This is a genomic window from Pseudoalteromonas sp. PAR1 (assembly GCF_947311895.1).
GTDB classification, from domain to species: Bacteria; Pseudomonadota; Gammaproteobacteria; order Enterobacterales; family Alteromonadaceae; genus Pseudoalteromonas; species Pseudoalteromonas lipolytica_C.
Genome location: NZ_CAMZMY010000008.1, coordinates 57672 through 115342 on the forward strand (window position 1 = coordinate 57672; position 57671 = coordinate 115342).

The 57671-nt window shown below is 40.2% G+C and carries 37 protein-coding genes (2 of these 37 cut by a window edge); 21 read left to right on the forward strand and 16 right to left on the reverse strand.

Annotated features, from left to right (window positions below; translation table 11 throughout):
• Positions 1-77: the end of a hypothetical protein gene (locus QL229_RS08505; protein ID WP_138557739.1), read on the forward strand. 196 nt of this gene lie to the left of the window's left edge; 77 of the gene's 273 nt are visible here — the last part of the coding sequence; the start codon falls outside the window, past its left edge; it ends in the stop codon at positions 75-77.
• 97 nt (positions 78-174) lie between these two features.
• Here the strand turns inward: QL229_RS08505 and QL229_RS08510 are convergent, their stop codons facing one another.
• Both QL229_RS08510 and QL229_RS08515 read right to left on the reverse strand, forming a co-directional pair.
• Entirely contained in the window at positions 175-3954 is a 3780-nt protein-coding gene (locus tag QL229_RS08510; RefSeq protein WP_138557738.1) for a S8 family serine peptidase, read from the reverse strand.
• A 240-nt stretch (positions 3955-4194) separates the two neighbouring features.
• Positions 4195-4848 carry a DUF6058 family natural product biosynthesis protein gene (locus QL229_RS08515; RefSeq protein WP_135926334.1) on the reverse strand — a complete coding sequence of 218 codons (654 nt, stop codon included), beginning with the start codon at positions 4846-4848 and terminating at the stop codon, positions 4195-4197.
• Positions 4849-5007: 159 nt separating this feature from the next.
• Between QL229_RS08515 and dapA the strand changes: the two genes are divergently transcribed.
• The 3 genes from dapA to QL229_RS08530 all read left to right on the forward strand — a co-directional run bounded on the left by dapA (position 5008) and on the right by QL229_RS08530 (position 9780).
• Positions 5008-5922, forward strand: a complete 915-nt coding sequence (gene dapA, locus QL229_RS08520; protein ID WP_135926939.1) for a 4-hydroxy-tetrahydrodipicolinate synthase — start codon at positions 5008-5010, stop codon at positions 5920-5922.
• A 109-nt stretch (positions 5923-6031) separates the two neighbouring features.
• The gene (locus tag QL229_RS08525) at positions 6032-7333 is read left to right on the forward strand and encodes a DEAD/DEAH box helicase (protein ID WP_138557737.1); all 1302 of its coding nucleotides are present in this window, start codon (positions 6032-6034) and stop codon (positions 7331-7333) included.
• Between the two features lie 266 nt (positions 7334-7599).
• Complete coding sequence (locus QL229_RS08530) at positions 7600-9780, forward strand: DUF5916 domain-containing protein (RefSeq protein ID WP_281546794.1); 2181 nt, start codon at positions 7600-7602, stop codon at positions 9778-9780.
• Between the two features lie 20 nt (positions 9781-9800).
• On the opposite strand, the gene QL229_RS08535 is transcribed toward QL229_RS08530, so the two are convergent.
• The 3 genes from QL229_RS08535 to QL229_RS08545 form a co-directional block, all read right to left on the reverse strand.
• On the reverse strand, positions 9801-10322 hold the full coding sequence (locus tag QL229_RS08535; RefSeq protein ID WP_235383836.1) for a protein tyrosine phosphatase family protein: 522 nt from the start codon (positions 10320-10322) through the stop codon (positions 9801-9803).
• Positions 10323-10334: 12 nt separating this feature from the next.
• Complete coding sequence (locus QL229_RS08540; protein WP_138557734.1) at positions 10335-12071, reverse strand: amidohydrolase; 1737 nt, start codon at positions 12069-12071, stop codon at positions 10335-10337.
• Between the two features lie 89 nt (positions 12072-12160).
• Positions 12161-13156, reverse strand: coding sequence for a Solitary outer membrane autotransporter beta-barrel domain (locus QL229_RS08545; RefSeq protein ID WP_168246758.1), 996 nt, complete (start codon positions 13154-13156; stop codon positions 12161-12163).
• Between the two features lie 254 nt (positions 13157-13410).
• Here QL229_RS08545 and QL229_RS08550 point away from each other — a divergent pair, with 254 nt between their 5' ends.
• Together QL229_RS08550 and QL229_RS08555 are read left to right on the forward strand one after the other, a co-directional pair.
• The gene (locus QL229_RS08550) at positions 13411-14085 is read left to right on the forward strand and encodes an outer membrane beta-barrel protein (protein WP_171040420.1); all 675 of its coding nucleotides are present in this window, start codon (positions 13411-13413) and stop codon (positions 14083-14085) included.
• A gap of 122 nt (positions 14086-14207) precedes the next feature.
• Positions 14208-23495 (forward strand): Ig-like domain-containing protein, encoded by a 9288-nt coding sequence (locus QL229_RS08555; RefSeq protein ID WP_138557732.1) that lies wholly within the window; start codon positions 14208-14210, stop codon positions 23493-23495.
• A 51-nt stretch (positions 23496-23546) separates the two neighbouring features.
• On the opposite strand, the gene QL229_RS08560 is transcribed toward QL229_RS08555, so the two are convergent.
• From QL229_RS08560 to QL229_RS08570, 3 genes are all read right to left on the reverse strand, one after another.
• Entirely contained in the window at positions 23547-25142 is a 1596-nt protein-coding gene (locus tag QL229_RS08560) for an AbgT family transporter (protein WP_135926342.1), read from the reverse strand.
• Between the two features lie 77 nt (positions 25143-25219).
• Entirely contained in the window at positions 25220-25519 is a 300-nt protein-coding gene (locus QL229_RS08565) for a hypothetical protein (RefSeq protein ID WP_138557731.1), read from the reverse strand.
• Positions 25520-25526: 7 nt separating this feature from the next.
• Positions 25527-25787: a DUF3081 domain-containing protein gene (locus tag QL229_RS08570; protein ID WP_135926344.1), complete on the reverse strand. Its 261-nt coding sequence runs from the start codon at positions 25785-25787 to the stop codon at positions 25527-25529.
• Positions 25788-25976: 189 nt separating this feature from the next.
• On the opposite strand from QL229_RS08570, the gene QL229_RS08575 reads away from it, so the two are divergent.
• Both QL229_RS08575 and QL229_RS08580 read left to right on the forward strand, forming a co-directional pair.
• Positions 25977-26843 (forward strand): redoxin domain-containing protein, encoded by an 867-nt coding sequence (locus tag QL229_RS08575; protein ID WP_135926345.1) that lies wholly within the window; start codon positions 25977-25979, stop codon positions 26841-26843.
• 78 nt (positions 26844-26921) lie between these two features.
• On the forward strand, positions 26922-28202 hold the full coding sequence (locus tag QL229_RS08580; protein ID WP_135926346.1) for a flavohemoglobin expression-modulating QEGLA motif protein: 1281 nt from the start codon (positions 26922-26924) through the stop codon (positions 28200-28202).
• Between the two features lie 119 nt (positions 28203-28321).
• Here the strand turns inward: QL229_RS08580 and QL229_RS08585 are convergent, their stop codons facing one another.
• From QL229_RS08585 to QL229_RS08605, 5 genes are all read right to left on the reverse strand, one after another.
• Entirely contained in the window at positions 28322-29539 is a 1218-nt protein-coding gene (locus QL229_RS08585; RefSeq protein WP_138557730.1) for a type III PLP-dependent enzyme, read from the reverse strand.
• 370 nt (positions 29540-29909) lie between these two features.
• Positions 29910-30713 carry a DUF1338 domain-containing protein gene (locus tag QL229_RS08590; protein ID WP_135926348.1) on the reverse strand — a complete coding sequence of 268 codons (804 nt, stop codon included), beginning with the start codon at positions 30711-30713 and terminating at the stop codon, positions 29910-29912.
• 40 nt (positions 30714-30753) lie between these two features.
• Complete coding sequence (astD, locus tag QL229_RS08595) at positions 30754-32226, reverse strand: succinylglutamate-semialdehyde dehydrogenase (RefSeq protein WP_135926349.1); 1473 nt, start codon at positions 32224-32226, stop codon at positions 30754-30756.
• Between the two features lie 18 nt (positions 32227-32244).
• Positions 32245-33279 (reverse strand): arginine N-succinyltransferase, encoded by a 1035-nt coding sequence (gene astA / locus QL229_RS08600; RefSeq protein ID WP_135926350.1) that lies wholly within the window; start codon positions 33277-33279, stop codon positions 32245-32247.
• A 47-nt stretch (positions 33280-33326) separates the two neighbouring features.
• Positions 33327-34532, reverse strand: a complete 1206-nt coding sequence (locus tag QL229_RS08605; protein WP_281546768.1) for an aspartate aminotransferase family protein — start codon at positions 34530-34532, stop codon at positions 33327-33329.
• A gap of 203 nt (positions 34533-34735) precedes the next feature.
• Between QL229_RS08605 and QL229_RS08610 the strand changes: the two genes are divergently transcribed.
• Positions 34736-35164, forward strand: a complete 429-nt coding sequence (locus tag QL229_RS08610; protein WP_135926352.1) for an Lrp/AsnC family transcriptional regulator — start codon at positions 34736-34738, stop codon at positions 35162-35164.
• 71 nt (positions 35165-35235) lie between these two features.
• On the forward strand, positions 35236-36399 hold the full coding sequence (locus QL229_RS08615; protein WP_138557728.1) for a cellulose-binding family II protein: 1164 nt from the start codon (positions 35236-35238) through the stop codon (positions 36397-36399).
• On the opposite strand, the gene QL229_RS08620 is transcribed toward QL229_RS08615, so the two are convergent.
• Complete coding sequence (locus QL229_RS08620; RefSeq protein WP_138557727.1) at positions 36396-37319, reverse strand: hypothetical protein; 924 nt, start codon at positions 37317-37319, stop codon at positions 36396-36398. The two genes, QL229_RS08615 and QL229_RS08620, sit on opposite strands and share 4 nt — an antisense overlap.
• A gap of 49 nt (positions 37320-37368) precedes the next feature.
• Positions 37369-39282 (reverse strand): EAL domain-containing protein, encoded by a 1914-nt coding sequence (locus QL229_RS08625; protein ID WP_135926355.1) that lies wholly within the window; start codon positions 39280-39282, stop codon positions 37369-37371.
• A 1155-nt stretch (positions 39283-40437) separates the two neighbouring features.
• Between QL229_RS08625 and QL229_RS08630 the strand changes: the two genes are divergently transcribed.
• The 11 genes from QL229_RS08630 to rluF all read left to right on the forward strand — a co-directional run bounded on the left by QL229_RS08630 (position 40438) and on the right by rluF (position 57027).
• On the forward strand, positions 40438-40737 hold the full coding sequence (locus QL229_RS08630) for an isoamylase early set domain-containing protein (RefSeq protein WP_138557726.1): 300 nt from the start codon (positions 40438-40440) through the stop codon (positions 40735-40737).
• A gap of 8 nt (positions 40738-40745) precedes the next feature.
• On the forward strand, positions 40746-42722 hold the full coding sequence (gene malQ, locus QL229_RS08635; RefSeq protein WP_138557725.1) for a 4-alpha-glucanotransferase: 1977 nt from the start codon (positions 40746-40748) through the stop codon (positions 42720-42722).
• On the forward strand, positions 42723-44960 hold the full coding sequence (gene glgB / locus QL229_RS08640; RefSeq protein WP_138557724.1) for a 1,4-alpha-glucan branching protein GlgB: 2238 nt from the start codon (positions 42723-42725) through the stop codon (positions 44958-44960).
• Positions 44950-47007, forward strand: a complete 2058-nt coding sequence (gene glgX, locus QL229_RS08645; RefSeq protein WP_138557723.1) for a glycogen debranching protein GlgX — start codon at positions 44950-44952, stop codon at positions 47005-47007. Before glgB ends, glgX begins: the two co-directional genes overlap by 11 nt.
• Positions 47000-49522 (forward strand): glycogen/starch/alpha-glucan phosphorylase, encoded by a 2523-nt coding sequence (locus QL229_RS08650; RefSeq protein WP_281546769.1) that lies wholly within the window; start codon positions 47000-47002, stop codon positions 49520-49522. Before glgX ends, QL229_RS08650 begins: the two co-directional genes overlap by 8 nt.
• 18 nt (positions 49523-49540) lie before the next feature.
• Positions 49541-50824: a glucose-1-phosphate adenylyltransferase gene (gene glgC, locus QL229_RS08655; protein WP_138557722.1), complete on the forward strand. Its 1284-nt coding sequence runs from the start codon at positions 49541-49543 to the stop codon at positions 50822-50824.
• Between the two features lie 100 nt (positions 50825-50924).
• A complete protein-coding gene (locus tag QL229_RS08660; RefSeq protein ID WP_138557721.1) occupies positions 50925-52463 on the forward strand; it encodes a glycogen/starch synthase in 1539 nt (512 codons plus the stop codon).
• 91 nt (positions 52464-52554) lie between these two features.
• The gene (locus tag QL229_RS08665) at positions 52555-53769 is read left to right on the forward strand and encodes an HDOD domain-containing protein (RefSeq protein WP_138557720.1); all 1215 of its coding nucleotides are present in this window, start codon (positions 52555-52557) and stop codon (positions 53767-53769) included.
• 7 nt (positions 53770-53776) lie between these two features.
• Complete coding sequence (locus tag QL229_RS08670; protein ID WP_138557719.1) at positions 53777-54859, forward strand: DUF418 domain-containing protein; 1083 nt, start codon at positions 53777-53779, stop codon at positions 54857-54859.
• A gap of 42 nt (positions 54860-54901) precedes the next feature.
• A complete protein-coding gene (locus tag QL229_RS08675) occupies positions 54902-55993 on the forward strand; it encodes an ABC transporter substrate-binding protein (RefSeq protein ID WP_138557718.1) in 1092 nt (363 codons plus the stop codon).
• An 89-nt stretch (positions 55994-56082) separates the two neighbouring features.
• Positions 56083-57027 (forward strand): 23S rRNA pseudouridine(2604) synthase RluF, encoded by a 945-nt coding sequence (gene rluF, locus QL229_RS08680; protein WP_138557717.1) that lies wholly within the window; start codon positions 56083-56085, stop codon positions 57025-57027.
• Between the two features lie 130 nt (positions 57028-57157).
• On the opposite strand, the gene QL229_RS08685 is transcribed toward rluF, so the two are convergent.
• Positions 57158-57671, reverse strand: partial view of an efflux RND transporter permease subunit gene (locus QL229_RS08685; protein ID WP_135926367.1) — the end only. It continues 2558 nt past the right edge of the window; only the last 514 of its 3072 coding nucleotides appear in the window; its start codon lies off the right edge, out of view — the gene reads right to left on this strand; it ends in the stop codon at positions 57158-57160.

A 57671-nucleotide genomic window follows, 5' to 3' on the forward strand; every position in this document is an offset into this window, starting at 1 on the left:
ATAACCTAAGTAAAGAGCAACATACCGTGGTTAAAACCTTTGAAGTCTATCGTGGACACTATGAGCATTTAGATTAGCTGATAGCTGAATTACCAAAACAAATTAACTGTTTTGTTGTTTTTTTGAACTAAAAAAGCCACCCAAAGGCGGCTTTTAGTTTATAGCACTAACTTGTTAGTCAAGCATGTATGCTCGCATAGTAATTTGTTCGGCAGAACTTGAACCATAGTCAGAAACGATAGTACGAATATGTACAAAGTCTCCTTTAACGCCGGTATTTGGAATAGTAGCAACCCATTCACCGTCTATTTGTTCTACTTTAGCATCAAGCCAATTTTCGGTTGAAAACTGAGTCGATACTGGACAATAAATATAAGCAGGGACTGTTTCGATACCGCATTCTTGACCGTAAGCGTATTGGAACTCTACGTTTGCAAGCGGTACTTCACCAACTCCATCGAGTAAACCTGTTAGTTTAATATGCGCTGCTTCACCCACTTGCATGCTGTTATTAATATCAACAGGTAAGTCGATCATAGGCACCAAGATAGGTTGTGCACCCTGCAGTTGTTCGTTAGCAGTAAAGGTGTAGAAGCCTTGATAGAGTGACCCTAAATGATCTTTAACAGGTGAACGCTCACCAACACCACGAGCATAAGAGCGCATTTCAAGGGTTACTTGGTGGTCGCCTGGCTTGAGTGTTAAGGTTCCTTGATATGGAAATACTGGCTCGCCATCTAAACGTAAGCCAAATGCAGAGCTGCCCATATAACCAAAAATACCGTCATGGTTTGACGCATCGCCAAACGAGGCAAGATTAAAGTAAAGTACATTAGTATCTCGACGAATAATCGGTGAACCACCGCTGCCCAAGCTACCTGCTCGAGGGCCTTTAAACCATGTTGTTGTTTCTTCGGCCCCTTCGGTCATAGCACGAGGACCGTCAAAATAAGCGCCCGCACTTTGAATTTGGTAATTAGGCATAACAACGTTAGTCCAGGCATTTTTAGCTGTCGCGGTGTAATACTCGTCTCGTACCTGAGGCAACATGATAAGTTGTGAGCTACCCGTCGAATAAAATTCACCGGTACTATTGGTCATTGCCATTACATCAGTCCAAGCTGGACGTTCATCATTTTGTGAATGGTACGAGGCAGTGATCTTATGCATTCTATGGTCAGCGATATTGATTTGCCCTGACTCAATCCTGCCATCAGTAATGTGATTAATTGAATAAGCGTATGGCGAGCGTTCAGCCGCTATACCTGACCAACTAACAAGATTGTTGCCGGCTTCAATTTCGGCCATTAATCTTTCACCTTGTTCAGTGCTGATACCGATAACTGGTACCTTTGGTGTGCCTGTAATTGCACCTTTATAGCGACCACCACGGTCTGGACGATAGAAAATCACGCCTATGGCGCCATGTTTCATAGCATTACCTACCATGTAAGAGGTGAGATAATTTGGATTTGCAATAAGTGCAATTTTACTATCCAGATCAAACTGGCTCCAATCCGTGCTATAACCAGCATCACCGACAGGGAGAACTTCAGCAGACCCTTCACCATGGAATGACAATGCTAAACCTTGCTTGATGTAATCAAGCTTTTCGCCATTTTGCATCATGACCGTTGTCTCAGGTGCAACGGCGCGAGTGGTAATGAATGAGCGAAAACGATCATCATGGCCCTGTGACCAAGCATACATCTCATTGACGTAATCTGGTGCCATCTCAATCGCTGCGAGTTTAGCTACTTTTTCATCGTCAATTGCATAGGTAAAACCAAAAGAATAGCCTTGTGGATCGAGTGGCTGATCTGCTTTAAAGGTAACTTTTTGAGCGCTGCGGGCATCAAAATCGATATGCGTTTGGCCATCAATTTTACGGTTTAAAACAGCCATCTGTGCTGCTGATTCAACTAAACCTGAGCTTGTTTGCGGGTTGTCGAATGTCATGATGTTTGCAATCAGTGTGTAGTAACCTGCAGGAACATCAATACTCGCTTTGCCGCCAGATAATCTGACCAAGCTACCCCAATCATCTTCTTCGTTGATTAGATAAAGCTTTGATGGTGAAGTGGCTGGATTGCCCCAGCGGTCGGTTAAGTTAACAGATAATTGAACGGTAGGTTGAGCAACCCAAAAAGAGACAGGAACTGTAACTTGATGATCGCTAGTTCCAACAGTCGTGCCTGTAACTCGACCTGTGATAGCACCATATGCACCGTTATTAAGTGCAACGCGTGGGTCAATCCACATAGGTACATTTGCTTCACCTTGAGCCGGTATGGTGATTGTTTTGGTATCTAAACCTGCCAGCGTAGCAGGTAATTGCGTTTTGCCATCCTCACCAATTAAATCTAGCTTCAGTTTAAGGGTAATATCTGAATCAGACGTATTAGTCAGTGTGATGTGAGTTTGTGTAAACTCATCGCTATTACTGTTTTCAAAAAAGCCTAGTTCACGGTTGGCAGGGGCAACTATAGCTTGGTTAATGGCACGGTCGATATTCATCGCGCCAGCTCCTTGCTCAAGAACGTGAGAATCACCGCTAAATACTGACGAAGTTAGAACGTTTTTAATTTCTTGTGGACTAAGCTCTGCACGAGCCTGCATAACAAGCGCAGCACCACCAGCAACATGAGGCGCAGCCATTGAGGTACCCGAATAGACGCGGTATGCAGTATCGCCTAGACCACCTGAAGCAGCAGCTACAACAGACACACCTTGTGAGGCAATATCAGGCTTTGCTGAATGACCATCTGGCGATGGGCCTCGTGATGAAAATGAAGCTGTATTACCTTCTCTATCAATTGCACCAACAGTCAGTGCGCTTGGCGCGCAGCCTGGTAGACCAATTGTCTCGCGGGTAAAGCTATTACCTGCAGAAATAACAAACAGGGCTTTGTCGCTCAGCGCTTCCACCATCTCTACAAGTGGGCCACCACAGCTAGTGCCCGAGCCTCCTAATGACATATTTACGATATCAGCTTGCTCGGAAAGCACAGCCCATTGCATACCATTTAATATACCGAAGGTTGAACCAGAGCCAGTATTACTCAGTACTTTACCAATGATGAGATCAGCTGCTGGGGCAACACCTACCCATTTCCCATCTGACTCATGACCATTACCTGCAACAGTTGAAGCTGTGTGCGTACCGTGCCCGTTTAAGTCATCTACACCATTGCTTGAATAGGTAAAGTCACGAGATGCAATAACACGACCTTGTAAGTCTGGGTGTTCAGTATCATAACCTGTATCAAGTACGGCTACTTTAATGCCTGCACCATTGAAGTTAATTGCAGATTCACCATAAGCACCTGTTAATGGCACAGTAGGTGTTAGGGCTGCTGATTGAGTTACTTTGTGTGCATGCACTACAGCATCCAGCCAAATACCTTCTACATCAGCTTGTGAAGCCAAACTTTGCCAGGTTTGTGCCGCTTTTTCTTTGCTAATAGCAAACGCTGCACTATCGATTAGCTCGATTTCGCCAGTCAGAGACATGCCTGCTAAGGCTGATGGAACGGCCGCACCAGCTAGAGTTCCGTCTTTGTACTCAACAATCACAGGTAAAGCATCTGTTGACGCATCATCATAGCCAGATTCATACAGCTTATTAATGTTAAATAGTTCTAAATCGATTGCTTGAGAGTCAACAAGCGCTTGTGCATGATTAGGTACAACGTATGTGCTCTTACCGCGTTTAAAAATACTGGTGATTGCATCGGAGCCATCAGCATTGAGCATACGAATGCCGCTTAGTTCGCCATCTTTGTTTACGACAGCAGAGACTTTATCACCGGTGATCAGGGTAAATGTAAGCGCATCTGCTTTAGTTTGATTAGTTACTACATTAGTTTGCGCTAAAGTTGGCTGAGCAAAGGTTAAACCGAGCATAGCCAAGTAGGTCGCTTTGACGCGACCAAGCCTTGGGAAAGGTTTCATCTATTCATCCTTCGTTTTAATATAATTTATTGGGAAGAAAGGAGTTATCGAGAGGCTGTCATGTTTTTAATGACCCAAAGATAACTCTTCGAGATGAATTTAACGGCTATCTAGCTGAAAACCTACAAAACAAAAGTAGCAAAATGTACTAACCAAAAATTAACAAGTGATACATTGCTGTAACTTTGTGCGTGGGTTCATGGTATGTTCACTTTCAAGAAAAAACGGATTTTATAGCCGTTATTTTACTGATAAATCATATTTTGCCACTACATCATCAATGTAACGATGGCGAAGGGTATTTTTACCTTCGTGCCCGGTACCGTGACTCAATGCGCGATTCATGAGTTTGAGTGCTTTATGCAGGGTTTGGCGCTCTTCCACGCTCAAACCAGTCTTTGTCCGAAGCTCAGTAATATCATCAATAAGCAGTTTAGCAACATCAAGTTGCACAGCTTCTTCAACGAGACCATTTTGTGTTAGCACGCCATATTTGCTGCATAGAAATTGCTGCCATACTTGTTGTAAATGCTCATCTATGTCGCTACCAAACAATTCTTCGTCAATGGCAAACCCTTGTTCAGCAAGTTTAGCAAGTTGTGTTGAGTAATGTTGAGCAAAATAATTAAAGGCTTGGCATGATGAGCTTATGTCATGTTTTATGATTAATTGCCCCCAACTTGCTGCACCACGCGGGTAATAGTCTTGATACTCTTCACACTGATAAATACCTGAATATGAACTGCACTCTAATTGACTCTGCAAACAATAACTAGGTTTGGGAAATAAGCTACTTTGTTGCCAGTTTGCAAGCGTATCCTCATCAATTGAGAGGGTTTGACATAGCTCTTCAGTAGTATAAAAGTAGGTTGCCAAAAATTTGGAAAGTTGCATTATCAATTACTCACAATAAATACTGTTAATTTATACAGTATTTGATTTTGGCTTAAGTTTGATTTTTTCTCAAGTTTTTTTATTTATTGCATCAGACTACTCGGAAAATGGCTGGGTTTATGATACAACTAGCGCAAATTTTCCAAACATTAAAAAGTTATGCGCAGCCTAGAAACAATTAAACAAGCAAGCTTGATCACTGCTATTAAAACACCTTATTTAACCAATGGTGAAATTGATCTTGCTTGTTATGACGACCTTGTTGAACAACAAATTGCAGCTGGAGTTGATGGCATTATTGTCGGTGGGACGACCGGTGAAGGTCAACTAATGAATTGGGAAGAGCACTTAATGCTAATCGCACACAGTGTGAGCAAATTCTCTGACCGCTTATTAATTGTTGGTAACACAGGAAGTAATAATACGCGTGAAGCTATAAAAGCAACTGAATATGGTTTTGCAACAGGTATGGATGCGGCGCTGCAAATTAATCCATACTATGGCCGTACGTCAATGGCTGGTGTAAAAGAGCACTTTAATCGTTTACTCGATATTGGCCCGGCGTTTATCTACAATGTTGCGGGTCGCACAGGTCAAGACTTAACACCTGATATCATTGAACCTTTGGCAAAACACAAGCATTTTATCGGTGTAAAAGAGTGCGGTGGTAATGAGCGTATCGCACATTATGAACAGCAAGGCATAGCTTGTTGGTCAGGTAATGACGATGAAGCGCATGATGCAAGGCATATTCATAATGCCCATGGCGTGATCTCAGTTACATCTAACTTAATTCCCGGCCTTTTCCGTCAATTGATGGATGAAAAAAATGAGGCACTAAATACAAAACTACAGCCACTTATGAACTGGTTATTCTGCGAGCCTAATCCGATTGCGATCAATACGGCGCTGATGATGACTGGTGCGGTGAACCCTGTGTTCCGTTTACCTTATGTGCCACTAACAAATGCGCAGCAAGAAATTGGCTTAGGTTATATTAACGAACTTAATGTTGCTGATATTGTGGGTAGTGAGGCAAATATTTTAGCTGAGCAAGACGTTATTTTGCTTTAAGTGCAGATTAAGTCATTTAGCGCATATTTAGTTAAGTTATAACTAACTAAAATCATTTTTTTTCTGTATAATTTGCGACCCTTGATATAATGGCCGCAGGTTATACAGCATGAATTTTAAATCATTTAGTTTTTCTTCTGAGCTTTTACAGGCATTAGATGAGCTTAATTTCGAAACGCTTACTCCCGTTCAACGTAGTGCAATTCCTGCGGTAAGAAAAGGCAAAGACGTACTTGTTAGTGCGCAAACTGGTACGGGTAAAACCGCGGCATTTGCATTACCAATAATCCAAAAGTTATCAGAATCAGCAGTTAGTGATAATAATGCCCCGAGTGCATTAGTGCTTGCGCCGACTCGTGAACTTGCTGAACAAATTGCTAATAATTTCAAATCGTTTGCTAAGTATACCGAACTTAAAACAGTGTGCTTATTTGGTGGTATAAATTTAGCTGGCCAAGCAAATGATCTTAAAGCGGGTGTCGATATTGTTGTAGCAACACCTGGGCGCTTACTTGATCATATTCGTTTAGGTAATATCAGCTTAGCAAGTGTAAAACATTTAGTGCTTGATGAAGCTGACCGCATGCTAGATATGGGCTTTATCAATGATATGCAAACAGTCATCAACGGCTGTGATGAAGCGCGTCAGATTTTATTATTCTCTGCCACTTTTCCTGCGGCAATTAAACAGTTTGCAAGTAAAGTTCTAAAACAACCAGAAATCATTCATGTAGACCAAACAAACAGTACCGCAGAAACAGTGCAACACGTTGTTTATCCAGTTGAAGAGCGCCGTAAACAAGAGCTTTTATCTGAATTAATTGGTAAGAAAAACTGGCAGCAAGTACTGGTTTTTGTGAACATGAAAGAAACAGCTGATGAGCTTGTTAAAGAGCTTAATCTTGATGGTATCCCTGCTGTTGTTTGTCATGGTGATAAGACGCAAGGTAACCGTCGCCGCGCATTACGTGAATTTAAAGAAGGCAAAGTTCGCGTACTAGTAGCAACCGAAGTGGCTGCGCGTGGTATTGATATTGAAGGCTTGCCGCGTGTTATTAATATCGATTTACCATGGCTTGCAGAAGACTATGTTCACCGTATTGGCCGCACTGGTCGTGCAGGAAAACCAGGTGAGGCTATCTCATTTGTTAGTCGTGAAGAAGAAAATACTTTATTCGATATTGAAAAGCTGATTGGCCAACGCATTAAACGAATCGTATTGCCTGGTTACGAAGTAAGTAACCGTGATGTATTAATTGAGAAAATAGGTAAAAAGCCATCGCATTTACGCCGTAGTCGTACAAACAAGCCATCAGGCCAAGCTACAGGTGAGGCCCGCGCAAAGAACCGTTCGCGTATTGCAAATGTGCGTAAATCATTAAAAGGCAATAAGTTAAGTCTTAAAAAATAATTTAGTTGTAAAAAAAGCCCCATCACTTTGAAAGGTGATGGGGCTTTTTTTTACTCTGAAATTAATACAAAAGGCGTGTTTTGTTAATTTTTGGCTGTCGAAATGTAGAATTGGGTTAACAAATGTACCTCACTGAATTACAATCGCTTTGAAATCAGTTAAATAGCGTTTTTAACGCATCAGTCTCTAAATGGATGTTTATGCAGTACTTAAAAAGAATAATAAATCAAATCATCGCCCCTACCTGTTTATTTAGCGTTATCAGCATGCCTTTTTACACACATGCATTTGATAAAGCAGAATTTTTGCTTGCCCATATTAAAGAGTCTATTAGTGTTGATGGTGTGATGGATGAGCCTCACTGGAAATATGCGACAAAAGTGCCTTTGAAATATCAAAATGAACCGACCGAAAAAGGCACACCACTTGTTCAAACTGATGCGTTTATATACGAAGATGGTAAATACTTATATGTTGGGTTTATTGCAAAAGACAATGACCCTTCACAAATTCGCGCTGCTCTTCGTGATCGCGATACTCTTTGGCAAGACGATAATGTTGCCTTGATGATAGATACTTTCAATGATGAACGTACCGGCTATGAATTTTACGTAAACCCCCTTGGTGCGCAAGGCGATATGCGCATGACTGATATTGATGATTGGGTGGAAGACCCATCATGGGATGCTATTTGGGATAGTGCAGGGCAAATAACTGACGATGGGTATGTGGTTGAAATGCGTATTCCATTCACAGCACTTCGGTTTCCAAAAGACCAAACGGAGTTAACGTGGAGCTTTGCAGTTTGGCGAAACTACCCGCGTGATGTGTATTATCAGATGTCGAATGTTGGCTTTGACCGAGATGTAAAATGTAGTTTTTGTCAGTTTGATAAACTTACTGGTTTTGCCAACATGACTGAAAGCCAAAACATTCAGCTTACACCAACTTTAACGGCGCTTCGTCATGATACCAAAGACATAGTGCCAGGTGATTGGCAAAATGGTGATATTGATACTGAAGCGGGGTTAGATTTACGTTGGGGGGTGACTCAAGATGCGGTAATTAACGCCACTATTAACCCTGATTTTTCTCAAGTAGAAGCAGACTCTTTAGAGCTTGATGTAAATACAACTTACTCGATTTATTATGCTGAAAAGCGTCCATTCTTTTTAGATGGTGCCTCTTATTTTAACACAAGCCAACTAGAGCTTTTATATACGCGAATGATTGCTGAACCTGATGTCGGTTTGAAGTTAACAGGTAAAACCGGCGCACACAGTTATGGCTTTATGTACGCTGACGATCAGAATACCAGTGTATTGTTACCGACTAATCAAGGTTCAGGTTTTGCGAATTTGGCGGATAAAACGCAAGCTGTGGCAGGGCGTTATCAATTTGATATAGGCCAAAAAGGGACGATTGGCGTAATGAGCACCCACCGCGAAAATGATGATTACCATAATACGGTATTATCGATAGATGGGAGTTATTGGTTTAACCAGTCAGATAGTTTGCAGTATCAAGTAGCAACGACAGACACTACGAATGCAGACTTTTTAGTAGACTATTACGGGGTCGATAAAAATCAATCGGATCAAGCTTATGCCATTGAGTTTACAAGAACTAAACGTGACTATGAGCTGTATGCGAGCTACGAAAATATCGGCGAAGAGTATCGTTCAGATCTTGGTTATCAGGCGAAAGTCGATTATGAAAAAATTGAACTAGGCGGTGGGCAAACTTGGTATCGCAATGCTGATGATGCTATTACTGAGTATAGCTATAACGCCGAGTGGGATAAAACGTGGGCACAAAATGGTGACCTACTTGAAGAAGAGTATGATGGCTATTTTACTTTTAAAGGTAAGATGCAGTCGCAAACCGAAATTGGTTTTATTCATCGTAATGAGTTTTATGCCGGTGAGTTCTTTAATCAGAACATAGGTTATATCTACGGCGGTTTTAGGCCCATTCGGGATGTTCGTTTCTTATTGTATGCTCAATATGGCAGCAAAATTGACTACAGTAATGCAGCTCTAGGTACTATGGTGCGAATTGAACCTGAAATGACATGGGATATTAACGATCATTGGCAAGTGCAACTTGAGCATAGTTATAGCTACCTAGATAACAAACAAAATGAACGTGTTTATACGGCGAACTTAACCGATTTACGCGTTTATTATAAATTTAATATGCGCTCAATGTTAAAGCTTGTTTTGCAGTTTGAAGATGTTGATCGAAATAATGAAGCTTATCGGTTTGATGTAAGCCAAACTAACCGTGATTATGGCAGTCAGTTAGTGTATTCATACAAAATTAACTCACAGACGCTGTTTTACTTAGGTTATTCAGACAAAGGTTATCAAGACGATTCGTTGCAAGGTGTTGAGCGCGATCAACGTACATTTTTTACCAAGCTAAGCTATGCATGGCAGCTTTGATAAATTTAAAATTGGTCAGCTTAGTGCTGACCAATTTCTTCTTTTATTTTGTTTCTTACCACAGGCTCTAAACTCTTTAGTCCCCATTGTTTTCCAATTTCAACAGCATCATCTATTGGCTTTTTCAAAGTGACACCATGATAGAGCGCAACTAGCGCGCCTACGCGATTACTACTGGCGCAATGAACTAAGGTAGTATGCTGAGATTGCTGATCCAACAAGTTGTGTAATTTGGTCGCATTTTCTAGGGTGATGTCGGCTTTTGATTGCACTGGAATAGGGTAGTAGTTTAACCCTAATCCTTTAACTACCTCTTGCTCTGACCAACTCGTTTCATTTTCGCCGCGTAAATTGATAATAGTATCAACCCCCAGCGCTTTTAATTTTGCAAAGTCTGATTGGCTCGGTTGACCTGATGTATAAACGTGTTCAGATTGGGCATGTAAATTTAGAATATCGAGTTGTATGCTGGTTGCTTGCTCAGCTAGTGCTGTAAATGATAATAAGACTATGAACATTGTTTTTATGAGTTTATTGATCATCTTTCTATTCCATTATTGTTTTGTGTAAACGGTTTTACCGCGACTGATAGTGTATAAAATTTGCAGTTTATGTAGGTTTTCTGGCTCAATTTTAAGTGGGTTTTTATCCAAAATGATTAAATCAGCTTGCATCCCCTGTTTTAATTGCCCTTTTGATGCTTCTTCAAAATGTTGATATGCAGGCCAAGTGGTCATTGCTTGTAGTGCAGTATACACAGAGACGCGTTGATCTGGGCCAAGTACTTGGTTAGTGCGTGTTGTGCGATTAACTGTCGCATCGAGTACGCGCATCGCATTTGGCAATGCTACTGGTGCATCGTGATGGGTACTAAACATCAACCCTTGCTCTTTGACCGCATTGGTTGGTGAAATAAAATCAGCACGCGGATGGCCAAGTACCGAATCTACATGCCAATCGCCCCAATAAAAGGTATGCATTGGGAAGAGCGACGGAAAAATACCTAATTCTTTAAGGCGATTTACCTGCTCTTGACGAATTGTTTGACCATGAATCAGCACCGGGCGGCGGTCTTTTTTTCCTAATTTATTGTTGGCATTTTCAACAGCATTTAAAAATTGTTCAATTGCGGCATCTCCATTGGCATGGGTCATAACCTGCCAGCCATTAGCAAAGGCAGTCTCAACATATTCAAATGCTTGTTCATCATTAAAGGTAGGATAACCTAAATAGCCAGCTTCTTGACCTTCAGGTGCTTTAAGGTAGGGGGCTGATAACCAGGCTGTTTTACCCTGTGGAGAGCCATCAAAATTAAGTTTTACACCACCAATCCGAAACTGATTCGTGTAGTTTTTACTATTATAGGCTGAGTCCATAAAGCTGCTGCTGGTGGCCATATCGGCATATGCAACCACATCAATCACAAATTTATTCGCTTTTGAAGCTCTTACCATTGAATCATAGGCTTCTTGAGTTGCTCGGCCCTCTTGTGCTGTGGTGTAGCCGTATTTTGTATAGAGTTTTTGTCCTTCTTGTAGCATTAAATCTTGTAACTCAGGATCAAAAGACTGCATGAGTTTAAACAGTAAACCAAAGTGCGCATTTTCTTCGAGCACCCCATTGGGTTCTTGTGAGTTCGCCATACGACGAATTAGCCCGCCGTTAGGGTTTTCTGAGTTTTCGTCGATGCCCGCCATGGCTAAGGCTTTACTGTTTGCGACACTTAAGTGACCCGAGGTATGAATGATAATGACCGGCTTTTCGGTGCTAACGCGGTCTAAGTCCATTTTAGTCGGGTATCTATCAAGCTCAGCATCATCGTAACCAAATCCTAATATAGCACCGGTTTTTTCGATAAATGTTGTGTAATCAGGGTTAAGCTGTGCGGCTGTAAGAATATTAACGATTTGCTCAACACTGTTGGCATCACCATCAGGGCTCGGTAATAAATTGGCTACCATAGCCTGTAACCCAACACCATAAACATGGCTATGGCCATCAACAAAGCCCGGCATTAAGGTTTTACCTTGTAGATCAACTAGCTTTGTTTTGCCAAACTTATACTCAAGTGCTTTACTTTTATCACCAACAAAGATGATTTTGTCGCCTTGCGTTGCAATTGCTTGTGCGTACTTTGGTTCATCACTTGTCATGGTGAGAATATCGCCACCGTAATAAATAGCATCTGCTGCGCTAACTTGGAGTGGTAATGTTTTAGCTGTTTGTTCTAGGGCTTTATCGCAGGCCGTTAAAGCGAGTAATGAACAGGCAAGTGCGAGGTGATGTTTCATATATCTTCCATGTATATTAGCTAATAATTATGTCGTTGAGTAATATAAGAATATAGTCTGTTTAAAAATTTTTTCTTTTAAAAATGGACTTAAATTTCATTAAAGTATAAGACAATTGCAGCACCATCTAGGCTGCTACCGTTATGGATGTTGATGCCAATACCGAAATTGTTGAACCAAGACGTCCAGCGCTGTGCATCCCATAAAAAGCCTATACCATACTCATAAAAATGATCAGTTCCGAATGCAACTCGACTATCACCACCTAAGTCGATACGTTGTCCTTTGATATAAAATGCTTGCTCAAAAGGTCCAATCTTAAACATGTTAAATGTTGCTTTAATACCATTTAGTGTTCGCCAAGTTTCAGGGGCTGCATTATGTATACCGTCAGGGTGAGAGAGTGCCCAGCCATAGTAATAATTAAAGTTAAGCTTATATTCGTAATAGCCCCAATATCTAGGCAGGCGATAAATCATGGTTGCATTAGGGTTTAACACCAGTGCATTGCTATTAAGATTGGTGTAAAGGTTATCAGTTAAAGGCTTTAAATTACGCCTAGACTCGGGAGAGTTGTAGTCGTAATCATTGTTGTAATGTAAGTAGTGAGTATTCAAACCAAATTGATATGACCACTTAGAGCCAAGAGCTTTTTCTGCGTTAAAGCCGAGCATCCCGTTATACACAGTTTCAGAAATATAGTCGTCAGCTACATTATCAAACAGCGAAATGAAATCTGATTGATTTAGGTAGCTGATCCGACTTACTACATTAATGTTGTGTTGGTAGATAGGGTTATTTACCTGCCATTTAAGCGGAATGCTGTAGAGTTTTAACTTCTTTCTCAGTGCTATGCTGTCTTCTTCATTGACAGTATTTTGTGGGTTAAATATGGTTTGAGGATCAAAATCACCAAATCCTAAAGTAATGCTGTCACCATCAGTTAAAACCAATGAGGTGGCAAATGCTGATTCAAGTTGTTTCGTTGGATTTGCATCACTGTATGAGCAGTAGATCAAAGCCCACACTGTGCACAGAGTAAAAACCTTTTTAATACGGTTATTCATCAAAACTTTAAATCTCATATAAAAGCATTGTAAATTCAGTGGCATGAATCTTGTTGTGTTGGTACCTAATTGGTATCCATATCATACAAAACCCCCTCCTCGGAACTAGTAACAAAGGGTGTCGGAATTTTCATAAACTCACCTCGAATCAGAATTTTCTCATTCGAACTCGTAATATTTTAATCTAATGTAAATGGTATGTACAAAGTGGATGTTCGTAATTAACAGTGGATACGTTGCAATTAGATTCAATCTGTTCAAGAGGTCCCACTTTGAATGCTTCATATTTTAATGCTAGTTCAAATGGCTTTGTTTTTAAGCTTGCTACATTCATCCTATTTGCTGGTTCTTTATTTTGCAGTCAACAGGGCAAAGCTGAGCAAACAGGCTGGTTTTTATCAGGACAAATAGGTTCAGCCTCAACAGACCTCAGCAAAAAAAACCTAACGTCATCATTAATTGAACAAGGAGCATTAATTAACTCTGTGTCGATTAAGGACTCAGATACAGGTTATCAAGCTGCAATTGGTTATAAATTCAATTCGTTCTACTCACTGCAAGTTGGTTATGTAGATTTTGGCGAAAGACATTTCAGCTTTACTGGTGAAGTCACCGACATAGACAGCTTACACAGTACCATGGAACAAATTTACCCAGAATCAGCAAAGGGGCCGCAAATATCACTTTTAGCATCGTGGCCTGTTACCAAAGAGATATCACTGACTGGTAAGTTGGGGTATTTAGATTGGCAACAAGATTACCAATACCAAATAGACTCTTCACAGCTATTTAATGCAAAACGAAGTGGCAACAGTGTCACCTTTGGCATTGAAGCAAGTATTGCTGTTTTTAAAAGTACTCAAGTTTTTATTAGTTACGACCACGCAGCGCTGGATGCAACTGATGCTTCGATACTCTCTATTGGCGCAAGATATTACTTCGACTAACTCATTATCGATGTGCGCAAGGGGCGTACATTTTAAATTATCTCAAGGAATAGCTGAGAATCTGAGTAAATCATTTTGATGATATTACTCACAGCTTGAAGTTTCTACAGGAACACTACGTCATGCTATCAACAATTATTAAATACCTATACCTAATAGCGCTTATTGCGCCTATGTCTATATTGGCTATGCCAATAACAATCATTGCACCGAACGAGACTTTCACACTCGATGTTGAGCCAAGTGACAGCATTGATACGGTAAAAGGCCTTGTTGAGCAGCAGACGAGTATCGAGCAAGCTCGGCAAATTATCACCTTTAATGGTCAAACATTAGAAAATGGTCGGTCATTGTCTGATTATAATGTGCAAAAAAATTCAACACTAAATGTAACTAAATCGAATGCAGCACCTAGCTTTAGTGCTAATAGTCCTTGGCAGCAAGTAGGTTCAATTCCTTCGTCAGTGGGTGACTCGAAAAATTTAAATATTACTGTAGATAACAACAATATCCCTTACATTATTTTCAGAAATGGTCATCATCAGGCGGTTGTTTATAAGTTTAGCGATACAAACACGTGGGAATTAGTAGGAGGAAGTGCGCTTTCAACAGACTCAGCCTCTAACACCGATATAGCGTTTGATACGAATAACCATTTATACGCTGCATTCATTTCGGGCACGAGTGTTTCGAAGAAAGTTGTGGTTAAAGAGCTGGTAAATGGTAGTTGGAATGAACTTGGTTCTGATCAAATAACAGGCTCAAACCTAAATCATATTGACTTGAAAACAGATAAGAATGGCGTGCTATATCTTGCTTATGGTAATTCTTACTCTTATGTAAAAAAATGGGATGGCACGAACTGGGTTTGTGTAGGCTCTCAGGCTAGTGGTGGGCGTTCAGAAAGCCCTGAAATAGCATTTAACTCAAAGAATGAGTTACATATAGTATCTCGAATAACAGAGCGTATTCCTGCCTTTGTAGAAGTTAGAAAATTTGATGGTACCTATTGGAAAAGTCTAAGCTCAACAGGTTTAAGTGGTCTATCAGGTGGTTATCCTCAAATTGCATTTGATAGTCAAGACACCGCTTACGTCTCACTTATTAATTCAACGTCATATCAGGGCCCAGTTAAGGTACTTAAACTTGTCAATGATAGCTGGTCTGAAGTGGGGGATACCTCAACCTTTTCGGCAATTAGAATTTTGAATCTGTTAATAGATTCGAACGATAAACTTTTAATTGCGTTTAGTGAACAAGCGACTAACGGGAGAGGGCAATTATATATTTATGAAAGCAATAAATGGAGTTCGTTAGGTCAAGTTGCACCTGCAGACAAAGCGTTTTATTACGGTATTAAAATGAGAGCTGCACTCGATAGTGCTAATACGTTTTATGCAATTGATGCAATGACTGAGGTTGATTCTCCGTTCGTTGTTAAAAAAACATATTCTGCTTTTGAAAACTACAATAAAAATATTTCAGAAGGCGCTACAGGCGAAACCTTACTTAATAATGTGAGTATTGCAGATCCTGATAATGATGAGGTCACATTAACTGTAACACTCTCAGATACACAGTTTGGCTCGTTGTCTGGCACAGCAAGCGGTTCAGCATCAATTAGTTATGATGAAGCTACGGGTATCTTAACACTCTCTGGAAATCTAACTGATGTTAATGCGTCAATTGCAAGTATTGTATTTAATGGTTCTACAAATGGAGCTGGGAATTTTACAATTAGCTTTTCTGTAACCGATGGTACGGCCTCAAGTTCAATTATCGTTGGCAACTACTCTGTTAAAGAAATTAATGACCCACCTTCAGTTAGTATAAATACAGGACTTTCAATTAATGAAGGCGATTCAAAAGTTATTACTAATAGTATGTTATCTGCAAAAGATAGTGATGACTCTGGGACAGGGTTAACATATACGCTTAAATCAGTACCTACGAATGGTAGTTTGTTTGTCGATGCTAATAATAATGGTAGTTTAGACTCAGGTGAAAAGCTTGCTGTGAATGGCACGTTTACCCAGCAAACACTTGATGATTCAAAGCTTTATTATAAGCACAATGGCACTGAAACAAACTCTGATAGCTTTACATTTGATCTTGCAGATGGCGGTGAAGATGGTGTTGAAGCTGTTACAAATCAAAATTTTACTATTACTGTTTCATTAACGAATGATGCGCCAGTGATGGTCACTAAACCAAAATGGGGTTTTGCGGGTAATACAGGTTTTTCTATAGCGGCTTCCTTTTATGTTAGCCTTGAGTTAGATAGTCATGACATTCCCTATGTGGTTTTTTCAGACAAGTTCAATAACAGAAACGTATTATCAGGAATTAAATTAGAGGGTGATTCTTGGCAATATGTAGGGCCTGAACGTTTCCATACTGGAATTACTAGTGGATTAAAAATGGCGATAGACAGTCACAATGTCCCGCATATTATCTTTAGTGATATATCACTTGGTGGTAAAGCCGTCGTCCAAAAGTTTATCAACGGAAGTTGGCAAACCATAGGTGGGGCACCAGTCAATTTAGGCGAAGTGGCTTATACATCAATCGCAATTGATAGTGCAGACAACTTATATGTTGCTTATCAAGATAGTAGTTATTTTAACAAAGCAATTGTTAAAAAGTGGGATGGTACAAATTGGCTGACTGTCGGTGGAACGAATGTTACGCCTAGCGATGCAAGGTTTATCTCACTTGCATTTGATGACAGTGACACACTTTTCCTTGCATATGTTGATAAAAGAAACGACAAGTGGTTCGGCAATGTTAAAAAATTTGTGAATGATAGTTGGGTGCCTGTTGGTCCTGTCGATTCCCTTGAAAATGTCTATAGCTCTAACTTTGCTTTAAATAATAATACGCCTTACTTTGTAAATGCTAATTCGTCTGAAATTTTTGTAAGAAAATTCGATGGCACAGATTGGGTTTTAGTAGGAGAACAAGGTTTTTCTGCAGAAAATAAATATACACCCGATATTGAGTTTGATAGTAACAATAGGCCTCATGTCGCTTATACGAATAGAACTTATACGAATGGAACTGAGGGCTTTGAGGTGAGGGTGACGAGTTTTGATGGCACAAGCTGGCATACAGTATCTCCCCTAGGTGTAAGATCAGGTAAAGCTTATCAGTATGGATTCGCGATTGCGAGTGACGACAGCTTGTACATTTCTTTTAATGATTCTGCTGATGATTATAAGGCTTCGGTTTTGAAATCCAGCCGAGCAGTATTTGATAGTTATGCGCTTTCTGTTGCAGAAGACAGTGACGCAAGCTTACTATTTGATAATTATCAAATCACCGATGAAGAAGGTGATGATGTTACCCTGACAATTACACTTGCAAATAACACATCTGGCTTGCTAGCAGGCACAGCAAGTGGCAGTGCCGTCGTTAAGTACGATAATGAAAGTGCTACATTAACACTTAGTGGATCGTTAACAGATGTCACCGCTTCGCTAGCAAGTTTATCATTTAAACCAGCGGCTAATTTCTCGGGCTCACTGGGTATTACATTTAACTTAACGGATGGCAACAGTAGTATACCGCCAGTGAATGGCACGATTACAGTCACTAGCGTAAATGATGTGCCCCGTATCACATCTTCAGCTCCGGTTTGGGCAACTGAAGACACTGAATATTTATACTCAGTTAAGGCAAGTGATGCGGATATAGGTGATACCCTCACATTTAGCGCCATTGGTTTACCTAGCTGGCTAACAATTGATTCAAAAACTGGCGTTTTATCAGGCACACCAACAAATGATGATGTTGGCACGCGTTATATTGCCGTTGTTGTAACAGATGCTTTAAATGCATCGGACAGACAGGATTTTGTTATTAATGTTGCTAATGTTAATGATAAACCAACTATCACATCTACTCCTGTCGCAACAGCAACAGAGGGCGAGCTCTATAGTTATAAGTTTACTGCAGTAGATGTTGATCCTGGTGATTCGCTCACATACTCAGGTTTAAATCTGCCTTCTTGGTTAACCTTTAATAGTGTCAGCCAAGTCTTAAGTGGTACTCCCACAAACGAAAATGTTGGGAAACATGCGATTACCTTGCTTGCTGTTGATTCAAAGAATGAAGCAAGTACTCAGAAATTTACGTTGACGGTAATGAACGTAAATGATGCACCTGTCATTTCTTCTACACCTATCACAACGGCAACTGAAGACACTGTCTATAGTTACTCAATAAATGCAACAGATGTAGATAAAGACGATACGCTGACATATACCGCGACAACATTACCTAGTTGGTTAAACTTAAACTCATCAACCGGTTTGATTTCAGGTACACCAAGCAATGATGATGTTGGTACGCATTCGGTTAACTTAACTGCCACTGATAGTGCGAAAGCATTCGATTCTCAGATATTTACTATTACTGTTGAGAACGTTAATGATGCACCTGTGATTTCATCTACGCCTATTACAACTGCGACTGAAGATGAGTTATACAGTTATATCGTTTCTGCAACTGATGAAGATGCTGATGATAGTCTTTCTTATACTGCCCTTGGTATGCCTAAGTGGTTAACCTTTGACGATACTACGCTTACCTTAAGCGGCACACCTACTAATGATGATGTCGGCACGTATAACATTACGCTTGTTGTCACTGATGCAAGTAAAGAGGAAGCGAGACAGATATTTACGCTAACTGTTACTAATGTGAATGATGTACCAGATGCTCATGATGACACAGCAAGCGTTGATGAAGATAACAGTGTTGCTATTAATATTTTAGAAAACGATTCAGATGTTGATAATGATTTAAATCCTGCCAGTGTTAGAGTGGTAACAGCGCCGGCGCTTGGTAAAACGAGCTTAAATACTGCGAATGGGGTTATTACCTATACGCCGAATGAAAATGTTAATGGCTCTGATTCTTTCACTTATACCGTTGATGACTTAGAAAATGGGCGCTCAGCTATTGCAACAGTGTCAATTACCATCAATCCGGTTAATGATGCACCAATTGCTAAGATTGATACGGCCATAACTGAAGAAGACATGGCAATTGAAATCGATGTCGCTCTAAACGATTCTGATATTGATGAAGGAGATTCACTTGATTTATCTCGTTTAGAGGTCGTCACTGCGCCAGAAAACGGTAAAGCGAGTGTACAAAACGAGCGTATTCTCTATACCCCAAACGCGGATTTTAATGGCAGTGATACATTTACATACCGTGTGACTGATAAAGTTGGAGCTATGTCTAATCAAGCGAGCGTGATAATTACTGTAGGTGAAGTAAATGATGCTCCAATAGCAGCGAACGATGTAGGCGAGCTTGATGAAGATACCTCAATTGAGTTATCAATTTTAGACAATGACCTTGATGTTGATAGCGATTTAACAATTGATAATGTGACTATTACCCAAGCACCAGCAAACGGCATAGTTAGCGTTAATAGCGCATTAGGAACCATTAGTTATAAACCAAACGCTGATTTCTTTGGCAGCGATAGCTTTACTTATAGCGTCAAAGATGATCAGTCATTAATTTCAAATATCGCCGTTGTGAAATTAACTATAAATAGTGTGAATGATGCACCAGTGGCGAACAATGATGTTGCTCAATTACTCGAAGATACAGCCCATAGCATTAATGTACTGGGTAACGACTTAGATGTAGATGGTTCGCTTGATAAAACAAGCCTTGAGGTTGTTACTGAGCCAGAGTTCGGTAGTACGCAAATTGTAAACGGTATGATCAGCTACACGCCTAATGCTAATAGTAATGGCGTAGATAGCTTTAGTTATCGTGTTAAGGATGACTTGGGTGTTTGGTCAAATAATGCAAATGTCTCCATCACAGTAACAGCTGTGAATGATGCACCGCTGGCAAATAATGATGCAATACAAATTGATGAAGATGAGAGCATTCTTATAGATTTGACAGGTAATGATTCTGATGTCGATGGTAGCATTGACGAGAATTCAGTTAAGATAGTTACCGAACCTGCATTTGGTAACGTTATCAATAATATAGATGGTAGTGTTACTTATACGCCAGCAAATAATTACGTTGGCTTTGATACCTTTACTTACTCAGTACTTGATAACGAAGGTGCTAAATCCAATATTGCTTCAGTGACTATTACCATCTTGTCTGTAAATGATGCGCCTGTTATTGAATCGGCAGCGTTAACTTCTGCGACACAAGATGAGTTTTATAGTTATACATTAGTTATCAATGATGTAGACAGTGCTGATAGCTATAAGTTGAGCGCCCCAGAACTGCCAGGTTGGCTTAATTTTAATCTTGCAACAGGTGAGCTAAGTGGTACACCCACTAATGATGATGTGGGTACTCATGCTGTTACTTTATTAGTAATTGATGCCGAAGGGTTAACTGATACACAAACCTTTGTTATCACAGTTGCCGATGTTAACGATGAAGCAACCGGTGGTATTAGTATCAGTGGCGAGGCTAAACAAGGTCAAACCTTGCGTGTTGAGTCAACCATTGAAGACCCTGATGGCGTGGGTGAATTTACTTATCAATGGATGCGCAATGGGGTATTAATTTCAGGTGCAACACTATCGGAGTACATGCTAACCGATGCTGATATCGGCGCGACGATAACGGTTGTAGTAACCTATGTTGATGGCAACGGTAATACTGAGACCTTTACATCGGGTGCAACCAGCCCTGTTATTATTGCAAACACTGCGCCTGTGGCTAACGGTGAACAACTTAGCACAAATGAAGACGAGAGCATCACCTTTACACTCAGTTATTTTGATGAAAATGGCGATGATCTGACATTCAACCTAGTGACACCGGTTAGTAATGGTACGTTAACGATGGATGCTAATAGTTTCACGTACCAGCCTAATGCTGACTTTTACGGTACTGACAGTTTTAGTTATCAAGTATCAGATGGAAAAGTAAGTTCAGAGCTTGCCACAGTTACTATCATAGTGAATCCAGTAAGTGATGCACCTATCTCTGTGCCGGATAGCTTTACGATTAATACTGACTTAAATGAGTTTGTGATTTTAGACGTGCTGGCAAATGATCGTGATGCTGATGGCGATGAGTTAACTATTCTCAATGCTACAGCCAGTGCAGGTGTTGTCCGGATTGTTGATAATAAGCTTGAGTATCTCGCACCTGTTGGAATGACTGGTGAAGTTGTAATCACTTATCAAATTAGAGATAGCAGTGGTGAAATAACCGAAGTTACTTTAGTTGTTTCGTTAGTCTCAACATCACAGAACATTACAATTACAGCGCCAGATGACAGAACAATTGCATCTGAGGGCTTATTCACAAAAGTAAACATGGGAACGGCGATTGCACTTGATTCTTTAGGTAACCCAGTGCGAGTAACAGCTAGCTCTAAAGGATTTTTTGCATCAGGTACCCATACCGTTGTGTGGACTGCTGGTGAAGGCAGTGACCAAGTTTCGGCAACACAGCTGATCCATGTTGTACCCCAAGTCAACTTTAGTAAAGACCAAACAGCTACAGAAGGGACAACAGTGACGATTAAAGCCATTCTCAATGGTGATGCAGTAAGTTACCCTGTTATTGTTCCATACTCAGTGTCAGGCGATGCAACACAAGGGCTTGACCATGATTTAGTCGATGGAGAGTTTGTCTTTAACGAAGGACAGCGAGAGGCGCAACTTATTGTAAATTTAGCACAAGATGAGTTTGAAGAAGGCAGCGAAACAGTCGTAGTTAGCCTGTCTGATCCACAAAGTGCTGTAATTGGTCCTTTAGGTACACATACATTGACTATTGCAGAGGGTAATGTCGCACCAAGCGTACAATTATTTGCAAGTCAAAACGGCCTTACTACACGAATAATAGATAAGCATGCCGGTGAAGTGACTATTAGTGCATTAGTGATCGATGCAAACTTAGCTGATACCCATAGTTATGATTGGAGTGTGTCGAGCGACAGTATTGTAGATATCGATCAGATTGACGATCAATTTAGCTTTGACCCTAGCAATGTGGAAAATGGTACTTATCAATTTACCATTGTTGCCAGTGATGGTGATAAAACAGGCTCAATGAAATTAGAATTAACAATTTTAGAGTCTGCACCTTTACTCACTTCAGAAGATACCGATTTTGACGGTATTAGTGATCTACAAGAAGGTTATGGTGACAGTGATAATGACGGTATTCCTGATTATATCGATTCAGTCTCTTTGGCGAAAAATGTGTTGCAAGAGAAGTTCAACGAAAGTGAGTTTTTCTTAATGGAAACAGAGCCAGGCTTGCAGCTTAGCCTAGGACATGTTGCCTTTGTTGCACATGGTACGCAAACGGGAATTACTGGGGAAGAAGTTGAGCAATTCGCAAGTAACAGTCAAAACAATGTTGTTGATGCAAGCTTTAACTATGAAAATGGTGTATTTGACTTCAATGTGACTGATATACCAGTGCCAGGGCAATCTGTGAGTATTGTTATGGCGCAATTTTCTCCGGTTCCGAGCAATGCGGTTTATCGCAAGTTGATGCCTACAGGTTGGACTGAGTTTGTCGTAGATAGTAAGAATAGTATCGCTTCAGCACCGGGTGTTGAAGGGTTCTGCCCACCACCTCGTGATGCACAATATGAAGAAGGCTTAAAAGAAGGCTACTGGTGTGTGCAATTGACTATCGAAGATGGTGGTCCTAATGATGCGGATGGACTAGTCAATCGCGCAATCGAAGACCCAAGTGGTTTAGCAACGTTAGCCGGCACAAATACTAAACCTGATGCGCAAAACGATACAGTTGTGGTTAAACGTAATACTGCTGCTTATCTTGATGTGTTATCAAATGATAGTGATGCTGATGGCGACTCATTGACATTAACATCTGCCTCAGTTGATATTGGCCAAGTTAGTATCGCTAATAATCAATTGTATTTCACTCCACAAGCAGAGCATCTAGGAACGGCAAGCATTACCTATGCAATCTCTGATGGTCAAGGTGGTTCAAGCTACGCTAAGGTAAATGTTGATGTTGTTGAAAATAAAGCACCAAGTATTTCTCTCATCGTGGATGTAAGCACTGAGGATCAAAACCCAGTAACTGTAGACGTTTTAGCAAATGTGTCAGATGAAGATAATAATTCATTCATTATTATTTTCGCATCGGCAAATAATGGTACGGTCATTATCAATGCTGATAACACCTTAACCTATACACCAAACGTTGGTTTTGAAGGGATCGATACGGTGATATTTACAGTATCAGACGGTGATGGTGGTACTGTTGAGGGGCAATTTAATGTTTTAGTGAACTCTAAAAAACGGGTAACTGTTGAGAGTAAAACACGTGGAGGTTCATTGCCTCTAGGTTTAATTGTTTATCTCTTCTTCTATACGCTTTATAGACGTTACTCGCAAAAAGTACGCCGTTAAAAAATAAAAAAGCCAAGCATTAGCTTGGCTTTTTTCATCTCTTTGATGAGATTAAGGCTGATAGTAAATCGGTGATTCAGGGCCAACAGGGAAGCCCAGTACAAATACCCATAAGTAGAATAACGCCACCCAACCAACAAAGAAGATCATACTGTACGGAAGCATGGTCGCAACCAATGTGCCAATTCCCATGTCTTTCTTATACTTAGTTGCAACAGCCAGTATCAAGCCAAAATAGCTCATCATTGGTGTAATAAGGTTAGTAACCGAGTCACCAATTCGATACGCCGCTTGAATAGTTTCTGGCGCGTAGCCAATTAGCATTAACATTGGCACGAAGATAGGTGCAGTTACAGCCCACTGCGCTGAAGAAGATCCCAAACTTAAGTTTACCAATGCACACATTAAAATGAATAGCACGAATACTTCTGGACCTGTTAGGTTTAGAGCTTGTAACAGAGCAGCGCCGTTAATCGCTAAAATTGTGCCTAGGTTAGTCCATTTAAAAAAGGCAACGAACTGCGCGGCAAAGAAAACCAGCACAATGTACATCCCCATCGAGCTCATGCTTTTACTCATGGCATCGATGACATCTTTATCGTTTTTCATAGTGCCAACAACACGGCCGTAAACAAAACCCGGAATACCGAAAGTAACAAAGATGAATACCACAATGCCTTTTAAAAATGGCGAGTGTGCAACAAGGCCTGTTTCTGGATTACGCAAAATGCCGTCTTCAGGAACAATTGTCCATGCAAGTAATAATGAAACCACTAACAGTGAAACACCCGCCCACTTAAGGCCTGACTTTTCTTTATCGGTTAAACCTGCAATGTCATTTTTTGGCAAATCATTACTTGCTTCATCAGGGTTGTACTTACCAAGGCGTGGCTCGACGATTTTTTCAGTAACGAAAGTGCCTAAAATAGCAATTAAAAATACTGAGATCATCATGAAATACCAGTTTGCTTCAGCGCCAACTTGGTAATTTGGATCAATCATTTGTGCTGCAGGTGTAGTAATACCAGCAAGAAGAGGGTCAATGGTGCCTAGCAATAGGTTGGCACTGTAACCACCTGAAACACCTGCAAATGCCGCAGCAAGGCCCGCAAGTGGGTGGCGACCAAGGCTGTGGAATATCATGGCTGCTAGTGGAATCAGTACGACATAACCAAGCTCTGATGCTGTATTTGATAAAATCGCAGCAAATACCACCATGAAAGTAACTAGGCGTTTAGATGCGCCCATTACCATACCTCGCATAGCTGCAGAAAGTAAACCTGAGTGCTCTGCAACACTCACACCTAATAAAGCAACCAATACTGTACCAAGTGGTGCAAAGCTCGTGAAGTTTGTAACAAGGCCAGTGACGATACGCTGCAGGCCTTCGGCACTGAGCAGGCTGACAACTTCAATAACACCATCGGGGTCGCGTCCAGCAGCGCCTTCTGGGCGTGGGTCGATGGCACTTAAACCATACCAATCGGCAATGCCACTAAATACAATAATGGCAACACAAAACATTGCAAATAATGTGATTGGGTGGGGGAGCATATTACCCAAAAATTCAACGGTGGCTAAAAATCGGTTAAACAACCCATTATTGCCACCCTCATGGGTGTTGTGAGAGTTTATAGTTTTTGACATGTCCAGTTCTCGTTATTTCAAAATGGCGCTAACCTAGCATTTTTTACCGGACAGATCATGTTTTAGCGGTGGGAAATCTAATAGGTACGTTCCAATACGCCCTTGTATAGCAAGGGATAGCGGCGCAAACGCTTACCAATGTAATCATCGGCTAAAATTTGCGCACAGATTTGCTCTACATCATTCGTTGCTTCAAACACCCAATCAAAACGCTCAATAGCAAGTAAAAAACCTCGTTTAAGAAACTGTTGCTCACGATAATAGCTAAGATTGTCGCGAATAATATCTAGCTTACTTGGGTCATTTTTTAATTCATTAATAACCTGATTGATAAATGCAACTTGCTGCTTGGATTCAGCTTTTACCCGTCGTTTCATTACTTATTTATAGTTCCTGCTCTGCGATATAAAGCACTTTCTTCATAAAGTCTTCTTTGTTTTTTTCGTGTTGATAGTCAAGGTGATAGGTATTATGAAAACCAAAGCGAAGTAATACACCACTGCCTTTTAGATAGACTGTATATCCATCGATATCAGAAAAAGCGCAAATACCTTCGTAAAGCTTTCCATCTTCATGGTCTTCACCATGTTGAATGATTTTTTCATACACAGATAGAATTAATTTACCGTCTAGTTCATTTTTCATGATGACTCCTTTTTAATGTAGTACGTTTCATATCTATAAAAAGTTTAGTGCTATTTTTAATGTTTTGAGTGTTTCTATGGCTTAGTTTGCGATAAATCATTAAATCTGCATTTAGCCAGCAGATGTCGAAAATTTACAATATTTTGTCTTACCTTAAACTTAAAATTGGTTTTATTTGAGGGACGCACAATGAGTTATAAATTAATACTACTGATACTACTAACAGGCTTGTTGCTTGTAAGCCAAAGCATATCAGCAAATACAGCCCCCCTTGTTTTAGAAAATGAAACAGGGAAAATAGTCAAACTTGAAAGCTACTTAGGCAAAAAACCAGTTTACTTAAAGTTTTGGGCTACTTGGTGCAAGCCATGTATGGAGCAGATGCCGCATTTTCAGCATGCTTACGAACAGTATGGCGATAAAATTCAATTTGTAGCAATTAATATCGACCTCAATGATGATGCACACGCTGTTGCTAAGGTTAAAGAGCGTTTTTCACTTAGCATGCCATTATTTACCGATCATACAGGCCGGGTTGCTAAACATTATGAATTTATGGGCACCCCTTTTCATGTGTTAATTGATAGCGATGAAAAGGTTATTTTTCAAGGCCACGAAGCTGATAAACCGCTTGATAACACGTTACGTTTGTTGTCACACAATGGCAAAGTTGAAAAAGCGCGATTACTAGGTGAAAAGCAAGGTAAAGCGGCTCCTTTGGTTATTCCGAATAAAGGCAAAAAAGCAGTGCTATTCACCGCAACATGGTGCGACTGGTACTTAGCTGACACTCGTCCTGCAATGGCAAAGCAGTGTGAATTAGCGCAGCAACATGTTAATCAGTTGGCAAAGCAAGGAATTGATGTCGAGGTTAAAGTGAGTCAGTTATGGACAGATCAAAGTGCAGTGCAAGAATATGTTGATAAATTCTCTGTAACCATGCCAGTTTCAATCGATTATGGAAATGAGTTATTTATCGAAAATGGCATTAATTCGGTACCAAGTTTACTTCTTTACAACGATGGAAAAATAGTCTCAACACAGGCTAAATTTTAATAAAAACCGTGTGATTTTGCTTTGTAATTATGCAAATTTAGCCTATGCTCAAGGCTCATTACACAGTGAGCCTAGAGCATGATAGATAAGGCATTATTAGCAAAAACACGCGAGTTATCTGACCGATTAATCGCACTGCAAACACCCATTCGTATCCTTGATGCGATCAACTGGGATAAACAAATCAAAGAAGAGTTTTTTAAGCATAAATGCCAGAAAAACCCAACAGTTGATCAAGCATATTACCAACAGCGTGACCTTGGTTTTGTACCAAGCGAACTGCGCCGTGCGTTTTCTGATTTAAATCGCGATATCATCAGCCAATTAGGGCAACTGAACCCGATTGCGCAATACATGAGCAAGATGTGTACTGAATATAAAACCGTACTTAGTATGATTGAGTATCGTGGTACCCCTGAATTTCATGATCTGTCTGTAGAGCTGTTCGGTCATCCTAAAGATTTATTCCATGCTGGAGAGCCGTCACTTTCAGAGCTTGCAACTATGCTTGAGCAGCCACTAAAGAGTATGCTTGATGCCGATATTTTACCGGATGATCCAAAAAATATCGATGCAGAAGATGCGGTGAAAATTCTAGCAGCTCAAGTGTCTCAAACGATGCCAGGCATTGATGTTGAGGTCATTCTGAGTGATGGTATCGTCAGTGATGCCGCAGCTGGTGCAAATAATATTAAACTTAATCAAGATGTTAAGTTCTCTCAGCGTGAGCTTGATATTCTTGAAGTGCATGAAGGCTGGATCCATGTGGGTACGACGCAAAACGGTCTTGCTCAGCCATATTTAACCTGTTTAAGTAAAGGCACACCGAGCTCTACCGTCACCCAAGAAGGCCTTGCGGTGTTGACCGAAATTATTACCTTAAAGTCGACGCCACGACGTTTAGCAAAGTTAGTTAATCGTATTCAAGGTATTACCAAGGTCATTGATGGCGCTGAGTTCGTTGATATTTATCGTGACTATGTAGCGCAAGGTTTGAGTAAAGACGACAGCTATACACTCACACAACGAGTGTTTAGAGGCAGTACAGCAACAGGCTTACCTTTTACCAAAGATATCGCCTATATCAAAGGTTTCGTGTTGGTGTATAACCTTATACGAGTTGCCATTCAGTTAGGTCGAATTGATCAATTGCACTTGTTATTGGTTGGTAAAATTTCAATTGATGATTTCAGACTGATATCACAATTACATGATTTAGGTGTGATTGAAGACCCTAAGTTTATTCCGCCACACTTTAAAGACTTACGAGGCCTAGCAACATGGCTAAGCTTTGGCCGTTTTATTGGTAACTTGTCGTTTGAGCAATTAGAAAACGATTACAAACCACTCTTTATTTAAGACCCAACCGCAATAATACTTAATTAAGCGAATTGGTATAAAAAAATGCAGCTGGAATGAGCAGCTGCATTTTAAGAGTTAAAGCATGTTGCCTTACATGCTTTTAGTCGAGGAAACGATTAACCGGTGAGTGCGTCAACCTGCACTACATCATTCAGTACGATAACTTCTGCACGTTTGAAGAAGTTAAAATCTGTTGCGGTTGCTAATGTGTAAGCACCCATCATACGGCTGATGATTAAATCACCATTGTTTAATTTTGGTAGCATGATTGACTCACTCACTACGTCGATGCTATCGCAAGTTGGGCCTGCTAATACTGACTCTACGCGATCGCTTGATTGCTTTAACGAGTCGATAGGGTATGAGGCTTCATCGAACAATAAACCACTAAATGAGCCGTAAATACCATCATCCAAGTAATACCAAGGTTTGCCATCACGTACCGCTTGACCCATTACTGATGCAACACTGGTTACAGCACTAGCGACAATAAAACGACCCGGTTCAGCAATCACGCGCACTGTCTCGGGTAACTGCGCTAAGGCATCATTAATCGGCGCACAAAATTCATCAATTGGCAGCACGTCTTTGTGATATGGCACTGGGAAACCACCGCCGATATCAAGCGTGCTAAGCGCAGGTAATCCTAATGCGGCTACATCGTTAATCACTTGGTTACATGCAGCAATGGCAGTGACATATTTAGTTGGACTCGCTGTTTGTGAACCAACATGGAACGACAGCCCTTTGATACGAATACCTAATTGTTGCGCGTAGCTAATGATTTCAATGGCCATTGCTGGGCTACAACCAAATTTTTTCGATAAATCAGCGAATGCTTCCGCATTACGAAAACTTAAGCGAACAAGTAACTCAACTTGGTCTTTGTATGCAATGAACTTTTCTAATTCATTGATGTTATCAACCACAAACACATTACAACCGTATTCAAGTGCATCACGGATATCACGATCACGTTTGATAGGGTGCGTGTGAATAGTACGATCACTTGGTACGCCTTGGCTGGCGACTAAGTCTACTTCACCGCTGGTTGCTAAATCAAAGCTGGCACCTTCCTCTAAAAGCGTACGAACAACCGCAGGATGAGGCAATGGCTTTAATGCAAAGTGTAAAACAACGCCAGGTAAAGCACGGCTTAATGCACGGTATTGATGACGAACAGATTCACAATCTAGCACCATTAATGGCGCGCCATGTTGTGCAACAAGTTGCTCAATAAATTGGTTTGATGGTTGTGCAATTGATTCATTTGCAGCAACCGACGCTGCAGGTACTTTGATTGTTAAGTCTTGTGTAAGGGTTGAAATAGCCATTTTACTCTCCGGCAATTAAGCAACTGCCCGGAAAAAAATGGAAGTCCGAGTCAGTTGAGTGTTATTAAGCGCACAGTATGTTCTGTGCAATCAAATACACTCTTGGATAGTTGCTCTATCGCCTTGCTACAAACAGTGTTTGTAATGTACTCGGATTGGCTATCATCAAGAAGCGGCGTGATAATAGATCTGCTTTTTTATTTGCGCAATAAAAAATTTCAAAAACAGAAATATATTTTTAACCTGTTGATTTTTAATTAATTATAACGATTTAAATTTTTGATACTCTAGAGAAACAGATTTTATTAAACGAAAAAAATCCCCAAAAAAGGGGATTTTTTAATTATTGGTTTAGCTAACAAGCCGTTACTTATCGAGCATTGGTGCTCTCAAAAATTTTGTCGGCAGATGCTGCTACAAAGCCTGTGTAAAGCTCGCCATCTGGTTTTGCATAACGTAGTGCGAACTCATAAAAACAGCTTGGTACAGCCATTTTGCCATCGCTGAATTCCACTTCGCTGTCATCAGCAAGGGTTGAAGATTGCTCAAGCAATACCTCAGGCGAACCTTTGATTTCGCCGCCTGATGTATTCAATGCAAACCCAGCATCTTTAAGTGCTTGGTTAACACTTTCGATATCATCGAATTTTGCTAATTCATTGATGCTCACAGTAAAGTGATTAGCACGGTAACCCCACGCCGACATCCACGCTGCATATTCGCTTTCTGCTAACAGCTTTTTGTAAGTGTCTGAACTTACTTGCCAGTGCGTTCCAGAGTAAAGGAAGTTATCAGCTGTTACTGCACTTTCGTCAATCTGATCAACCATGTCGTTCACAATAGCTTGTAATTCTTCTGAGCATTGCTCAACAAGTAATTCAGAGATAAAAACTTTAGGTTGTTTAGGATCTGAATGTTCAAAATGCTTAGCGTATAGTTTTTTCGCTTCGAAATGATACTCGCCGCATTCTTTGTAGCCAACAGCTAAAAAGTGCGCAGCTAGTTTTTCTAAACCGATTTTTTCGTGATTAAAAGTACGTAGAGCGATGTGATCGTTAATCACGTCATCTTTTTGTGTAGAGCCTAGTAGCTCGTGTACTTTTACCGCCGAAGGCGTAACTGATAAATAGTTTTCCCATAGATTTTCAAATAGGGCGTTTACATCTGTGTGCATGTTTAATTCCTTCAATTAAGGCGGCAAGGCCGCCAATCAATTATTCAATAATTAAGCCCGGCGCAAGGGTCTGTGGTAAGTTAACTTTATCGGCTTCAACAGAAGCAACAGGGTATGCACAGTAGTCAGCAGCATAATACGCGCTTGCTCTGTGGTTACCACTGGCACCAATACCACCAAACGGTGCAGCGCTTGATGCGCCTGTAATTGGTCGGTTCCAGTTAACGATACCGGCACGAATACGTTTTAAGAAATGCTGGTAGTCGTTGCTATCATCACTTAATAAACCTGCAGATAAACCAAACGAGGTGTTATTTGCTTCATTAATCGCGCTATCAAAATCTGTATAACGATATACCTTGATAAGAGGACCAAAATGCTCTTCATCTGGCATATCTTTGACAGCAGTAACATCAATAATACCTGGGCTTACAAAACCTGTGCCCGGCTCGAGATGCTTAAGCTCAACAAGAGAGGTCGCTCCCATATCAAGTAACTGCTGCTGAGCTGCAACCATACCTAGTGCTGCTTTTTCGCTGATCATTGCACCCATAAATGGTTGCTCTTCGCTGAAGCTGTCTGCCACTTTGATGTTTTTTGTTGCAGCAATTAATTTTTCTAAAATTGCATCACCATTTGCTGAGTTCTCAATAAATAAACGACGAGAACAGGTACAACGTTGGCCTGACGTAATGAAACCAGACTGAATAATGTCGTGAACAGCGGCACTTACATCTGCGACATCTTTTACGATCAGTGGGTTATTACCACCCATTTCTAGCGCTAAGATTTTACCTGGATGACCTGCAAATTGCTTATGTAATAGGTGACCTGTATTTGAGCTACCCGTAAAGAATAAGCCATCAATATCTTGGTGAGATGCAAGAGCAATACCTGTGTCTACTTCACCTTGAACAAGGTTAATGACACCGGCTGGTAAGCCTGCTTTTAGCCAAAGCTTTAAAGTGAACTCAGCAACATGAGGCGTCAGTTCTGATGGCTTAAATACAACTGTATTACCCGCTAAAATAGCAGGAACAATATGGCCATTTGGTAAATGACCTGGGAAGTTGTATGGGCCAAACACCGCAACAACACCATGTGGCTTGTGACGAATAAACGCTTTAGCACCCGGCATTGGGTTTTCTGTCGTACCCGTGCGCTCATGATATGCCTTAATAGAGATAGCAATCTTACCCGTCATTGCACCTACTTCAGTACGTGTTTCCCAAAGTGGTTTTCCTGTTTCACGGGCGATAATAGTCGCAAACTCTTCGCTGTTTTCTTTAAGCTCGGCTGCAAAGTTTTCAAGAATAACAATACGATCTTCAAGGCTCATATCAGCCCAGCCAAGCTGCGCATTGCGGGCTGCTTTAATTGCATCAGCTACTTGTTCAGCGGTGGCGGTTTTACCTTGCCAAACAACCTCCCCATTACTTGGGTTGATTGAACTAAAATCATGACCAAGGCCAGCTTGCCATTGGTTATCTATAAGTTGAGTTGTTACACTCATTTTAAACTCCTTAAGTGGTTACAGACGGAAGAAACGTGCTGCATCCCCTTGTTTTAATTTAAGTGCTTCTGCCACTTCTTGGCTGACGATTAAGGTGTGCTTAGCGTGATTGTAATGAGCATGTTTAGTAAAAGTGGCTCTAAAGTCATTCACGCCTTGATTACAAATTGCCAGTGTGTCTGAGCATTTCTCATTGATATGATCAAGTTCACCTATAGTAATAGGGCATACTTGTGACTCTCGAACACTGCGAATATTACCAAGTTTTGCCTCTACAGTTGGTCCTGCATCGAATAGGTCGACGTAACCACGATGCTCAAACCCTTCTTTTTCTAAAAGTTTTAGTGCAGGTTTGGTTTTTTCATGAACTTGACCAATGACAGCTTGTGCTTTTTTGCTAAGCAGGTTGGCATAGATAGGGTACTTAGGCATTAACTCACTGATAAACACTTTATCGCCAAGGCCAACTAAGTGATCAGCTTGTGGAAATTCAATGCTAAAAAAGTGTTCTTGTAGCCATTGCCAAAAAGGTGAGTGACCGTCTTCATCACTAACACCTCGCATTTCTGCAATGATGGTATCGGCAAAACGCTCACTATGTTGCGCCATAAACAAAAAACGTGAACGTGATAAAAAGCGACCAGTTAAGCCTTTTCTGTTTTGCTCACGCAAAAACAATGTACAAATCTCAGAACAACCGGTGTAATCATTACACATGCTCAAGATATCGACAGTATTATAAACATTTAGTGTAGGGGAGTGATGAACGGTTTTTCCTAAGTGATAATGATACAAAGGAACCGACATACCCACTGCGGCTTCGATAGCTGTAGTGCCAATAACGTCGCCGGTCTTGCTGTCTTCTAGTACAAATAAGTAGGTTTCGTCTTGTGGTTTATTTATATCTTTAGCAAAACTGCGTTCTGCGCGTTCGATTTTTTGTTGTAATAAATTATCATCGACTGGCAGTGAGGTAAAACCATGGCCTGACTCGATAGCAATTTGTTTCAACGCAGCAAAATCATTTGCTGTGATAGGACGTAATACTTGCATTAATTGCACTCCAATGGCGCACACTTAAAAGCATGCGCCAACTAGAATTAACCGTTTACAACGTCTGCAACCGCTTTTTCAAAGCGAGCTAAACCTTCTTTGATATCTTCAAGTGGGATCACTAAAGATGGCGTAAAGCGCACAACGTTTGTACCAGCAACAAGGCTCATTAAGCCATGCTTTGTGCTTGCAACTAAGAAATCACGAGCACGGCCTTCAAATTTACTATTTAGAGCTGCGCCTAATAAAAGGCCTTTACCACGAACTTCACTAAATACATCATATTTGTTGTTGATTGCCGTTAAGCCTTCACGGAAAAGCTGTTCACGCTCTTTCACACCAGCAAGTACTTCTGCTGTATTTACGGTATCAAAAGCAGCTTCTGCTACAGCACATGCAAGAGGGTTACCACCGTAAGTAGAGCCATGAGTACCAACTTTTAGATGCTCTGCAATACTAGCTGTTGTGATCATCGCACCAATTGGGAAGCCGCCGCCTAATGCTTTAGCTGTTGTAAGAATATCTGGAGTTACATTAGTACCTTGGTATGCGTATAAATCGCCTGTACGACCAACACCTGTTTGTACTTCATCAAAAATAAGTAAAGCATTGTGTTTATCACATAATGCACGTACACCTTCGATAAACTCGCTTGTAGGTGAAATAATACCGCCTTCACCTTGCAGAGGTTCCATCATCACTGCACATGTATTGTCACTGATAAGTGCTTCAAAAGCAGCTAAATCGTTATAATCACAGTGATCGATTGCAGCTGGCTTAGGACCAAAACCATCTGAGTAAGCGGCTTGACCACCTACAGTAACGGTAAAGAATGTACGACCGTGGAAGCCTTTGTTGAACGCGATGATTTGATTTTTTTGCTCGCCGTGTACATCTAATGCCCAGCGACGCGCTAATTTTAATGCTGCTTCGTTAGCCTCTGCGCCTGAGTTTGCAAAGTACACTTTATCTGCAAACGTTGCGTCTGTTAATTTTTTAGCTAAGCGCAGTGCAGGCTCGTTGGTCATTACGTTTGATAAGTGCCAAATTTTTTCGCCTTGCTTTTTCAGCGCATTGACAAGAGCTGGATGACAATGACCTAAACAGTTAACGGCAATACCACCTGCAAAATCGATAAATTCTTTACCGTCTTGATCCCAAACACGCGAGCCTTGACCTTTTACAGGGATCACTTCTGATGGGTTGTAGTTTGGTACCATTACGTCGTTAAAAAGTTCTCTTGTTACTTGCATTTGTTGCACCTAAATCTGGCTTAGTATGAAAAAAGTATATTGCGAAAATTAGATCAGTTAAGCCGTTCCTGCCTAATTAAGCACGATGAGATTATTTTTCTTATCTATTTTTCTTATTATCTTGGTTAGGAACTTAAATTTGCAGTGCTATTTTGTGAAAAATGACTAAAATAAAAAGCAAATTAACGATGAAAGTGAACAAAGTGATAACTCCTCAAGATGAAAAGCTCTTATCTATCTTAAGAACTAATGCCCGCGCTAGTATTTCAGACTTAGCTAGAGCGCTTAATCTCTCTCGCTCAACAGTACAAAGTCGTATGTTAAAACTAGAAGAGTCAGGTGTAATAAAAGGCTACAGCGTTGATTATGGAGATGCCTACTTGAACCAAATGGTGTCAGCGCATGTTTCAATCAAGGTTAAACAGAAACTCACCACTAAAACTAACATAGAGCTAAAGCAGATTGATGCTATTTCACAGCTCTATGCAATTAGCGGTGAATTTGATTTGATTGCTGTTGTACAAGCCCAAAACCTTGAAAAGCTGAGCCATCTTTTAGATGACATTGGTAACTTAGATGGTGTTGAGCGTACGACCTCGTCGGTGATTTTAGAGACAAAATTTAAGCGTTAATTGTTTAGCAAGTAAAAATGCGCTTATTGTCTATAATAAAATTAATTTATTAGTTGTTTAGGCTGATATTAATGCTTGCTTCTTTTTTGCTTTCTCTCACTGTGGCTCAACCGCTTCAGATAGGAACGAATCTGCCAATTAACGTACCTCATAATGCAATAAGTCATGTTGAATGTATATTTAAGCAAATCAATGTGCCATTTAAGTTACATAAGCTACCTTGGCTCAGAGCAAAAAGGGAAGTGCAGTTAAATCGGCTCGATGGTTACTTTACCGCAAACCTGTTATCGCAAATGCAAGAGTATGGTGAACTTTCTACACCTATGTATTTAGAAAATTGGTACTGGTTTACCCATGCTGATTCAGCGACGATCGCTGAAGAAGACCTTCGTTATGGGGTTGTTAGGGGAAGCCATCAGGCTGACTGGTATCAACTAAGCAATAAAAATATTGAAGTAGAAGTTAACACCACACATGAACTACTGAAAGTATTTAAAAAGCAGCGTGTAGACAGAATTTTGCTTGATTTAGAAGAATTTGAATACAACGCTGTGCAACTGCAAATAAAACCTGACGAGTACGCGCAGGCATTTTACCGCTATGTTCCACTTGGCTTATTTGCGGCAAATAAAACGCTCAAGGAGTTTCCCGAGTTTTTAAACATATTTAATAGCCACATAAGTAGCTGTTCACAAAACCCCTTCATATTGTCAAAAATTGAAAAACTAACATTAGTGAAAGTGCTCCTAGAAAAAATACAGCATTTAGCAAGCTCAGAACAGGTGCAACAAGCGGTAATAAAAAGTAATAGGGAACCAATTGACATCAAACAGTTAGAGCAGATTGATCAGCAGTGGGCTAAGCAAGTTATTGACAATAAACCAATACTTGCAGAGCGCTTTCTCAAACTTGAGGGTTCACAATTCTTACAAGTGTGGCAAAAGCAAATGCAAGGCCTAATTACAGAAATAATCGTCACCGATAAACAAGGTAAGAATGTCATAATCAGTGAAGTCACAACCGATTATTGGCAGGGTGATGAAGCTAAGTTTTTAAATATGTATTTGCAAGATGATGACTACTACATTGACACGGTTGAGTTTGATGAGTCGACTAAGCACTTTCAGGTGCAGTTTAGTGTACCCATATTAGATGATGAAAATCAGCACATTGGTGTGCTGATTTTGGGAATCGATATTGAAAAGGCACTTTCAAATAAAGTAAGTAGCCCTTAGTGATTAGGTTTAGGCGCTTTTCGGATGATTTTTTTCTCAACCTTATCAAGTTCAATCACATAAGCGTTGCCACCAATACCTTTAAATTCTTCATCAGTGAAAACAATCGTATTGTCATCATAAAAAGTAATCGCTTCTTTTTGGGTCACGATACCTAAATCTATAAGCGAAACGTCGCCAGAGAAAAACTTATCACCTTGAAAATTCTCAAATAGCCAGATGCTAGTTGAATCTAACAGTACTAACTTGGAGCGGTCTGGGCTAAGTGCTGCAGAAGTGATCCAACAGAGTTTTTCCATGGTGGTGCAGGTTTTAAATGAGTCAATTAGCTCTGCATCAAAATTAGCGGCATGATCGCCTACTTTATATACTTTGGTGATACCATCAAATGGTTCTGTTCTGTTTTTAGTGAATAAATAGAGGTGACGACCGAGAGCTACAAACGCTTCCAAATCAAAGTTTCTTTGATCTGGAGTAATGGGGTTACCATCCATTTCTGGATAGGTGAACTTGATAATTTCGGCTTCAGTGGTGTCGCCTTTGATATCAATAGGGTTTTCGATTTTATAAATGGTTAACCACTTTCTATCATTGTTATTATTGCCGAAGTCGCCTAAAAAAAAATGACCAAATTTATTTTGTGTCATATCTTCCCAATCAATGTTTTTGGCATTTGTTACTAAGATTTCTTTTGCAATTGAGCCATCTTTATTGAGCCGATAGAGCTTCGGTTGGTCACCACTGTCGTTAATAGCCCATAGCCGTTTATATTTATCAAATTCAATTCCTGAAATTTCTTTCACTTTAGGGTCAACAGTTAAACGCTTTTTACTGTAAAGCGTGTAAATTGAAGAGGCTACAAAAATTCCCATCAACGTGATGGAAAACAGTAATATAGATAATAGGCTTTTTTTTAACATTTAAGGCACATATTTGGAAAAGTACACGCTATTATAGTCATAACGATAATTACTGTATATTCCAAACACCAGTGCCTGTTACAGACATAAAGTTTAAGTTGTCTTGTAAAACTTTATGGCCTACATAAACGGATGATTCAGGGTGGCTAACTAAATAGCCTTGCACACTTCTTATGCCAAGCGATTTGACAAGCTCAAACTGGCTGTGATCTTCAACACCTTCAGCAACAATTTTTAATCCAAGTTTTTGCCCTAATTCACTCAACGTATGTAATATCTGGTTATATTTAGGATTTTGATCAGCCTGTGAGACAAACATTCTATCGAGTTTAATAACATCAATTGGTAATTCAGCCAATGTACTCAATGAGCTAAATCCTGTACCAAAATCGTCAATTGCAATAGTGACGCCTTCTTCACGCAAGCGCTCTAGAGAATGAATGATTTTATTACTAGCTTTTATCAGCGTAGACTCTGTGATTTCAAGCATCAGTGCTGTTGCTGGTAGACCTGTTTTAGCTAGTTTTTCTGTGATGAATTTATAAATATCAAGATGCTTTAATTGCACACCAGAGATATTTACTGAAATTTTAACCTTCTTTAAGCCTGCGTTATGCCATGCTGACATTTGTCGACACGATTCAAGCATTATCCAATCACCCAAATCTAAGATTAGGTTTGATTCTTCAGCGATTGGTATAAATTCGTCAGGAGCAATAGAGCCCTCAGCTGGATGATCCCAACGGATCAGCGCTTCAAAGTAATCTATCGCGCAATCCTCAACATGTACGATGGGTTGAAAAGACAAATGAAAGCTTTCACTTGCGATTGCTAAACGCATTTCTTCAAGTAAATAGTGGTAACGGCGGATCTTTTTACCCATTTCAGGTGAATAAACTTTGAAAATACCGCGCCCATCTGTTTTAGCGCGGTACATAGCAACATCGGCCATCTGTAATAAAGATTGCGGTGTAGCCGCACTATCAGGGTAAACGGCAATACCAATACTTGCACTAATTTTTATTAACTTATTACCAAGAACAAAATCACGTTCAATCTCTCTCAACACATTTTGAGCAACTTCAACTGTTTTTTGTTGATCTAGTTGTTGGCTTATAAATATTGAAAACTCATCACCACCTAAACGAGCTAAGTTTTGTTCAAGCTGACTTTTAGGAGACAAATTTATTAATTTATGATGACGTAATACACTGCTTAAACGGGCTGCAACTTGAATGAGCACTTCATCCCCAAAGCTGTGCCCAAATGAGTCATTAACTTGCTTAAAGCCATCTAAATCTATGAATAATAAAGAACATCTGAGTTTGTTATTTTCGGCTATTTGTAATTGTTCTGCGAGGTATTCAATATAAGCATGGCGGTCGAGTAATAAGGTGAGTTTGTCTTGATGAATACTCACTTCAGATTCTCTCGTATAGGTCGTTATATGCGAGCTAAGTGCTTGAACATTTTTTTTAAGTTGAATAATAGGTTTAACTGTTGGCTCAGATGGCACATGGACAACATTTAAGTTTTCTAATAGCTCTGTCGTTTGCTTATTTAGCTCCTTTAACAAATACTTTTCACTACTTGATTGCTTTTTTCTTGTAACTACCAGGCTTATTGCTAATGCAAGCAGAAGAAAAACAATAATATTAACAGGTGATAAAAGTGTTAGTTTGATAAGTTTATTCGCCTCAATTGCATTAATTGCAACTGGGGTTGCTTGAATTACGACAAATTGAGAGTCATCAGCGAGAAACGTTTTCTGACCATATAGTATCACATTGTACCAAGGCGATGGCTCAACATTTAACAACGCTCGCTCAAATGTTCTCAATTCTGCAGTATTAATATTGAATTGTATATCATTAACTTGCTTGGTTAACAGTATGTTACAGCCATAACAAAAAGCCATTACGGTTATTATGGTTATGCACGTTATACGAAAAGATTTGGTCATAGATTACTACCGTTTTGGTGTTAATGTTTTACTATAAAACTCACCAGCTTAATGCCTTGAGTATATTGCTTGTAAATTTAATTAACAAAGCCTTTCTTGTCTAATGGAACAATGGGTGTAAGTAAATGTGAAATTTCACATTGTTTAGTATATTTGCTCTAACCTTTTCCTTCTCAAATAATTCTTCTATTGTTGCTAATTGCTGAATTGTGTCGCAGCAGAGTAAGCGTATTATCGAGCAGATATTCTAGTTTAGCGCATTTGAGGTGATGATTTCTTTGTGCATGATCAATTTATTTATAATAACAATATGTATGATAATTTTCTCTTTGTGGTTGTTTTTGTATAAAAGTTGCGTTTTTGGTGGTTTTTAAGCTTTCAAGTGTTTACAGATTAGTGAGAGAACTGGTTTTAAACTGTAGGGAAAAATCATTAGCTTGTTGCATAGATTTGGAAAGTTCTTTTCAAAAGGGACTGCATGTAAGTCTAAAATTTACGCTTTTCTACTTATTGTCTTCGTTTTATTGCTGAGATATTTTTTAAAAAATGTAAATTGTATCGTCAGCTTATATAGTGGTCTTTTTATTCTATATATTTGTTTGCAATATAATAAGGTGATACTGTTTTTATTGTGTTTATTTAACCTAAAAATATAAGTAAAAATAAAGGTTAAGTTTTCGTTGCTGTTGAATGTGTGTTTTTATTTTAGAAATTAACTACTCATGCAGTTTGTTGTATTTATTCTTGTTGTATTAAGTGTAATGTTGTATTTAGTGTTTTTACTCTAAATAAGCTTCAAATTTATTCACTTTACCAAAGTCCGCAAGTTAACTACTTTTACAATGCTTTAAAAGCAACACCTAAAAAACATATTGAAATTAAACTATATTTTATAGCCAACTTGGTTCAGTTATTGCTCATAACAAGTTAGCAAGATGATGGGTGTTAGGATAGTTTGTTTTTTGCTCTTTTTTGGTGCAAAAAATAAGCTGATGCACTGTCATAATGCGTAAACATAGGTTTGATTTACTAAGTTCACTTATTTTCATAAGTATCTAGATAAATAAACCTTAAACGCACAGTTTCGCGCAGTAAGTTGTTAAAAGCGGTACTGTGACAAGGATAAATTTACCAATTGGTTGATTGGAGCCCACTATGTTAAGTAAACGTTTTTTTAAGACTAAAGACGAAACAGAAGTTACCTTTGAGTTTAAGCATCCCGATGCAGATGACGTGCAGTTAGTTGCAGAATTTACAGATTGGCAACCAGTGCCAATGAAATTCAATAAAAAAGAACAAGTGTTTAAATGTAAACAACGCCTACCGCTTGATAAAGAATTTCATTTTCGTTATCTAATTAATGGTCAAGAGTGGGATAACGACCACCAGGCTGATGGCTATATTCCAAATGAATTTGGAACAGATAATAGTATTGTTAATACCCAACGCGTTTAGGTGAGTTGATGCAGTCACTTTCGCAGTTATATTATCTGCATGGCATAGGCTATGAATATACGAAGTATACTGGCGAGCATGTTATTTTCGAAGAAAATACACGCCGCCAGGCACTAAGCTGTTGTGGTATAGACACAGCTAATTCTGATCAAATAAATCAGTTAAATTTTGCTTTAGATGCAGGAACGTGGCTGACTTTGTTGCCTCAAACTAGCATTATTGAGGCGCATGACCCTTACTTAAAAGTTCGTATCGATGAACGCTTGTTGAGCCGAGCTTGCCACCTTAGCATACCATCCTTGTCCATAAATCTGACACGTGAAAATCTGCAAGGACTTGCTGTGACAGGAGACTATGGCTTTAATGGGGTTCGTTACCTTGAAGTCGCTTTACCTGTTCCTGCTATGCCAATTGGTTATCATGATGCAGTGATAACGGTTGCTGATCAACAAGCTCATAGCCAATTATGGATAACACCTAAAGAGTGTTACTCAATTGATGATAAAAAGCGTTTGGGACTTTCCATCCAACTTTACAGTTTGTGTAATGCGCAAGGATTAGGTATTGGCGATTTTGCTGATTTAGCAACTTTAATCCGTGAAGTGGCGCAACAAGAAATGGATTACATTTTACTTAATCCATTGCATTTATTATTTGAACACAGTCCTGAGCGAGCTAGCCCTTATAGCCCTAACAGCCGAGCGTTGTTAAACCCGCTATATATTTCGATTTCACTGTGTGAAGATGCATTGAATAATGACTCACTATCACAATTGCTCAGTGATAAACCCGCTACAACTGAACCTTTTATAGATTATTCTGCTGTTAGTCGATTTAAATATGATGCATTTCGTTGTTTATACACTCAATTTTGCCGGACAGCGTCAGCTGAACGAAAAGCAGAGTTTAAGCAGTTTTGTAGTAATCATAAGCACAGTCTAGCAACCTTGGTAGTTGAAGATAATGAATATGCCAGTTACTTGCAGTGGCAGGCACATTTACAGCTAAATCATTGTCAGCATATTGCAAATGAAGCAAATATGGCGATAGGTCTTATTAACGATCTAGCTGTTGGTTGCGCTGGTGATGGCAGTGAGTTTCGTAGCCAAGAAGAGTTATTTGCAGTGGGTGCAAATGTGGGAGCGCCTCCTGATCCTTGGGCTGAACAAGGTCAGAATTGGGGGTTGCCAGCTTTAAATCCTCAAAAGTTAAGTAAAAATAATTTTGCCTTCTATCGCTCTTTGATCCGCGCCAATATGGAAGATGTTGGTGGATTGCGCATAGATCATGTGATGGCAATCAGGAGGCTGTGGTGGTGTTTTGAAAATAACGCCCAGCAAGATGGTTGTTATGTTTACTACCCATTTGAACATTTGTTGGCGATACTGAAAATAGAATCTCATCTTAATCACTGTGTCGTGATAGGTGAGGATCTAGGTGTTGTACCTAGTGAGGTTCGCGAAGCACTAAAAGCAAGTGCAATTTATTCAAATGGCTTGTTCTATTTTGAAAAAGATTATCAAGGTGAATTTTTAGCATCAGAGCACTTTGCACCGCATAGTTTGTTGATGATTGCTAATCATGATGTACCGCCATTTAAAGGGTGGTGGACTGGTCACGATATTACTGTTAAGCAAGAGTATGGTTTGCTTGATAGTGCACAAAGCGCTGCGCAACATGAAGCGAGAAATGTCGAAAAGCATCGTATGCTTAATTTTATCGCAAGAGAATCAGGGCAGCACTTATCATTAGATTCTGAAGCGTCTGTGGTGTATGAGTTATTAGCCTCATCGTTAGCAGCTGCTCCAGCCAGATTATTTACCATTCAAATTGACGATTTAGATCAGCAAATTTTGCCGGTGAACATTCCCGGAACTGATAAAGAATACCCAAATTGGCGGCGCGTTCTTTCACGCCCAACTGAGCAAATTATTCGTGCTCAGCATGCATTTTTAGCCAATTTAATTTCGATAAGGAATCAATAAATGAGCAGTCGTGTTGGTCAAAAGCCTTTTGCTGAACCCATGGTTTATCAAGCACATATCGATGCATTGTCTTCAGGTTGTTATAAAGATCCTTTCAGTTTTTTAGGGCCCCATAAAGTTAGTGCATCAAGCTTTGAGATTCGCTGTTTTTTACCTGGGGCAAGCCAGTTGTCAATTTTGCAAGGCAAGCAGGTTATTGAGGCCAAAAAGCAAGGTGACAGCGATTTATTTATTGCAACTGTCAAAGCAAAATCAATCCCTGATTACCAACTGGATGTGAATTATGGGGATGGCAGTCAGTATCTTCAAGAAGATGAGTATCGTTTTACAAGTACACTTGATGAACAAGCTATGTACTTATTTAACGAAGGTAGTCTTGAACACGCTTATCAGCACTTTGGTGCGCACTTTGTAACCCAGCAAGGAGTTGAAGGTGTGCGATTTACTGTTTGGGCACCTAACGCGAGTAGCGTTTCAGTTATTGGCGAATTTAATTATTGGCAGCGCAACCGTCATTTTATGCGCTTTCATCCAGCCAGTGGCGTTTGGGAATTATTTATCCCAGGTTTAAAAGAGCATCAGTGCTATAAGTTTGCGATTAGTACACCTTCTGGTGAAGTACTTGATAAAGCCGATCCGTTTGCATTTAAAATGCAACAAGCGCCGGGCACTGCTTCTGTCTTACAAAAGCTAAATAAGAAGATACAGTTGTCTGATGAAGCATTAGCAAACCGCGCAAAGCGTAACAGTATCGATGCACCTATCAGTATTTACGAAGTGCATGCAGGCTCTTGGCAGCGACGCGATGATGAGGGCCGCTATTTAACATGGCGTGAGCTTGCCGATAACCTTATTCCGTACACTAAAGATCTTGGTTTTACGCATTTACAATTAATGCCTATCAGTGAGTATCCATTTGATGGTTCTTGGGGTTATCAGCCTGTGGGCTTATTTGCCCCAACTAGCCGTTATGGCAGTTTTGAGGATTTTGTATATTTTATTGAGCAATGCCATGACGCTGATCTCGGTATTATTTTAGATTGGGTGCCGGGTCATTTCCCAAGTGATCCACATGGTTTACATCGTTTTGATGGCACGCATTTATACGAGCATGCAGATGTAAGACAGGGATTTCACCCTGATTGGAATACCTATATTTACAACTATGATCGTGCAGAAGTTCGCAGCTTTTTGATAGCTAATGCAATGTATTGGTTGCATGAATTTGGCATTGATGGTTTGCGTGTTGATGCGGTTGCATCAATGTTGTATCTCGATTACAGCCGAGAAGAAGGGCAATGGATCCCAAACCAGTATGGCGGTCGTGAAAATCTTGGTGCAATAGAATGTTTAAAGCAGGTTAATCTGCGATGTTACGGTAAAAATCCTGGCATTATGATGGTAGCTGAAGAATCAACTGCTTGGCCGGGAGTGACACGGCAGGTCGATCATGGCGGTTTAGGCTTTGGCTATAAATGGAATATGGGTTGGATGAACGATAGTTTGCATTATATGCAGCGTGATTCTTTATATCGTGCCCACCATCATCATGAAATGACGTTTTCAATGGTGTATGCCTATAGCGAGAACTACATTTTGCCTTTAAGTCACGACGAAGTTGTGCATGGTAAAGGCTCATTGATAGAGAAAATGCCAGGTGATGATTGGCAGAAGTTTGCTAATTTACGAGCATACTACGCATTTATGTGGGCTCATCCGGGTAAAAAGCTGTTATTTATGGGAGCTGAAATTGCTCAGCGTAGTGAATGGAATCATGACCAATCAATTGACTGGCACTTGCTTGAGCATGTTAGTCATAGTGGTATGCAACAAACAATTAAACAACTGAATAATATTTATACCACGACTCCTGCACTCTATGAGCAAGATACTAGCCCAGCGGGCTTTGCATGGTTAGATAGTTCTAATGCAGAGCAAAGCATGTTTAGTTTCATCCGTTATGCCAAGCATGCTGACGATTTTGTTCTGGTAATTAGTAACTTAACACCGCAAGTTTATCATGACTATGTAATAGGCGTTCCTAAGCCAGGTCGTTATCAAGTTATCTTTAATTCTGATAATAAAGAATACTTTGGTTCGGGTGTTGAAGTTAGCGGTAATACAGAACAACTTATCTTTAGTCAGCCTACTGCGAGTCATGGTTACAATCAAAGTATAAGCGTGTCTTTACCTGGGCTTGCAACTATTTACCTGAAGAAGGTGAACGATGAGTCATAGTGTAGAGCTTCAAATCGGTTCAACGATGCCTCTAGGGGCATCTATTGTTGAAAACGGTGTTAATTTTGCTGTGTATGCACCCCAAGCTCAGCATGTGTCATTGTGTTTATTTGACAATAGCGGTCATTCAGAAGTAATGACTCTTTCAATGCACCTTAACGAAGGTGGCATTTGGACATTGCACGTTAGCCCTTTAAAAGCAGGGGCATTGTATGGTTACAGGGCAGATGGTGAATATGCACCAGAAAAAGGGCTTTTCTTTAATAATCACAAGCTACTACTAGACCCTTATGCGCGAGACTTGCATGGTGAGTTTACTTGGAGTGAGCGCCATTATGGTCAGATGCCTGTAGGTAAGTTGAGTCAAGTCAATAACGCTGTTGATATGCCCAAGTCTCGAGTTCGCGAGCTTGCACCTTATACAGGTAAAAAACCTAATCATAGTTGGGGTAAAACGGTGATTTATGAGTGCCATGTTACTGGCGCAACATGTCGACACCCAATGATCCCTAAAGCACTACAAGGTAAGTTCTTAGGCTTAAGCCATCCGAGTTTTATAGAGCATTTACGCACTATAGGGGTGACTTGTCTTGAATTACTCCCTGTGCACGCATTCATCAGTGAGCAGTTCTTAACGGCTAAAGGCCTACAAAACTATTGGGGTTACAACACGCTTAATTTCTTCACGCCGCACAAAGATTATCTAGTGAATGATGATATCGGCGAATTTCAGCAAATGGTTGCGGCTCTTCATAAGGCTGATATCGAAGTAATTTTAGATGTTGTCTATAACCATACTGCTGAAGCAGGAACTGATGGGCCTATTCTTTCTTTACGCGGCTTAGATAACCTTGGCTATTATCGCACTGTGGCTGATAAACCTCAGCATTATATCAATGATACCGGCTGTGGTAATACTGTGAATATTGATTCACCAAGAACCTTACAGCTGGTGCTTGATAGCTTGCGATATTGGGTTGAAGTAATGGGGGTAGACGGTTTTCGTTTCGACCTTGCAACGATTCTTGCTCGTAATCCTAATGGCTTTAATCAAGCGCATGCGTTTTTCCAAGCAATCAACCAAGATCCTGTTTTGAGTAAAGTAAAACTGATTGCTGAGCCATGGGATATTGGCCCGGGCGGTTACCAATTAGGGGCTTTTCCTGCACCTTGGCGTGAGTGGAACGACAAGTATCGTGACACTATCCGACGCTTTTGGCGACAAGAGCAGGGGGTTATAGGTGAGCTTGCAAAGCGTTTACATGGTTCGTTCGACTTATTTGAGCATAATCTCAGAGGACCACTTAACAGCATTAATTTTGTGACGAGCCATGATGGTTTCACGCTTAATGATTTAGTGAGTTATGAACAGAAACATAATGAAGCCAACGGTGAACAAAATAGAGATGGACACAGTGCCAACCACTCCTTTAATTGTGGTGTAGAAGGTTTTACTGACGATAAAGAAATTAACGCATTACGTTTGCAGCAACAAAAAAATATTCTATTGACGTTATTACTTTCAAAAGGGGTTCCAATGCTTTCACTAGGAAGCGAAATGGCCCATTCACAAGGTGGTAATAATAACGCGTATTGCCAAAATAATCGCACTAGCTGGCTTGCATGGAAAGACTCGCAAATTAATCATCCATTAACCCGATTCATCGATGATGTTTTGCGTTTACGAAAGCAGTTTAGTGTCTTTAAGCATCGTTTTTTTGTTCATGATAATGATCCACGTTACGACGTCGCGTGGTTCACCGAATCAGGCACCGCAATGGAACAAGACGATTGGCATCAAGGTGATCGCCAAGTGTTGATTTATAGCCTGACTGATAAACACACAAACCAAGCTTTATTGATCATTTTAAATGCTGGGTCAGAGTCTGTTACTTGTCAATTACCCCCTCTTGCGAAAGGGAAGTGGCATTTAGCACTGACAAGTATACATCCTATGTCAACTTATGATGTTGATAAGGAACAACAGATTGCTGCAATGAGCAGCTGGGTTTTTACCGCCAATTCAGAGGATCCTAATCATGGCTAAAAATGCCGATCAAGTATGTGTTGTTAAGGGCTGGCAGGATGCCCCTACCGTTGATGAAAGCACCTTAGATGATGATTTATCTCGCCATTTTTATTACACCCTTGGGCGTGACAAAGTCGGTGAATCGCAATTATATTTATATCATGCTTTAGCATTAACTATTCGTGACAGATTGGTTGCACGTTGCCGTGTAACTAATCAGCAAATTCACGGACAAAAGCGTCGTAAAACTGCTTATTTATCTCTTGAATTTTTAATGGGTCGTGCTCTTGGTAATGCCATTCTAAACCTAGATTTAGACGATCAAGTTGCAAAAGCATTACAAGATTACTGTACAAAGTTAGAGACAGTTGCAGAAGCTGAGCACGACGCAGGTTTAGGTAACGGTGGTTTGGGCCGTCTAGCTGCGTGTTTCTTGGATAGTTGTGCAAGCTTGGCACTACCTGTGATTGGTTATGGTATTCGTTATGAATATGGCATGTTTAATCAAGCGATTGAAAATGGCCATCAAATTGAACAGCCCGATAACTGGTTACGCGAAGGTCATCCTTGGGAGCTAAGTGCCCCAGAGCAATCAAAGCGCGTAAAATTCTTTGGTCATGTTGAAAGTTATACTGATAAATACGGGCGTGAGCACCGTCAATGGCTTGATTCTCACGATGTCTTAGCTGTGCCTTATGATGTGCCAATTCCTGGCTATAAAAACGATATCGTAAACACGCTACGTTTATGGAAATCAGAGGCGACTGACGAATTTGATTTGAGCGAATTCAACGCAGGTAGTTATTCAGAAGCTGTTGCTCGTAAAAACCTTGCTGAACAAATCACCATGGTACTTTATCCAAATGATAGCAGTGAAAATGGTAAAGAGCTTCGTTTACGCCAGCAATACTTCTTATCATCGGCGAGCTTACAAGACATCATAGATACGTGGGTTAGCAAACATGGCGAAGATTTCTCTGACTTTGCTGATTACCATGTTTTTCAATTAAACGATACACACCCAAGTATTGCTGTAGCAGAACTGATGCGTATTTTGGTTGATGAGTATGAGCTAGATTGGCAAGAAGCCTGGTCTATTACCACTAAAACCATGGCTTATACTAACCACACTTTACTGCCAGAAGCATTAGAGAAGTGGTCAGTATCATTATTTGCGCGATTATTACCGCGTATCTTAGAAATAATCTATGAAATCAATGCCCGCTTCTTAGCAGATGTTGCTCAAGCATGGCCTGGAGATGTTGAAAAACAACGAGCATTATCGCTTATTGAAGAAGGCCCAGAGCCACAAATCCGCATGGCGTATTTAGCAATTGTTGGTAGTTACTCAGTAAATGGTGTTGCTGCACTTCATACCGAGCTACTTAAAGCGGGCTTATTCAATGAGTTTTATCAGCTTTGGCCAGAAAAATTCAATAATAAGACCAATGGGGTGACGCCACGTCGTTGGCTTGCACATTGTAACCCTGATTTAGCCAAACTACTCAATAAGCACATAGGTGATGAGTGGGTAGGTGACTTCAGTAAAGTTAGTCAATTACGTCGTTTATACGACGACACTAAATTCCACAAAGAATGGCAAGCAGTTAAACATAGCAATAAGCAACGCCTTGTTGAACTCGTTAAGGCTCGTTGTGGCGTTGAGTTTGATCCATCAATGATGTTTGATGTGCAAGTAAAACGTATTCATGAATACAAGCGCCAATTATTAAATATATTACATGTTATTCACTTATATGATCGTATTCGCCAAGGTGATACTTCAAATATTGTCCCTCGTTGTGTGTTATTAGGTGGTAAAGCCGCACCTGGTTACTACATGGCGAAGAAGATAATTAAGTTAATTAATAATGTTGCTGAAGTGATCAATAAAGATCCATTGGCAAAACCGTACTTGAGAGTGGCTTTTTTACCGAATTATAACGTGACAGCAATGGAAACTATTTGCCCAGCAACGGATTTGTCTGAGCAAATTTCAACAGCAGGTAAAGAAGCATCGGGTACCGGTAACATGAAGTTCATGATGAATGGTGCTTTGACCATTGGTACGTTAGATGGTGCCAATATCGAGATCCGTGACGCAGTAGGTGCTGATAATTTCTTCTTGTTTGGTGCTCGAGCAGAACAAATTGATGATATCAAAGCGCACTATAATCCTGAGCAAATTATTCATCAAACCGACAGCCTATACAAGGTAATGCCGTTACTTGAAAGCGGTCACTTTAACTTGTTTGAACCAAATCTATTCGACGACATTATTGCTGCGATTAAGAGCCCGCACGATCCGTGGTTAGTTGCCCATGATTTTGCCAGCTTCGTTGAGGCACAAGAGCAAGTTGAAAAAGCTTACCTAGACACTGCTCACTGGACGCAAATGAGTATTTTAAATACGGCGGCTAGTGGCATGTTTTCGAGCGATAGAACAATTAGTCAATACAGTGATGACATCTGGCACTTGGAACCACTGTTAGACATTAGCGCAAAGCAAAACACACAGAAGAAAAGCAGCTAACTTAAGACGGAGAGAGTTATGCCTAGTTATGCAAATCGATACATAAGTAGTTTAACAAGAGAAACGTATGCACTCATTTTAGCAGGTGGGCGTGGTTCTCGTTTACATGAATTAACAGACTGGCGTGCTAAGCCAGCAGTGTATTTTGGCGGGAAACATCGAATAATCGATTTTCCTCTATCAAACTGTATTAACTCAGGCATTCGTCGTGTTGGTATAGCAACTCAATACAAGTCACACTCATTAATCCGCCATGTAAACCGTGCATGGGGACACTTTAAAAAAGAACTCGGTGAGTCGGTAGAAATACTGCCGGCATCACAACGTAAAGGTGATGATTGGTATTGTGGTACGGCAGACGCCGTTTTCCAAAATATGGATATCATTCGTCATGAGCTGCCTAAATATGTGATGATCCTTTCAGGTGACCACGTTTACTGCATGGATTACGGCGGTTTACTTGCTAAGCATGTTGAAACTGGTGCAGATATGACAGTGTGCTGTATCGAAGTACCGTGTGAAGAGGCTGCAGGTACCTTTGGTGTAATGACTGTTGATGAGAATAACAGAGTTCGCCGTTTTGATGAGAAACCATCTGAGCCAACTTCAGTGCCGGGTAAACCAGGTACTTGTTTAGCGTCAATGGGTAACTACATTTTTAACACAGAGTTCTTATTTGAACAGTTAAAAAAAGATGCAGAAACAGAGGGTTCTGGTCGTGACTTTGGTCACGATATTATCCCGGCCATCATTGAAGAGCACAATGTATTTGCATACCCATTTAGAGATGAAAATGAAGGCCAGCCATACTGGCGTGATGTAGGTACCCTGGATTCGTTTTGGGAAGCCAATATGGAGCTTGTTATGCCAGAGCCTCAGCTTGACTTATACGATCCTAAATGGCCGATTTGGACATATCAAGAGCAATTACCACCTGCTAAATTCATTTTTAATGATGATGATAGACGTGGTATGGCTGTGGATTCAACGGTATCGGGTGGCTGTATTATCTCTGGTTCAATGGTTAGAAAATCACTGCTGTTTTCGAATGTATATGTTCATTCATATTGTGAAATCGAAGAGTCAGTGATCTTACCGGGGGTTAAAATTAACCGTAATTGCCGCATTAGGCGTGCTATTATAGACCGTAACTGTGAGATCCCTGCAGGCCTTGAAATTGGTTTTGATAATGAAGCTGATAAAGAAAATGGCTTTAGAGTGTCGAAAAAGGGTATCGTACTTGTTACCCGAGACATGTTGAATGAGCTTGAGAAAAAAGCAAAGGCAATAAAAGCAAAGTAATAAATATTTTGTTTAATGGTAAAGTCATAGTGTAGTAAGGAGTAGCAATTGCTACTCCTTGTTTCATAGTAAGAATTAATGTTATGGAGTACTGCTAATCATGCATGTGTTGATGGTGGCTGCAGAGAATGACGCATTACCGAATGCTAAAGTCGGTGGTGTAGCGGATGTTGTTAGGGACTGTCCTAAAGCGTTAGTTGATAAAGGCCTTACTGTTGATGTTGTGATCCCTGATTACGGATTTCATTATCTTGAACGTCATCATATCGGTGTTGTAAATGTTCCATTTGCAGGGCATATGCAGCAACTAGACGTGTGGAAACTTGCCAATAGTGAACACGGTGTTACGCAACTGATTATTTCTCATTGGGAATTCAGTCGCCATAATGGTGCCGTGTATTGTAATGATGAACCTGGCAGGCCCTTTGCAACCGATGCGAGTAAGTTTGCATTGTTTAATGCGGCGGTGTGTGAAGCCTTACTACAAGGAATTATCCGAACCCCTGATGTAATGCATTTGCATGACTGGCATAGCGCCTGTGTGGCATTATTACTAAAAAATGACGGTCGTTACCGTACATTATCTAAGTTATTTTTAGCTTATACCGTTCATAATTTGGCATTGCAAGGTATTCGCCCATTTAAAGGCGATAGCTCAAGTTTAGAAGCATGGTTTCCGGGCTTAAATTATAACGGCGAGAAATTGTGCGATCCGCGTTATCACGATTGTTTTAATCCGATGCGAGCAGCGATTAATTTAGTTGATAAAGTGCACCTTGTTTCACCGACCTACTGTCAAGAAGTATTGCGTCCGAGTGATGCTGCAAATGGTTTTTTTGGTGGAGAAGGACTAGAAGCTGATTTGCAGGCAGCCTATCGTGAAGGTCGTGTGGTAGGGATCCTAAATGGTTGTGAATATCCAGGAATGGAACTCAAAGATATCAGCCTTGCAACACTTTACCATCATGCAGAGTCGGCACTATTTCAATGGATGGCGAAGAGCCCCATCTTGGATTCAAGTTATTATCTTGCTCACCAACGTTTATTACAGTTCAAAACAAAACCTTTTGCGGGTCCGCTTGTTACGAGTGTTGGTCGATTAACAGATCAAAAGGCACTTTTACTGCGTCAACCTTATGAAAAAGCATTGGTTTTAGATGAGTTATGTCAACGCTTAAAGCAACATGATGGCTACATGATAATTCTTGGCTCTGGTGATGCTGAACTTGAGCAAATCATGACAACTGTCATGGCACGCCAAGAGAATCTGCTATTTTTAAAAGGCTATGCACACTTGGTTGGTGAATATATGTATCACTTGGGTGATTTATTCTTAATGCCAAGCTCATTTGAGCCATGTGGAATAAGTCAAATGTTAGCAATGCGCGCTGGACAGCCATGCTTAGTTCATGGTGTTGGCGGTTTACAGGATACGGTCGAGCATAATGTCAGTGGTTTTAGTTTTAGAGGTGAGAGTTTAGCCTCTCAAAGCTACGAACTTATTACTGGTTTTAGTGATGCGCTAGACCTTAAAAAGTCGCAACCTGAGCAATGGCGCTCGATATGTGAACAAGCTAAAAATGCTCGTTTTACATGGGGATCTGTTGCAGATGGCTATTTATCAGGCTTATATCAATAAATATTGCGTGATTCATGGTAATTAAGTGACTTTTTTGTCTATTTCAGCTATTAATTACTTAGTGTGATATAAAAATTCAAAAGTAGGTAAAGTGGCTGTATTTGTTGCTAGGCAAGCGGTCTTTAATCGTCGTCAACAAGTTGTCGCCTATGAGCTACTATTTAGAGATAGTTTAAAAAACAGTTTCCCGGATGTTTCAGAGAGCACAGCTACTGCGCGTCTGATTATGGAAAACCAGCTCAATCTAGGCACTCGCCATATTACGTCGGGCAAAAAGGCGTTAATTAACATAGGTCCAGAATCGTTGAAACTGGACCTATGCGCGTTTTTGCCAACTCAAGACGTGGTTATTGAGCTTCTCGAAACGATGGAGCCATCAGATGAAAACTATGAATTTTGTCGGGAGCTTTTCCATAATAACTACAAACTTGCTCTTGATGATTTCGTATACCAACCTGAATGGGACCGCTTTTTAAAGTTAATTCGCTTGATTAAGTTCGATGTGAAGCAAACCCCCTTTGAGGACATTGCGCCTGTTTTACAGAAGCTGAAAAAGCATAAAAAAATAAAACTATTAGCAGAAAAGCTTGAAACTGCCGATGATTATGAGAAAGCCTACAAAATGGGTTTCGATTTTTTCCAAGGTTACTTTTTTGCAAAACCAAAAATGATCCAACATCGCGATATCGATTACAACTATGCATTAGTTTTGTCGATTTATGCTGAAGTAATGCGCCCTGATCCTAATATTAGCGAAATCGCGGGACTGTTTTCTTTAGATACTGCACTTGCGTATAAGCTATTACGCTTAATAAACAGTGGTGTATTTCCAATAAAAAGTAAAATAGGTTCATTAAAGCAAGCGCTTGTGTACCTAGGTCATGAACGACTGAAAAAGTTTGTTAGTTTGATCATCACCGCCCATAGCGCCCAATCAAAACCAGCCGAGCTTACTCGGCTTTGTGTTGTCAGAGCGCGTTTTTGTGAATTAATAGCGCAGCGTGTCGCAAAACAACAAACCGGAGAGGCATTTTTAACGGGGCTGTTTTCATTACTCGATGCAATATTAGATCAGCCGATGGAAAAGCTGTTGGATAGATTGCCGTTTCCTGACGAAATACATGCAGCATTAATGCAAGAAAAGAATATTCTCTATTACATTCTCGAAACTGTTAAAGCATACGAAACAGGAAGCTGGTGGGCACTGGAGCAAGCAGTTGCCTATTTAAATATTGAGAGTGGGGAGCTTCCCAAAATATACGAAAATGCGGTAAATTGGAGCGATAGCTGTAGACAAAACTTATAAGGGAACTATGCGCAATATAAATATGGATGTTTTACGAGGTATTGCGGTGCTAGGTTTGATGTTTATGAACATCTATACCTTTGCTATGTTTGAGTATGATTATACCCCAAGCTCATCGCCACCAATTTCTGATAGCATCATAAACATCATTAATGTGTTATTTATTGATGGACGTTTTAGAAGCCTTTTTTGCCTATTATTTGGTGCCTCATTGGTTATTCAATGGCAGCTTTGGCAAAGTATAGATAAACAACACAATCGCTTAAAAGTGCTTGCTTATATTGGCCTTGCTCACGGCTTTTTGCTTTGGGCCGGCGATATTTTGTTTATTTATGCCTGTGCTGGTTGGTTAACCCTTAAATTTAGCCAGCAAGATAACGAAAAAATACTGCGTATGGGCATGTTGTTTTTACTTCTCGGTGCCTTTATTTCATTTTTACTTGCCTTTGTCGAACCTGAATTAACGCCTTTAACGCGAAGCTCAGACGCGTTTTTGATGGCTTATGATGCGGCTTATTCTTCCTACTTTGCTGGATTTGTCAGTAACGTATTAATGTTTACTGTGATGCTTATTGCAGTGCCGCTGATCACTATGTGGATGGCCGCAGGGCTAATGCTAGTGGGCGTTTATCTATATAAACAAGGGGTTTTTGTTGACGGCTTAACGAAAGCTCAGCTTAACATGATTGTTCCAGCGGCTATTGGTTTAACACTTGTAAGGTTGATGATAGACCCTAACCGTAGTGTATTTATGTACGCGATTGTCGAGCCTATAAATTGGCTAGCAGCTTTAGCTATGGCCATTTGCTATTGCCATATCATTGTAAAAATAGTTAAAAATAAATCCAGTAAATGGTTACTGCTACAGCAGGCTGGACGCATGTCATTGACTTTATATCTGATGCAAACAGTCATATTTATACTGTTTTTTAAAGTTGCATTCTCAAGCGCTGCACTTAATTTCGATCGAATAGATTATTGGTTGGTTATTGCGGGTGTGCTTGTTTTTCAATTGGTATTTTGTAAAGTCTATAGCCAGTACTTTAAACATGGTCCGTGTGAATTAATCTGGCGAAAATTGTCGAGATAATGTCTCGTATACTACAATAAAAGAAAACAAAACGGAGTGGTTATGCGGACTTGCTGGTTAGTTTTAACATTGCTTTGCTGTTCACCACTTTATGCAGGCGATCAGTTTTCTGTGTTGCTCGTTAATCCATCAGTTAAAACCGACATATTTTGGCAAAAAGTGAGTGATATCATGCACGTGGCTGCCGAGCAAAATAATGTCAATCTCACGACCATTTACGGCGGTGGTAATCGTCATATTCAATTAGCTGAATTAAAACAGTACCTACAATATAACCCCAAGCCAGATTACGCTATCTTGATCAATTACCCAGGTGGTGCTGAGCAGTCAATGACTCTACTTGAGCAGCACAAAGTTAACTTTATAACACTGGAAGAAACTATTGTCGGCGTTGAGCGAGATGAAGTTGGTAAGCCTCGCCAGCGCTTTAAATACTGGTTAGGAGAGGTTTTTCACGATAACTTTAAAGCGGGAGAGCAACTTGGCAAAGCTTTACTTAATGAGGCAATAGCTACAAAGCAAACGCCGCATTTTGTTGCGATTAATGGTCATTATGGCTCCGAATCAGATACCCGCAGTGATGGCCTTGTTCATTACTTACGTAAACAAGATGTCGAGCTTGAGCAAGTTGTTTATGCCAATTGGAGCAAGCAAGAGGCAGTGCATAAAGTCAGTCGTTTATTACAACGATATCCAGATACTAATGTAATTTGGTGCGCTTCTGATTTAATGGCACAAGGTGCACTTGAAGCAGTAAAAGAAAAAGCAGATAAAGCCTATTTTATTGGTGGTATAGATTGGCTTGATGAAAATTTAGACTTGATTGAACAGCAAAAACTTACGGCCAGTGTTGGCGGGCATTTTATGATGGGGGCGTGGGCATTAATAAGCTTAGTCGATCATAATAATGGTAATCCTTATTGGCAAAACCATAATGCGATTAAGTTTCAACTTGGGGTCATTACACAGCACAATATAAAAAGTTATGGCTGGCTTAGAAATATTAAAGACTGGTCGGTTATCCCCTTTGAAACCTTTTTACTACAAAACACTAAAAGTAGCGAGTACGCGTTCGATTTTGATACCCTGCATAGTTTATTGAGTGAAAAGCCTAAAAATGCAGCGCTGCACTAAAAGTGCTGCGAAAGAGCCTAGATTCTACCTAGCTTGGCAAAGGCTTCTGGTATAAACTAGCAGCTTTAAAATCCAGACAGAAGTATGCCATGACAGAGTTAAAGCGATTAAATAAATTTATCAGTGAAACAGGTTTTTGTTCACGCCGTGAGGCAGATAAATATATTGAAGAAGGTCGTGTAACTGTTAACGGCAACTTGCCTGAAATGGGCGTAAAAGTCAGCAATGATGATGACGTTCTGATTGATGGTCAGCCATTAAAAGCAAAACCTAAACGAGTTTATATCGCCTATAACAAACCTGTTGGTATTACTTGTACAACTGAGCGAAAAATTCAAAGTAACATTGTTAAAGCGGTTAACTACCCAGAGCGTATTTTCCCAATCGGACGCTTAGATAGGCCTTCAGAAGGCTTGATTTTTTTAACCAACGAAGGCGACATCGTTAATAAAATCCTGCGTGCTGGTAATAATCATGAAAAAGAATACGTAGTGACAGTTGATAAACCGCTAAACCGCCAGTTTGTTAACAAGATGGCAAACGGTATTCCTATTCTTGATACTGTTACTAAAAAGTGTAAGGTAAAACAAACTGGCCCACAGCAATTTACCATTGTGCTAACACAAGGCTTAAACCGCCAAATTCGCCGCATGTGTGAATATTTAGGTTATGAAGTGGTGACTCTTAAACGCACACGTATCATGAACGTTACCCTAAAAGGCTTAAAAGTAGGGCAGTGGCGTCATTTAACCGAGCAAGAAATGGCAGAGATCAATAACTCAATTGCCGACTCAGGTAAAACAGAAGAGCGCTCAATTGATGAAAATAAACAGCCAACCCAAGCCCGTGCCAAGCAAAAACCACGCAATGAAGAAGAAAAAAAGCGCGATTTTTCTAAATACGTGAAAAAAGCACATAATGATGCCAAACAAGGTCAATCAAGAGCAAAGGCTGGCAATTCGCACTCAGCAAAACCAAATCAAACGAAACGTAGCAGCACCAAACGCACAGGTACATTAAGCCTGAAAAAGTAAGCTTGAGCTTTTAAAATTGTAGTGTTTGAATAGCTTTTTAAGCTGTGGTGGTTTTAGTTACCAGTTATTCTAATAAAGAAAAAGCCCTAACAGTTTGCTGTTAGGGCTTTTGGTTGAGAGTCAATCTGTATTAATTAGCGTGACGCTGTTTAGGTACTTTGATCTTAAACAGCATGGTATAAAGCACAGGCACAACAATCAGGGTCAGCACTGTGGCAAAACCAAGGCCAAACATAATGGTTACCGCCATTGACTGGAAGAACACGTCAAATAGCAGTGGGATCATGCCTAAAATGGTGGTAATCGCAGCCATCGCTACAGGGCGAACACGGCTTACACCAGAATCGAATACCGCTTTATAAGGGTCTTTCCCGCTATCGAGTTCAAGGTTAATTTGGTCAACTAACACAATGCCGTTTTTGATGAGCATGCCGCTTAAACTAAGTAAGCCAAGCAGTGCCATAAAGCTAAATGCTGCATTCATTAGTAATAAACCTGCCGATACACCAATGATTGCTAACGGCACCGTCGCCCATATTACTAATGGTTGCTTAACAGAGTTAAACAGCAGCACTGTGATTGCGAACATGGCTAAATAACCAAGTGGCAATGAACCGAAAATGGCTTTTTGTGCTTTGCTTGAC

Excerpts from the sequence above, each read along its gene's own strand:
- QL229_RS08510 (WP_138557738.1), bottom strand. The coding sequence starts at position 3,954 with ATGAAACCTTTCCCAAGGCTTGGTCGCGTCAAAGCGACCTACTTGGCT.
- QL229_RS08515 (WP_135926334.1), bottom strand. The coding sequence starts at position 4,848 with ATGCAACTTTCCAAATTTTTGGCAACCTACTTTTATACTACTGAAGAG.
- dapA (WP_135926939.1), top strand. The coding sequence starts at position 5,008 with ATGCGCAGCCTAGAAACAATTAAACAAGCAAGCTTGATCACTGCTATT.
- QL229_RS08525 (WP_138557737.1), top strand. The coding sequence starts at position 6,032 with ATGAATTTTAAATCATTTAGTTTTTCTTCTGAGCTTTTACAGGCATTA.
- QL229_RS08530 (WP_281546794.1), top strand. The coding sequence starts at position 7,600 with ATGCCTTTTTACACACATGCATTTGATAAAGCAGAATTTTTGCTTGCC.
- QL229_RS08535 (WP_235383836.1), bottom strand. The coding sequence starts at position 10,322 with ATGATCAATAAACTCATAAAAACAATGTTCATAGTCTTATTATCATTT.
- QL229_RS08540 (WP_138557734.1), bottom strand. The coding sequence starts at position 12,071 with ATGAAACATCACCTCGCACTTGCCTGTTCATTACTCGCTTTAACGGCC.
- QL229_RS08545 (WP_168246758.1), bottom strand. The coding sequence starts at position 13,156 with ATGAGATTTAAAGTTTTGATGAATAACCGTATTAAAAAGGTTTTTACT.
- QL229_RS08555 (WP_138557732.1), top strand. The coding sequence starts at position 14,208 with ATGCTATCAACAATTATTAAATACCTATACCTAATAGCGCTTATTGCG.
- QL229_RS08560 (WP_135926342.1), bottom strand. The coding sequence starts at position 25,142 with ATGTCAAAAACTATAAACTCTCACAACACCCATGAGGGTGGCAATAAT.
- QL229_RS08565 (WP_138557731.1), bottom strand. The coding sequence starts at position 25,519 with ATGAAACGACGGGTAAAAGCTGAATCCAAGCAGCAAGTTGCATTTATC.
- QL229_RS08570 (WP_135926344.1), bottom strand. The coding sequence starts at position 25,787 with ATGAAAAATGAACTAGACGGTAAATTAATTCTATCTGTGTATGAAAAA.
- QL229_RS08575 (WP_135926345.1), top strand. The coding sequence starts at position 25,977 with ATGAGTTATAAATTAATACTACTGATACTACTAACAGGCTTGTTGCTT.
- QL229_RS08580 (WP_135926346.1), top strand. The coding sequence starts at position 26,922 with ATGATAGATAAGGCATTATTAGCAAAAACACGCGAGTTATCTGACCGA.
- QL229_RS08585 (WP_138557730.1), bottom strand. The coding sequence starts at position 29,539 with ATGGCTATTTCAACCCTTACACAAGACTTAACAATCAAAGTACCTGCA.
- QL229_RS08590 (WP_135926348.1), bottom strand. The coding sequence starts at position 30,713 with ATGCACACAGATGTAAACGCCCTATTTGAAAATCTATGGGAAAACTAT.
- astD (WP_135926349.1), bottom strand. The coding sequence starts at position 32,226 with ATGAGTGTAACAACTCAACTTATAGATAACCAATGGCAAGCTGGCCTT.
- astA (WP_135926350.1), bottom strand. The coding sequence starts at position 33,279 with ATGCAAGTATTACGTCCTATCACAGCAAATGATTTTGCTGCGTTGAAA.
- QL229_RS08605 (WP_281546768.1), bottom strand. The coding sequence starts at position 34,532 with ATGCAAGTAACAAGAGAACTTTTTAACGACGTAATGGTACCAAACTAC.
- QL229_RS08615 (WP_138557728.1), top strand. The coding sequence starts at position 35,236 with ATGCTTGCTTCTTTTTTGCTTTCTCTCACTGTGGCTCAACCGCTTCAG.
- QL229_RS08620 (WP_138557727.1), bottom strand. The coding sequence starts at position 37,319 with ATGTTAAAAAAAAGCCTATTATCTATATTACTGTTTTCCATCACGTTG.
- QL229_RS08625 (WP_135926355.1), bottom strand. The coding sequence starts at position 39,282 with ATGACCAAATCTTTTCGTATAACGTGCATAACCATAATAACCGTAATG.
- QL229_RS08630 (WP_138557726.1), top strand. The coding sequence starts at position 40,438 with ATGTTAAGTAAACGTTTTTTTAAGACTAAAGACGAAACAGAAGTTACC.
- malQ (WP_138557725.1), top strand. The coding sequence starts at position 40,746 with ATGCAGTCACTTTCGCAGTTATATTATCTGCATGGCATAGGCTATGAA.
- glgB (WP_138557724.1), top strand. The coding sequence starts at position 42,723 with ATGAGCAGTCGTGTTGGTCAAAAGCCTTTTGCTGAACCCATGGTTTAT.
- glgX (WP_138557723.1), top strand. The coding sequence starts at position 44,950 with ATGAGTCATAGTGTAGAGCTTCAAATCGGTTCAACGATGCCTCTAGGG.
- QL229_RS08650 (WP_281546769.1), top strand. The coding sequence starts at position 47,000 with ATGGCTAAAAATGCCGATCAAGTATGTGTTGTTAAGGGCTGGCAGGAT.
- glgC (WP_138557722.1), top strand. The coding sequence starts at position 49,541 with ATGCCTAGTTATGCAAATCGATACATAAGTAGTTTAACAAGAGAAACG.
- QL229_RS08660 (WP_138557721.1), top strand. The coding sequence starts at position 50,925 with ATGCATGTGTTGATGGTGGCTGCAGAGAATGACGCATTACCGAATGCT.
- QL229_RS08670 (WP_138557719.1), top strand. The coding sequence starts at position 53,777 with ATGCGCAATATAAATATGGATGTTTTACGAGGTATTGCGGTGCTAGGT.
- QL229_RS08675 (WP_138557718.1), top strand. The coding sequence starts at position 54,902 with ATGCGGACTTGCTGGTTAGTTTTAACATTGCTTTGCTGTTCACCACTT.
- rluF (WP_138557717.1), top strand. The coding sequence starts at position 56,083 with ATGACAGAGTTAAAGCGATTAAATAAATTTATCAGTGAAACAGGTTTT.